Below are 57,499 nucleotides of genomic sequence, written 5' to 3'. Positions count from 1 at the left end.
CAGGACGTCCGAGCGGCGGTCCGCCGGGTCGTCCGAGTCGTGGGTGGGCGGGTTCTCGCGGTTGTTCGAGGGCAGCATCGCGATGAGGTAGCGGACCTCGGCGAGGCAGGTCTCCTCGTCGTCGTACGCGAAGTGGCAGACGCCGCTCGTCTCGGCGTGGACGTCCGCGCCGCCGAGGCCGTTCTGCGTGATCTCCTCGCCGGTCACGGCGCGGACCACGTCGGGTCCGGTGATGAACATCTGCGAGGTCTCGCGGACCATGAAGACGAAGTCGGTCAGGGCCGGGCTGTAGGCCGCTCCCCCGGCGCACGGGCCGAGCATCACCGAGATCTGCGGGATGACGCCCGAGGCCTTGGTGTTGCGCTGGAAGATGCCGCCGTATCCGGCGAGCGCCGAGACGCCCTCCTGGATACGGGCGCCCGCGCCGTCGTTCAGGGAGACCAGCGGGGCACCGGCCGCGATGGCCATGTCCATGATCTTGTGGATCTTCGTGGCGTGGGCCTCGCCAAGGGCGCCGCCGAAGATGCGGAAGTCGTGGGCGTACACGAAGACCGTGCGGCCCTCGACCGTGCCCCAGCCGGTGATGACACCGTCGGTGTACGGCTTCTTCGCCTCCAGGCCGAATCCGGTCGCCCGGTGCCGGCGCAACTGCTCGACCTCCTGGAACGACCCCGCGTCCAGAAGCAGCTCGATCCGCTCGCGTGCGGTCAGCTTGCCCTTGGCGTGCTGGGCCTTCGTCGCCTTCTCGCTGGGGCCGCGCAGCGCCTCGGCACGGATCGCGTGCAGCTCGGCCACGCGGCCGCGTGCGTCGGTGGGCTCGCCTTCGGGAGAAGAAGCGGTGTCGTCCAAAACGGTCATGTAGTGACCTTACGAAGTGCACCTGGAGAAACGGACCGTCGACTCTGCACAGTCTCCGGCCCGTTTTCCTGGCACCCCCGAACAGAAGCCCTTCGCTGTGCGCGCGAAGTGACTGCTCAGGGCTGTCTGCGGCTGTAGGGATTCCACAAAGGGGTGCGTGAGAGACAGCTCACAGGTCGGCGGCCGGGTGAGCACCGTGCGCCACCGGTCGAGCACGTTCCGCCATAGGTTGAATGTTGAACTGAATCGCGCTACAGTCAATCTCGTTGAACATTCAATAGATACGTCCCCCGTAGCTCGCAGCTCGGGCCTCCCGCCCGCAGCTCGTCCCCAAGGAGCAGTCATGGGTCTCTTCGGCCGCAAGAACGAAACCGCCACCTCGTCCGCTTCCTCCTCCGCCACCGCCACGGCCGTTGCCCCGGTCACCCCGGAGCTGGCCGCCCTGACCGGCGACTACACGATCGACCCCTCGCACACGTCGATCGGCTTCGTCGCCCGCCACGCCATGGTCACGAACGTCAAGGGTTCCTTCACCGACGTCGCCGGCGCGCTGCACCTGGACGGTACGGACCCGGGCCAGTCGACGGCCTCCATCGACGTGCAGATGGGGAGCATCGACACCGGCAGCGCCGACCGTGACGGTCACCTGAAGAGCGCGGACTTCTTCAAGACCGACGAGTTCCCCGAGATGACCTTCCGCTCCACCAAGGCGGAGGCGCTGGGCGGCGACGACTACCGCATCACCGGTGACCTGACGATTCTCGGCACCACGAAGGAGCTCGCCATCGACCTGGAGTTCAACGGCTCGGCCACGGACCCCTTCGGCAACGAGCGCGTCGGCTTCGAGGGCAAGGCGGAGATCCTGCGCTCGGACTGGGGCCTTACGTGGAACGCGGCGCTGGAGACGGGCGGGGTGCTGGTCTCCGACAAGATCAAGCTGCGCTTCGACATCTCCGCGATTCGTTCTGGCTCCTGAGCCCTGGGCGCCGTTCTGCCCCGCCGCTTCGCGACGGATGCTTGCCCACCCACCCACCCACCCGATCACCCTGCATCAGGGTGGGGTGGGTGGGTTTGTTCGTTTCGCGTGCGCGTTGGCCGCCGGGCTGGTGGCACGCGGCGGCTGAGCGGCGGCATTCGCCGGAAGGTCCTAGAGGTGGGCCGCGTCCGTGTGGGTCAGGATCGCCTTGGCGAGGGGGCCCTGGACCGCCGGGGGCAGCGCGTGGCCCATGCCCGCGATCTCCACCACGCGCGCGCTCCCGCCACCGATGACCTGCGCCAGGTGCTGGGGGTGCGGGGGCGGGAACACCGGCTCGGCGGGGGCGGAGACGACGAGCGTGGGGACGTTCGTGCCGGCCAGTTCGTCGGTGCGGAGCATGTGGGAGTCGTCGGCGCGGGCATGGGCGGTCGAGGCGACGTGGGTCCCGGCGTGCTCGATGATCCGGCGCTCCAGGTCACGGAAGTACGCGTCGTCCACGTCGAGTTGGCGGCCGTTCAGGACGCGCCAGTGCTCCACCCTGCGGTCGAGCTCGGCCTCGACCCCCGTGTCCTGGACCGGCCGGGACCACATCTCCAGGACTTCCGGCGCGATGCCGGGGAGTTCACCCACGGGCACCCGGGTCCCGTCCGGTGCCACGTACGGGGTCTCGCTGAGCGCGCAGGTGCCGATGAGCGTGGCGCTGAGGACGCGCTCGGGGTGGTCGGCGAGGACCAGCTGGGTCAGCATGCCACCGAGGGACATGCCCACCACATGCGCACGCTCCACTCCCCAGCCGTCCAGGACGGCCACGGCATCCCGCGCCAAGTCGGTGACGGGATAAGGGCGTTCGTCGAAGGCGGCGGTGGAGCGCCCCGTGTCCCGGTGGTCGTAGCGGATGACTTGGTGCCGGTCGGCGAGTGCGTCGACCAGGGCGTCGGGCCAGCCGAGTCCGGAGGCCTGGGCGCCCATGATCAGGAGCAGCGCGGGGGCGTCGGGCGCACCACGCCGCTCCGTCCACAGGCGGATGCCGGGGGCCGCTTCGACGTACTGCTGCTGTGGCCGCATGGGGTGACCTTCCGTAGCAACGAGGGGTTCAACAAGACGGTACGATACGTATCGTCTCGTGAAGCCTTCGTGCCGTCAACCCGCTAGAAACCGCCACCACCGAAGTCGCCGCCACCCCCGCCGTAGTCCCCGCCCCCGAAGCCACCCCCGTAATCGCCGGGGTCGAAGTCCGAGCCCGAGTAGTCCCCGCCCTCGTACCCGGCGCCCGCGCCGCCGAAGTCGCCGTAACCCCCGCCGTAGTCCGCCGCGTACGCCGGGCTCGCCATCATTCCGCCCAGCATCGTGCCGACCAGCAGGCCCGGCAGCATGCCGCCGCCGAAGTAGCCGCCGGCCCAGGGTCCGTAGGCCGGGCCCGCCTCCCAGTACGGGCGCCGCTCCCCCGACTCCGTGACCACCGTCCGGGACATCGGCTCCTCGCCGTCCGCGAGGCGCGTCGCGTCCGCCAGGCACACCGGAACCGTCCGCTCGGCGCCGCCCTGCGGCGCCCAGGGGGCGTCCTTGACGGAAGGGCCGTGCCGCGGGTCGAAGAAGCAGGGGGCGCGCCGCTCCGGCAGCGGGCGGCCCTCCCGTCGTGCGGTGAGCAGGGCGAGCGAGAAGCGGCCGTCCTCCAGGGACTGGGTGACGGCCCGCACCTCTTCGGGACGCCGCGCCGCCGCCATGAACGACTTCGCCTTCTCGTACGAGTCGAGGGACCGTTCGTAGTCCGTGCGCATCGCGTCGTCCGCTCCCGCCTCGGCGGGGTGGAAGTCGAGCCGGTCCAGCTCCTCGCCGTACGCCGTGATGTCCTCGTCCACCACGACCCGCAGCTTCTCCAGCGCGACACGCTGCTCCTCGGCCTTGCGCCGCCGGTTGCGCCGGACCACCGCGTACGTGGCGCCGCCGCCCGCGACGAGCACCGCACCGACGCCGATCAGCGCGCCGACGGGGGTGCCGCTGTCGGAGCCGCCGGCGTCCCACGAAGCCGGCGCGGAGCCACGGGCGTCCTTCACCGCCTGGTCGACGAAGTCGTTGAGCTGGGTCTTGGTGTCGCCCTCGTCCCCGTACGTCGTGACGAGGTTCGACACGGCCGCGTTGCTCAGCACCGCCCGGTCGGCCTTCGCGTCGAACGCGTCGCCCAGCCGGACCCCGTACACACCCGTCACGCCGGTCTCGGTACGCAGCTTCTGGAAGAGGTCCTGCTTGGGGAAGTCCGCGGGCAGCACCGCCACGAACACCGGCTTGTCGGCGTCCTTGATCTTCTCCGCGATGGCATCCGCGTCGGCCCCGGACAGCTGGTCCGAGGCGGCCGGATCCACGTACACCGGGCTCTTCTCCCAGGCGTCGGCCACGGCCGGGACACTGGTGGCGGCCGCGGCCCCGGGCGCCGCCGTGAACGACACGGCACCCAGGGACAGGAGCATCCCGGACAGTGCGAGGAATATTCGCTTCGTCCCATTGCTCATACTTCGAAGCTAACCCAGTCGGGCGGGCTACGGCGGTCCTGAGCCGAACCAGTTTTCTATTCGACGGGCTCGACGCCCGCCCGCAGCAGACCGAAGGTGTACGCGTCCTCCAGGGCCTGCCACGACGCCGCGATCACGTTCTCCGCCACGCCCACCGTCGACCACTCGCCGTCACCGTCGCTGGTCGAGATCAGCACCCGGGTCGTGGACGACGTGCCGTGCTTGCCCTCCAGGATGCGGACCTTGTAGTCGACCAGCTCCATCTTGGCGAGCTGGGGGTAGATCCGTTCGAGGCCGACGCGGAGCGACCGGTCGAGGGCGTTGACCGGCCCGTTTCCCTCCGCCGTGGCGACGATGCGCTCGCCCTTGGCCCACAGCTTCACGGTCGCCTCGTTCGCGTGCGTGCCGTCGGGCCGGTCCTCGACGATGGCCCGCCAGGACTCGACGCGGAAGTAGCGGCGCGCCCGGCCCTCGACCTCCTCGCGGAGCAGCAGCTCGAAAGACGCGTCGGCGGCCTCGTACGTGTAGCCGCTGAGCTCACGCTCCTTGACCCGCTCCACGACCCGGCCCACCAGCTCCCGGTCGTCGCCCAGGTCGATCCCGAGCTCCTTGCCCTTGAGCTCGATGGAGGCGCGCCCCGCCATGTCCGAGACCAGCATCCGGATGCGGTTGCCCACCAGGTCCGGGTCGATGTGCTGGTAGAGGTCCGGGTCGACCTTGATCGCGGAGGCGTGCAGGCCCGCCTTGTGGGCGAAGGCCGATACGCCCACGTACGGCTGGTGGGTGGAGGGGGTGAGGTTCACGACCTCGGCGATGGCGTGCGAGACGCGTGTCATCTCGCGCAGCGCGCCCTCGGGCAGGACCTGCTTGCCGTACTTGAGCTCCAGGGCGCCGACGACGGGGAAGAGGTTGGCGTTGCCGACCCGCTCGCCGTAGCCGTTGGCGGTGCACTGCACGTGGGTGGCACCGGCGTCGACGGCGGCGAGGGTGTTGGCGACCGCGCACCCCGTGTCGTCCTGCGCGTGGATGCCGAGACGGGCGCCGGTGTCGGCGATGACGGTGCCGACGATGGCCTTGACCTGCGCGGGGAGCATGCCGCCGTTGGTGTCGCAGAGGACGACGACGTCGGCGCCCGCCTCACAGGCCGTACGGACGACGGCTTTCGCGTACGCGGGGTTGGCGCGGTAGCCGTCGAAGAAGTGCTCGCAGTCGACGAAGACGCGCCGCCCCTGGTCGCGGAGGTAGGAGACGGTGTCGCGCACCATCTCCAGGTTCTCCTCCAGGGTGGTGCGCAGGGCGAGTTCGACGTGCCGGTCATGGGCTTTGGCGACGAGCGTGATGACCGGGGCGCCGGACTCGAGCAGGGCGTTGACCTGCGGGTCCGTGGCCGCCGAACCACCGGCGCGGCGTGTGGCGCCGAAGGCGACGAGCTGGGCGTGCCGGAAGGTGATCTCTTGCGATGCGCGGGCGAAGAACTCGGTGTCGCGGGGGTTGGCGCCCGGCCAGCCGCCCTCGATGAAGCCCACGCCGAAGTCGTCCAGGTGCCGGGCGATGGTCAGCTTGTCCGCGACGGTCAGGTTGATTCCCTCACGCTGCGCGCCGTCGCGCAGCGTGGTGTCAAAGACGTGGAACGCATCGTCGGGTGTGCTGGTTTCCGTCATGCTGATCTGGCTCCTGTGTCGGATCTCGGTCTACCGGAATGACCGGCTCCACCGCCTCAATGATCCCCCGCGCTCCGCGTCCGGCTGATGTTGGGCCAGGAAACGAAAAAACCCCTCGTGGGTACGAGAGGTTTGCGCGCGGGTCTGAGAGACGACGGTGTCCGCCCGTACATGGTGGTACGAGACGGTCACTGCGGACCGGCGCGCCTGCTGCCAATAATCATGGCGAACGAGAGCACGGTGGCAGCCTGCCACAGCCCGCACACACCGCGCTGCCCCGTCTCACGATGCGGGCATACGTGGACGCCATGGGACACCTGGATGCGGGCGACGCGTGGGACGCGCCGCCCGCATGGCGATGAGGCGTCAGCGCAGGTGACGCACGAAGGTGTCGTCGCCGTCGTTGGTGTCGCCGCTCAGCAAGGTCGCGTCGCCGCTGAGGAACGCGATGCGACGTGCGTCCGCCGAGATGCCGCCGGGAGCGACCTGCGCCGAGGCCGCGCCGCCCGTGGTGTCCGGCGTGACGAGCGTGGTGCTGCCCTTCTTCAGGTCCCGCAGGTAGACGGGCCACTCCTTGCCGTACTCGGAGCCGGCCTCGGTGAGCTCCGACATGAACGTCAGATGGCGGCCGTCGGCGCTGATGGCGGGCGAGCGGGTGTAGGCCTGGCCGGGGCCGCCCTGGGTGCCGTGGATGCGCTGGTTCTTGCCCGACGCGAGGTCGTGCACGAAGACGTTCCAGGCGCCGTCGTCGTCGTTCGGGACGAGGTGGGTGTCACGGGACTCGAAGACGACGGTGCGGCCGTCTCCGCTGATGGACGGGGCGAGGGACTCCTTCTCGGTCTTGGAGCCGTCGTGGGAACGGTCGGCCTGCGTCACCTCGCCCGTCCCGCGGTCGCGCACCCAGAGGTCGCTCCAGTCGTCCCCGCGCGGGCCGTTGACGAACGAGGTCGCGTAGGCGACGCGACGGCCGTCGTCACTGACGGTCGGCGAGTGGGCGTTGCGCTCCCCGTCGCCGCCCGTGTACGGGTGGCTGACCTTCTCGGTGACCCCGGTCTTCCGGTCGCGCAGGAAGACCGCCGTACCGTCGAACTGCGGGCCGTCCGTGCTGAACACGGCGTAGCGGCCGTTCGCGCTCAGGGACACGCTGCCCGCGCTGTCCCCGGGATAGCCGTCGGGCAGCTCGACGTCGAGGCGCTCGAACTTCTTGGTCCTGCGGTCGTAGAGCCGGACGTCGGACACCGAGTAGGCGTCCGCGGGGCTGGTGATCATGGCGACGTAACGCCCGTCGGCGCTCAGCGAGGGGCTCCTGACGTCACGTCCTTGCAGGGCGATCCGCTCGGTCTTCCGGGTGCTCAGATCGCGTACGAAGATGTCGTTCAGGCCGTTGGTGTCGCCCGCCGCCAGGTCGGTGGCGGCGGAGTCGAAGGCGGCGTACCTGCCGTTCCGGCTGATCACGGCCCCCGCCGAGCGGTCACCGGCGGCCTTGCCCTCGGCCGTGACGCTGACGCCCTCGGTGCGGGGCGCGTCGGCGGCGGGCGCGGCGAAGGCGGCGGGCAATGTCGTGGCGGTGACCGCCGCGACGAGTGCGGCGGCGGCCAGGGCGGCGCGGCGCTTGGTGCTGTGCATGGTCAATTCCCCCGTGGTTGCTCAGAGTTCCGTGCGGACGGACTTCCTCGGTTCGGTGCGTGCGAGGTCGGCGCCGGACCGCACCGAGGGCCCACGGGGATACAAGCGCACCACCAGGAAACACACAATCCGCAGAAATGCGTACAACCTAGACGGGGGTCTCCGGGTCCCGCGTGCCTGAGCCGAGCGCTCCGTCCAGGAACTCCCTGACGTGGGCCAGGATCTGGTCACGTCCCGTGCCGCGCAGCCCGATCGCCACATGGATGGAGAATCCGTCGAGCAGCGCCCGCAGCCGGGCAGCGAAGCGGTCGGGGTCGAAGGCGTGGAACTCGCCCCGTGACACGCCTTCGGCGAGCAGCGCCACCAGGTCACGGTGCCAGGCGCTCTCGATGGCGACCTGGCGGTCACGCTCGTCCTCGTCGGCGTTCAGGGAGCGGTTCCAGACCTCCAGCCAGAGCGTCCAGTGGGGGTCGCCGGGGGCGTCGGGGACGTACAGGTCGACGTACGCGTCGAGCCGCTCGCGGGCCGTGCCCTGCCGGGCGAGCAGCCGGCCGCGCTCGGCGCCGAGCGCGGCTTCGCTCCACTCCAGGGTGCGCAGGAGCAGCTCGTCCTTGGTGCGGAAGTAGTAGAGGAGGTGGCCGCTGCTCATGCCGACCTCGCGGCCGAGCGCGGCCATGGTCAGCTTCTCCAGGCCGCGCTCGGCGATCATCTCCATGGCTGCGGCAAGCACGTCCTCGCGCGGTGGTGCGTTCTTCCGGCGTGCGGCCTCGGCCACGGGGACTCCTGCGCTAGATCTTGGGCTGCTGCTGGGTGATGCAGTGGATGCCACCACCCCCGGCAAAGATCGTACGGGCGTCCACGAGCGTCACGGTCCGCTCCGGGAAGAGCCGGCGGAAGATGCCTGCCGCGATCTCGTCGCGCGGGTCGTCGAAGGAGCACAGGACGACGCCGCCGTTGCAGAGGTAGTGGTTGATGTAGGAGTAGTCGACCCAGCCCTCGTCGTCGGCCAGGACGGTCGGCGCCGGCACCTCGACGATCTGCAGGGCGCGGCCCCGGGCGTCGGTCTGCCCCCGAAGGACCCCGATGATCTCCTTGCTGACCTCGAAGTCCGGGTGGGCGGGGTCCTGTTGCGAGTGGACGAGGACGATGCCGGGCGCGGCGAAGGCGGCGACGATGTCGACGTGCCCCCGGGTGCCGAACTGGCCGTAGTCACCGGTCAGGCCGCGCGGCAGCCAGATCGCCTTGTGCGTGCCGATGCGGGCGTGGATGGCCTCCTCGGCCTGCTCGCGGGTCAGGCCGGGGTTGCGTCCCGGGTCGAGCTGGACGGTGTCGGTCAGCAGGACCGTGCCCTCGCCGTCGACGTGGATGCCGCCGCCTTCGTTGACCAGGGGCGAGGAGTGGACGGGTACGCCCGCGATGTCGGCGACGTGCCGGGCGATCTTCGCGTCGTGCTCCCAGCGGGCCCAGTCCTGGCCGCCCCAGCCGTTGAAGATCCAGTCCACGGCGGCCAGTTGATCGCCGTCACGGACGAAGGTGGGGCCGATGTCCCGCATCCACGCGTCGTCGAGATCGCGCTCGACCAGCTCGATGTCGGGGCCGAGGAGCGCGCGGGCCGACGCGCTCTGCCCGGTCCCGACGACCATCGTGACGGGCTCGAAGCGGCGTACGGCACGGGCGACGGCAGCCCAGGCGGCCCGCCCCTCGGCGAGCTCGCGCTCGTCCGTGAAGGTGGGGTTGGGGCCCGGCCAGGCCATCCAGGTGCGCTCGTGCGGGGCCCACTCGGCGGGCATGCGGAAGGTCATGGTGATCCCTATGGAAGGACTTCAAGGAGGACTGGCGGCGGGAACTACAGGAAGTAGAGGCGGTTGAGGGAGACGGAGTCGGCGGGCTCGGACCGGACCGGGTCGCCGTCGAGCGTGACCAGGCCTGAGCGCTGGTCGACGTCGATGGAGCCGGTGCGGGAGTTGAGGCGCAGGTCGGCGGGCCCGATGCCACGGGTGCCGCGCACCGCGACGCGGCGCCGCCGGGTCGGCATCGTGTCGTTGCCCTGGTCGACGGCCGCCTGGGCGACGAAGGCCACCGAGATGTCGGCGGGCGTCGAGCCGTACGCGCCGAACTGCGGGCCGAGGACGAGGGGCTCGCAGGTGTCGGTCGCCGCGTTCGGATCACCCACGACCCCGTAGGCGGGGAAGCCGGACTTCAGGACCAACTGCGGTTTGGCACCGAAGAATTCGGGCCGCCAGAGCACGATGTCGGCCATCTTGCCGACCTCGATGGAACCGACCTCGTGGGCGAGGCCGTGGGCGATGGCGGGGTTGATGGTCAGCTTGGCCATGTACCGCAGGACGCGCGCGTTGTCGTCCCCGTCACCGTCGCCGTCCATGGGGCCGAGCTCGGCCTTCATCTTCCCGGCCATCGCGAAGGTCCTGCGTACGGTCTCGCCCGCGCGCCCCATGCCCTGCGCGTCGGACGAGGTGATGCCGATGGCGCCCAGGTCGTGCAGCACGTCCTCCGCGCCCATGGTCCCGGCGCGGATGCGGTCACGCGCCATGGCCGCGTCGCCCGGCAGATCGGTCTTCAGGTCGTGGACCGAGACGATCATGCCGTAGTGCTCGGCGACGGCGTCGCGCCCGAAGGGCAGCGTGGGGTTGGTGGAGGAGCCGATCACGTTCGGCACGCCCGCCATCTTCAGCACGTTGGGCACGTGCCCGCCGCCGCACCCCTCGATGTGGAAGGCGTGGATGGTGCGCCCCTCCAACACCTTCAGGGTGTCCTCGACGGAGAGGCACTCGTTCAACCCGTCGCTGTGCAGGGCGACTTGCACGTCATGCTCTTCGGCGACCCGCAGCGCGGTGTCGAGGGCGCGGGTGTGGGCGCCCATGTCCTCGTGCACCTTGAAGCCCGATGCCCCGCCCTCGGCGAGGGCCTCGACGAGCGGGGCGTCGTGCGAGGACGAACCCCGGCCCAGGAAGCCGATGTTGACCGGCCAGGCGTCGAAGGCGTTGAACGCGTGCTTCAGCGCCCAGGGCGAGTTGACGCCGACGCCCCACACGGGCCCGAATTCCTGACCGATGACCGTGGTGACGCCGGAGGCGAGCGAGGCCTCCATGATGCGCGGCGACAGGAGGTGTACGTGGGTGTCCACTGCTCCGGCGGTGGCGATCAGCCCCTCGCCCGAGACGATGGACGTGCCGGTGCCGACGACGACGTCGACGCCGTCCAGGGTGTCGGGGTTGCCGGCCCGCCCGATGGCGTGGATACGGCCTTCCCTGATGCCGATCGACACCTTGCGGATGCCCTGCACGGCGTCGATCACCAGCACGTTGCTGATCACGACGTCACAGGTCTCGCGGACGGCGGCGGCCTTCAGGTGCAGGCCGTCGCGGGCCGTCTTGCCGAACCCGGCGAGGAACTCCTCGCCGTACTTCTGGGAGTCGGACTCGACGCGGACCGTCAGGCCCGAGTCGCCGAGCCGGACGCGGTCGCCCGCTCGGGGGCCGTGCGTGGCGGCGTACTCGTACGGGGTGAGGCGGCGCGGTTCGGCGGGGTGGCCTCCGGGGCGGCTCATCGCTCGACCTCCTGCTCAGTCGTTTCCGGTATGCCGAGGTAGCCGCAGGCGGCGGCGCGACGCAGGGCTTCTGCGCGGGCTCCCGGCGCGTCAAGCGGCCCGTCGACCAGGCCGGCGAAGCCGATCGCGATCCGCTCGCCGCCGATCGGAAGGAGCCCGACCTCGGCGCTCTCCCCCGGCCCGAAGCGGACCGAGGACCCGGCGGGCACGGCAAGCCGCATGCCGTACGCGGCCACCCGGTCGAAGTCGAGGCGGGGGTTGGCCTCGAAGAAGTGGAAGTGCGAGGTGACGGAGACCGGCACGGTCGCGGTGTTGCGCACGGCGATCGTCGCGACGGGCGCGAGCTCCGCGTGCTCCGGCCCTGGCAGCAGCGCTCCCGGGGCCTCGCTCCCCGCGCCCGCACCACCGATCGGCTGCGCGACCACGGCGAGCCGGGACCCGTCGTCGAAGACGGCCTCCACATGCACCTCGGTCACCACATCCGCGACGCCCGGCAGGACGTCGTCGGGCCCGAGGACCGAGCGGGCCCGCTCGATCGCCTCGGCGAGCCTGGCCCCGTCGCGGGCCGCCTCGCACACCGTGTCCGCTATCAGGGCGGTCGCCTCGGGGACGTTGAGTCTGAGGCCGCGCGCCTTGCGGGCCCTGGCCAGCTCGGCGGCCCCGAAGAGCAGCAGCCGGTCGCGTTCCGTGGGGGTAAGCCGCACGCCACCACACCTCCATCGTTTGAACGACACTCTAACCACGAGATTGATGCGACGGAAACATTGACGTACGAGCTTGACTCAGGTCACATTGAGCGGCACTCAAACAGCCGTCCGGCAGCCTGTGTGCGCAGGCGGCCACGATCGAGCGTCAGGGGCACCCTCATGCCGATAGAACAGCGCGGAGTCGACACCATCCCGGACGGGGAACGCACCAGCGGTCCCCGCGATCTCATCTCGATCCTGCTCGGCTCCAACCTCTGCCTCGGGGTGATCGTCTTCGGCTGGCTGCCGGTGTCGTTCGGCCTCGGCTGGTGGGCGTCCGTCACCTCGGTGGTGGCGGGCACGGTCATCGGCACAGCCCTGACCGCACCCCTGGCCCTGGTCTCGCTCCGTACCGGCACGAACCTCTCCACCTCCTCCGGGGCCCAGTTCGGCGTGCGGGGCCGGCTGGTCGGCTCGGTGGTCGGCCTCCTGCTGTCCCTCGGCTACACCGCGCTGACCATCTGGATCGGCGGCGACGTGATGGTGGGCGTCCTGCACCGCCTGACGGGACTTCCCGCGAGCGGCCTCTCGTACGGGGTCGTGTACGCGCTCCTCGCCGCCGCCACGGTGGCGGGCGCGGTCTACGGCTACCGGGTGCTGCTGCGCCTCTCGCGCGTCCTCGCGGTCGGCATGACGGCGCTCCTGATCCTCGGGACGGTGGCCTACGCCCCCGACTTCACGACATCGGCACTCCCCGACGCGGGCGGGTACCTCCTCGGCTCGTTCTGGCCGACGTGGCTCCTCGCGCTCGTGGCGGCGGGCCTGAGCGGCCCGATCGCGTTCATCACGCTCCTTGGCGACTACACGCGCTACGTCTCCCCCGCCCGCCACAGCTCCCGCACAGTGTTGCGGGCGTCGTGGATCGGCCTGCTCGCCGGGCTGCTCGTCCCCCAGCTCTTCGGCACGTTCACGGCGTACGCGGCGGGGGCGGCGCTCGACTACGCCGGGCCGCTGGTCTCGGCGGCCCCCGGCTGGTACCTGATCCCGCTGCTCCTGGCCGCTTCCGCGGGTTCCGTCGGCAACGCGGGCCTGATGCTGTACTCGATGGGCCTGGACCTCGACGCGATCCTGCCGCGGGCTTCGCGGGCCCGCGCGACGTACACCGTGGCGGTGGTCGCCACGGGGTGCGTGTTCGTGGGGCACTACGCCTGGGAGGCGCAGGACGCGATGACGTCCTTCGTCCTCCTCCTCACCGCCGTCGGCACGCCGTGGGCGGTGATCACCCTGATCGGCTTCGTCCGCTGCGGGGGCGTGTACGACGCGGAGGCGCTCCAGGTCTTCAACCGCCGCTCCCTGGGCGGGATCTACTGGTACCGGGCGGGGTGGAACATCCCGGCGACGGCGAGCTGGGCCCTGGGCGCGGCGGTCGGCCTCGCGGCGGTCTCGCTCCCCTCCTACGAGGGCCCGCTGCTCTCCCTCACCGGCGGCGTGGACTGCAGCTTCCTGTTGTCGGGGGTGGTGGGCGGCCTCGCCTACGTGGCCCTGGAACGCAAGCCGGCACCCGAGCCCGCGGCCCAGAGCGGCCCCACGGTCAGCGTGCCGGCCCCGTAACGCCGCGCCGCGCCCGACAACGCGAAGGGCCGGGCCCGGGAGATCCACTCCCGGGCCCGGCCGCCCACGTGCAGAAGCAGGCCAAGGGCCGAGCCCTCAGCCGAGGTCGTGCATCCAGCCGTGGCGGTCCTCCGCCGTGCCGCGCTGGACGTCGAGCAGCGCCTCGCGCAGCTTCATCGTCACCGGGCCCGGCTCGCCGCCGCTCTGGGTCCACTCGCCCGAACGGCACTTGACCGTGCCCACGGGAGTGATGACCGCCGCGGTGCCGCACGCGAAGACCTCCGTGAGCGTGCCCTCGGAGGTGTCCGCCTGCCACTGGTCGATCGAGACGCGCGACTCCTCCGACGTGTAGCCGAGGTCCTTGGCGACCGTGAGCAGCGAGTCCCGGGTGATGCCCGCGAGCAGCGAGCCGGTCAGGGTCGGCGTGACGATCTTGTCCCCGTACACGAAGTACAGGTTCATGCCGCCGAGCTCCTCGACCCACTTGTGCTCCACGGCGTCCAGGTAGGCGACCTGGTCGCAGCCCTTCTCCGCGGCCTCGGCCTGCGCGAGCAGGGACGCCGCGTAGTTGCCGCCGGTCTTGGCGTCGCCCACGCCACCGGGGACGGCGCGCACGCGGTCCTCCGACAGCCAGATGGAGACGGGCTTGACGCCACCGGGGAAGTACGCGCCCGCGGGCGAGGCGATGACGATGAAGAGGTACTCGTTGGCCGGCTTCACGCCCAGGCCGACCTCACTGGCGATCATGAAGGGCCGCAGGTACAGCGACTCCTCGCCGCCGTGCGCCGGCACCCACGCCTTGTCCGCCTTCACCAGCGCGTCGCACGCCTCGATGAACGTCTCGACCGGCAGTTCCGGCATCGCGAGCCGCCGCGCCGACCGCTGGAAGCGCTCCGCGTTGGCGTCCGGGCGGAAGGAGGCCACCGAGCCGTCGGGCTGGCGGTACGCCTTCAGGCCCTCGAAGATCTCCTGCGCGTAATGCAGGACGTTGGTCGCCGGGTCGAGGGACAGCGGGCCGTACGGCACGAGCTGGCCGTCGTGCCAGCCGCGCCCCTCCGTCCACTTGATCGTCACCATGTGGTCGGTGAAGTGGCGGCCGAACCCGGGGTTGGCCAGGATCGCCTCGCGCTCCGCCTTGGACAGCGGGTTCGAGGTGGGCTTCAGCTCGATCGTGGGTGTCGGCGTCGTCGTCATGAGTACTAGTCCTTCACGGTGTGATGGTGACGGACCGCGCTCACGCCAGTACTTCTCGTACTAGGACGTCCGAGTAACCCTGCATTCCGCGGCCCCACGTTCGATTATCGCTCGCGTGGCGCCGAGGAAGAAACAGCGTGAATGCGGCCCAGGGGTCGATGGTGGCACCCGGAGCCGCATACGAGAAGCCGCCGGGTGGTGAACCGGACCCGGCGGCTTCTGTGACAAGGAGATGAGCTGCCGGGTCAGCCAGCTACTCGTACGGCGAGCGCGTCGCCGATCTGCTCGGTGGTGCGGACCGTGTCGCCGCGCTCCGCGAGGTCCGTGGAGACGGCGGTCTCGATGCGCTCCGCCTGGTCCTCGTAGCCGAGGTGACGCAGGAGCAGCGCGACGGACAGGACGGTGGCCGACGGGTCGGCCTTGCCCTGGCCCGCGATGTCCGGCGCCGAGCCGTGCACGGGCTCGAACATCGACGGGAACTCGCGGCTCGGGTTGATGTTCCCGGAGGCCGCGACGCCGATGCCGCCGGAGACGGCAGCGGCGAGGTCGGTGATGATGTCGCCGAAGAGGTTGTCGGTGACGATCACGTCGAAGCGGCCGGGGTCGGTGACGAGGTAGATCGTCGCGGCGTCGACGTGGATGTAGTCGGTGGTGACGTCGGGGAACTCCTTCGCCACCTCGTTGAAGACGTTCGTCCAGAGGTGACCGGCGTACGCGAGGACGTTGTTCTTGTGGACCAGCGTCAGCTTCTTGCGCGGACGGGCCTGCGCGCGGGCGAAGGCGTCACGGACCACGCGCTCCACACCGAAGGCGGTGTTGACGGAGACCTCGGTGGCGACCTCGTGCGGGGTGCCCGTGCGGATGGAGCCGCCGTTCCCCGTGTACGGGCCCTCGGTTCCTTCGCGTACGACGATGAAGTCGATCTCGGGCTGGCCCTTGAGGGGGGTCGCGACACCCGGGAGCAGCTTCGACGGCCGCAGGTTGACGTGGTGGTCGAAGAGGAAGCGGAGCTTCAGCAGGAAGCCGCGCTCCAGGACGCCGGACGGCACCGAGGGGTCACCGATCGCGCCGAGGAGGATCGCGTCGTACTGCTTGAGGGCCTCGACGTCGGCGTCGGTGAGGGTCTCACCGGTCGCGTGGTAGCGCTTGGCGCCGAAGTCGAACTCCTTGGTCTCCAGCTTCACATCCTGCGGGAGGACGGCGTTGAGGACCTTGAGCCCCTGGGCCACGACTTCCTGGCCGATTCCATCACCGGGGATCACTGCGAGATTGAGGATGCGAGAACTTGCCGACATGCCAGAAGCCTACGCGTCGTCCCAGGGGATGACACGAGCAGTCCGACATGCGGACACCCCTGGTCACGCCATGGGTGCGTCATCACATGGCCACCCTCCCTTCACCCTCAGGCCTGGCGGGAGTTGCGCGTCACCGGGAAGTTGTATGGGCATGGACACCCCCAACGTCGGCATTCCGGAGCGGCTCGCGGCCAGGATGAGCATGCCCGAACAGCACGAGTACCTGCGCAGGAAGCTGTCCCGCCGCAGGGTCCTCGCCGGTTCGTTCGCCGCGGCCGGGACGGTCGGCGGCATCGGCCTGCTCGCGGGCAGTACGGGCGGCGCCCACGGCGAGAACGCGTCGGCGTCCGGCCCGCTCACCGCGGCCTCGGCACCGTCCGCGCCGGTCAAGGTCGACGGCAGGCTGGTGGCGCCCTTCGCCCGTCATCTCGCCTTCGGGGCGGACCCGAAGACGCAGATGCGGGTCTCCTGGCAAGTGCCGTTCGCGGTCAAGTCCCCCTATCTGCGGGTGGGACCGAAGCCCTGGGAACTGAGCCGGAAGATCGAGGCGGAGGTGCGCGACCTGCACACCCCGTCCCTGTCGAAGAAGCTGCCCGCGGTCGAGCAGTACTACCTGCACGCGGCGCTCGACGGCCTGACGCCCGGCACGACGTACTACTACGGCGTCGGGCACGACGGCTTCGACCCGGCGTCACCCGAGCGGATGGCGACGATCGGCTCCTTCCGCACGGCACCGGCGCAGGCGGAGAAGTTCGTCTTCACGGCCTTCGGCGACCAGGGCGTGAGCTACGACGCGCTCGCCAACGACCAGTTGATCCTGGGCCAGAACCCGTCCTTCCATCTGCACGCGGGCGACATCTGCTACGCGGACAGCACCGGGCACGGCAAGGAGTCCGACACGTACGACGCACGGGTGTGGGACACCTTCCTGGCGCAGACGGAGTCCGTGGCGAAGTCGGTCCCGTGGATGGTGACGACCGGCAATCACGACATGGAGGCGTGGTACTCGCCGGACGGCTACGGCGGCCAGTCCGCCCGCTGGTCGCTTCCCGGGAACGGCTTCGACCCGAGGAACGCGCCGGGCGTCTACTCCTTCACGTACGGCAATGTCGGCGTCGTCGCCCTCGACGCGAACGACGTCTCGTACGAGATCCCGGCCAACAAGGGCTACACGGACGGCAAGCAGACCGCGTGGCTGGACAAGCGCCTGGGCGAGCTGCGGGCGGACGGGACCATCGACTTCATCGTGGTCTTCTTCCACCACTGCATGTACTCGACGGCTACGCACGGGTCCGACGGCGGGGTGCGCGACGCATGGCTGGAGCTGTTCACCAAGCATCAGGTGGATCTGGTCGTCAACGGCCACAACCACGTCTACGAGCGCACCGACGCGATCAAGGGCGGCGAGGTGGGCAAGCCCGTACCGGTCGGCGCGTCGACTGATCCGACGCGCGACGGCATCGTGTACGTCACCGCGGGCGGCGCGGGCAAGGACCTCTACAGCTTTCCGGCAGGCGTGAAGGACAGCTACGAGGGCCATGTCGACGACCGGGAGGCGATCCGGACGTTCCACTGGACCAAGTCGCGCCTCCACAATCCGGACACGGTGGAGTGGTCACGGGTGCGGTACACCGGCTTCTCGTTCCTCGCGGTGGAGGTGACGGCCGGTTCCCGCCCGAAGCTGTCGGTTTCCGCGCTCGCGGAGAGCGGTGAGCGCGTGGACCACTTCGAGGTGGTGCGCGGGGGTCAGTGACCCGTCTCGCCGCCGTTGTCCCTGCGGTCGAGGGCGCGCTGCAGGGCTGCGGCGGCCTTCCTGCGGTCGGAATCGCTGGTACGGGAGGCGTGGCGGACTCGGCGTGCGGTCGTCTCGGCCATGGGGGATCCACTCCTTGAGGGAAGGGGGTACTGGTACTTCGAGACGCCGGAGAGGCGGGGAGCGGCGGAGCCACAGGGGTTGCCTGCACGGGGCTCCGGCTCACGACCGCCATTCGCTTGATCGAGCGAGACGTTCGGCTCCTACAAAGCTAAGCGAGGACGGAGCGTCTGTCTCCACAATTACTCGGACTTCCTACTATCTGAGACGGCCTTCCTTGCCTGCCCCTCCTTCGGCGGCTCTGAGCTCGCGGATGAGAGCCCGCACGGCGAGCGTGGCGGCCAGCTCAGGGGTGGTGACGTAGCCCACGGAACGCGACGGGCGATCCGGACCGAGATCGGTGATCTCGATTCCGTCCGGTGCTCCGTTCAGGGAGAGCGCGGGCATGATCGCCATGCCGTGACCCCTGCTCACCATCGAGAGCACCGCTCCGTCGTCCTCGGTGAGGACGGTCACCTTCGGGATCCAGTCCTGTCCGGCCCACCACTGCCGGGTGTAGGAGCCGCAGTTCTCGTGCCAGTCCACGAGGGGCAGGGAGCGCGGGTCGGGGTGTCCCGCCGGGTGCACCAGCGCGTAGGGCTCCTCGATGAGTACGTCACCGATCAGCCCGGCGGGCACCGGCGAACTCGCCCCGATCGTCGCGATGCCCACGTCGGCCCGCCCCTCCGCCACCTCGCCCGCGGTGCCCGCACCCAGCTCACGGACGACGCGTACCTCCGGCTCGATGCCGGGATGACGGGCGGTGAGCCGCTCCAGGACGGGCGGCAGCAGGTGCAGGGCCACGCTGCGGAACGCGGCGACGCGCAACACTCCCGCCACCGTGCCCTGTGCGGCGCCCCGGGCCTCAGCGGCCAGAGCGTCCAGGAGCCGCAGGACGCGCCGGGCATGGGCGACGGCCGCGACTCCGGCCGGGGTCGGGGTGGCGCCCTTGCGGCCGCGATCGAAGAGCACCGCCCCGACCTTGCGTTCCGTGCCGCGGATGGAGTGCGAGACCGCGGACTGCGTCACCCCGAGCGTCTCGGCGGCCGCCGAGAACCCGCGCCGGCTGTCGACGGCCACGAGGACGCGCAGCTCGTGCGGGGCCAGGTCGGTGGCGGCGGCGGTCGAGTTCGCCGTTCCGGCAGCGCTCATCGAGGGTCCCACCTGCTTCTATGAGGGCTCTTCATGGTTCGGGCCGTTCCATGAGCGCAACCCACTGCCCGGCCCCCGCATTCCTCCGTACGGTCACCGCCATGACCGAGACCGCGCTCACCGTGCACCAGACCGCCCGCCCCCACGGCCTCCCCACCCGCGACCACTTCGCCTTCGTCGAGTCCGCACCGCCCCGGCCCACGCCGGGCACCGCCCTGGTGGAGAACCTGTACTGGTCGGTGGACCCCTACCACCGCGAGATGATGGACGGGGACTTCGCCCTGCACGCGCCCCTGGAGGGCCGCACCCTCGGCCGCGTCGTGGAGTCCCGCGACCCCGCGCTCCGCGAGGGCGAGATCGTCTTCCACCGGCAGGGCTGGCGCACGCACACCGTCGTCACCCCCGACGAGGCACGTGCCGTCCCCCACTTCGAGGATGTACCGCTCTCCGCGCACCTGAGCATCCTCGGCGGCACGGGCCTCACCGCCTACGTCGGCCTCACCCGCGTCGCCGAACTCCGCGCGGGGCAGGACGTGTTCGTCTCGGCCGCGGGCGGCGGCGTCGGCACGGCCACCGGGCGGCTCGCCCGGCTGATGGGCGCGGGACGGCTCGTCGGCAGCGCGGGCACGGCGGCGAAGGCGGCGTATCTGACCGAACACGTCGGCTACGACGAGGTGTTCGACTACCACGCGGGCCCTACGGCCGAACTGCTCGCGAAGGCGGCGCCCGACGGAATCGACCTCTACGTGGACAACGTCGGCGGCGAGCACCTCGAAGCGGCGATCTCCTCGCTGCGCCAGTACGGGCGGATCGTACGCATCGGCACGATGGCCCAGAAGAACAGCACCGACACGCCGTACGCCCTGCGCAACCTCCCCGACATCGTCGAGAAGAGCCTGCGCATGGAGGGCTTCCTGGTCCGCGACTACCGTGACGTGCAGGAGGAGTTGAACGAGTTCGTGGTGCCGCATCTGCAGAGCGGGCGCATCGGGCTCGACGAGACCGTGGTCAAGGGCTTCGGCTCCATCGTGGACGCGTTCCTGGGGATGCTGCGGGGCGAGAACCTGGGCAAGATCATCGTCGCTGCCCGGTAGGCGGGCCCGCCTTGAAGACGTCCTAGAAGATGTCCCCGTCACGCCAGTCGATGAGGAGTTCGTGCGCCGGGTCGAGGTCGGCGCCCCACAGGAGCGGGGGTTCCTCGTCCGGCATGGGGACCACGCCCTGCGGGCCGAGGGTGCCGACCGTGCCCTTCCACTGCTGCCAGCCGCGTCCGAGGTAGAGCCGCTCCCCCTCGTCCGACGCCGAGAGCGCGCCCAGTACGTACGCCCGGTCGATCACCCGCTCGAGGGCGCCCATCACTTGGCCGCCCAGACCTTGGCGCTGCCGGTCCGGGCGGACGGCGACCGCTTCGACGTAACCGATGCGCAGCGAACGGCCGTTGTGCAGGATCCGGCGCTGCACCACGGAGCCGTGCGCGAGGAGCAGGCCGGAGGCGTCGCACACCAGGGCGTGCATGCCGCCGAGGCCGTGGTCCCAGTCCTGATCGCTGAAGTCCCCGTCGAACGCCTCGTCCATCAGGGCGCGGGCGGCACGGAGTTCGGCCGGGTCGAGATCGCAGGTATGGGCCGTGCGCAGCGTGGTCACCTCTCCACCGTACTCAGGCCCTATCTGAGTACGCACGCCGATTTGCCCGCGGCGGGGCGGCGGCAGAGTCGTTGTCATGAACGGCCTTTACGCTCTCAAGCCCTGGTACGCGGACCGGTTGTCCGGCGTACGCGGCGCGCTCGCCCGCCGCGAGGTGTCGCCCGACACCCTCACCGCGGCCGGCGTGCTCTGCGCGGCGGGCGCGGCCGCGGCGCTCGCCTGGCTGCCGGTGCCGTTCGCGGCGCTCCCGGTGGCCGTGCTGCTCGCCGCGCGTCTCGCCTTCGCGAACCTCGACGGAGCGCTGGCCCGTGACACGGGCCGTACGACGCGGCGCGGCGCGCTCCTGAACGAACTGGGTGACCGGGCAGCCGACCTGGTCATGCTCGCGGGCTTCCTGACCGTGGCCCCGCTGTGGCTGGTGGCGACGGCGGGGCTCGCGGCGACGCTCCCTTCCTGGGTGTCGCTCGCGGGCGCGGCGGCGGGCGCGACCCGCCTGAACGGGGGCCCGGTCGGCAAGACGGAGCGCTGCGCCCTCGTGATCCTCGCGGCGGCTTCGGGGTGGGCCGTGCCGGTGCTCGTGGTGGTCGCCGCGGGTTCGGTGCTCACGGCGGGGCTGCGATGCGCACGGCTGTGGCGGGAGTTGGGCCAGGCGTACCCAGGGGGCCGGCGATGAGCGCCGCGTTCATCGCCGGGGAGGCCGCCGGGCGAGCCGTACCCGTGGTGGCCGGGGTGCTCGGCGTCGGTGGGGTGGCCGTTGCCGCGCTGCCCTCGCGGGTGGGCATGCGGGCCGAGCTGCGCAAGCGCTGGCGGACCTGGGCGTTGGCCGCGCCGCTCTTCCTCGGGGCGTTCTTCCTCGGCCGGGCGGGGGCGTTCGTGCTCGCGGCCGGGCTCGGGGTGGTCGCCGTGGGCGAGTACGCGCGGATGGCGGGGCTGCCGCGGGGTGAGCGGGCCGTCCTCGCGGTGTCCGCCGTGGCGGTGCCGGGCATCGCCTGGGGCGCGCCCGGCGCCCTTGACCTGCGGACGGCGGGGGCGCTGCTGATCGCCGCCGCCGGTGTGGCGCTCTTCTCCGGGGATGCCGGGCAGGGCTTCACGCGGGCGAGCCGCACGGTCTTCGGGCTGCTCTGGATCCCCGTCTCGCTGAGCGGTCTCGTGCTGCTCGGCGACACGGCCGTGGCGGTGGGCGTCGCGGTGGCGTTCGGGGACGTGGGTGCGTGGTGCGGGGGTACGGCACTGGGCCGCAGGGGGCTTCTGTCCCGGCCGCTCTCGCCCCTCTCCCCCCACAAGACCTGGGCGGGCGTCGCGGGAGCCGCCGCCGCGACCGCCGCCGCGCTGGCCGCGGTCGGCGCGTTCTCCCCGGTGCTGTGGGCCGCGGTGCTCGTCGGCTGCGTGCTCGGGGATCTCCTGGAGTCGATGGTCAAGCGGGAGGCCGGCGTGAAGGACGCGGGGAGCTGGCTGCCGGGGTTCGGCGGCCTGCTCGACCGGATCGACTCGTTGCTGGTCGCGCTGTTGCTGACGATGGTGGTGACGCTGTGAAGGGTCGTACGCGGGGGTTTCCGGCCCGTCATGGGGGCCCCTCCCTGCTCCTCAAGAGGTTCGGGGAGAAGCGCGGCGCGGCCCGCCTCCGCCGTGCCCTCTGGTGGACCCTGCTCACCCTCACCGGCGGAGTCGAGCGACGCGGCCGACTCCCGTCCGGGGGCTGTGTGGTCGTGGCGAACCACTCGTCGCACGCGGACACCGCCGCCCTGCTCGCCGCACTGGACGCCCGCCACGCGCCCGCGATGGGCGCGGCCGCGGACTACTGGTTCGCCTCCCCCTGGCGGCGGCGGATCTGCAGCCGCCTGGCCGCGGGGTTCCCCGTGCGCCGCACGGGCGGCGGCATGGACGACCTGCTGGCCAGGGCGGACGCCCTCCGCGCGGGCGGAGCCGTCGTCCTCTTCCCCGAGGGCACCCGAGCGCGGGCGGGCGAGCTCGGCGCCTTCCACAAGGGTGCCCTCGTCCTCGCGCGGCAGGCGGACGTGCCCGTCGTCCCGGTCGCCATCGACGGCACCGCACGCCTCCTGCCCAAGCACGGCAGGCTCCGGCCCACCCTGGTCAGGGTCCGCGTCGGCGCCCCGCTGCCCCCGGACACGACCCCGGAGGCAGCGCGTGACGCGGTGGCCGAGCTTCATCGTCGTACGGCGGGCGAACCCCTCAGGGACTCCGTCGCCCGCAAGCGCGTCGCGGCCGTCATCAGCTCCCGCCGGGGTCTCGCGGCAGCCTTCGCCTGGGCCTTCGCGGAGGCGTTGAGCTGGCCCCTGATGCCGGAGCTGTTCCTCGCCGTCGCCTGCGTGGCAGTGCCGCGCCGGGCCCTGAAGCTGTCCCTCACGGCGCTCGCGGGCAGCCTTGCGGGCGGCCTGCTCGCGCTCCAACTGGCCGCCATCGGCGTGCAGTTGCCGCACCCCTTGACCACGGACCGGATGCGCGCCGAGGTACGCGCCGAGCTCGCCGTCGAGGGCGCGGCGGCCGTCCGCCACCAGCCCTGGAACGGCATCCCCTTCAAGGTGTACGCACGCGAGGCGGGCCGCGCAGACATCGCGCCGCACGACTGGCTGACCCACTCGGCACTGTCCCGCGGCTCCCGCACCCTCACGGTGGGCCTCGCCTTCGGGGCCTTCGGGTTCCTCGTCCACAGGCTCCGGCGGTTCTACGGGCTGTATCTGGCCTTGCTGGGTGGCGGATTCACGCTCGGGCTCTCATTGATCGTGACGGGATGGCGCTGACCGGGGCACACTCGGCACATGGCTGACGAGACCGCAGAACGGCCCTGGACCCCCATCCACGGCGAGCCCTACCGCTCCGTTCCGTACCGCCCCGAGCGCATGCCCGAGTCCCAGTCCCTGACCCGGTCGGCCGAGTTGCGCGAGCGGATGCGGGAACGCCGCACCGTGCGGCAGTTCGCCCCCGACCCGGTGCCCGCGCAGGTCGTGCGGGACGCCATCGCGTGCGCGGCGACCGCCCCGTCCGGCGCGCACCAGCAGCCGTGGACCTTCGTCCTCGTGCAGGACCCGGAGATACGCCGCCTGATCCGCGAGGCCGCCGAGCACGAGGAGCAGATCTCCTACGACGGGCGTCTCGGCGAGGAGTGGCTCGCGGCCCTGCGCCCGCTCGGCACGGACGAGGTGAAGCCGCATCTGACGGACGCGCCCGCGCTGGTCGTCGTCTTCCAGCAGCGCTACTGGCTGGGCGAGGACGGCACCAAGCACAAGCACTACTACGTCGACGAGTCGGTCGGCATCGCGGTGGGAATGCTGCTGTCCGCGCTGCACCTGTCGGGTCTCGCCGCGCTGATCCACACGCCGAGCCCGATGCGGTTCCTGTCGCAGGTGCTCGGCAGGCCGGAGAACGAGAAGGCGTTCGCGGTGATCCCCGTGGGCTACCCCGCGCCGGACTGCCAGGTCCCCGACCTCGTACGGAAATCCCTTGATCAGGTGCTCGTGGAGGTCTGAGCGGAGACCAACTGGTTTTGAAGGGACAGGCTTTCCAGGGACGGGTAGTCGGTGTAGCCCTCGGCTCCGTGGGTGTAGAGGTGGGCCGCGTCGATCTCCTGGAGCGGCGCGTCCACCGCGAACCGCTCCGGCAGGTCGGGGTTGGAGATGAAGGCCCGGCCGTACGAGACGAGGTCCGCCAGGCCTTCGGCCAGGACCGCCTCGCCCGCCTCCCGCGTGGTCGGGTCGCCGTTCTCGCCGACGTTGCCGATGAGCGTGCCGTGCCAGTGGGGGCGCAGGTCGGTGAGGGCCGGGTAGCTGTCGTTGTCGGTGAGGTGGAGGTAGGCAAGGCCGAGGCCGTCGATCTCGTCGAGCAGCGCGCGGTAGACGGGGCCGGGGTCCGCCTCCGCCATGCCGAACTGCGGGTTGCCCGGCGAGAGGCGCAGGCCGAGCCGCTCGGCACCGATGGCGTCGGCGACGGCGCGTACGACCTCCACGGCGAAGCGGATGCGGTCGGCGATCGTGTTCCGGCCGTACTCGTCGTCCCGGAGGTTGGAGTTGTCCGCGAGGAACTGGTGGATCAAGTAGCTGTTGGCGCCGTGCAGTTCGACGCCGTCGAAGCCCGCGGCGACGGCGTTGCGGGCGGCGTCCGCGAAGTCCCGGACCGCCGTGCGGATCTCGTCGACGCTCATCTCGCGCGGGGTGACCGGGTCGGCCTTGCCGCCGTCGCGCACGTGGACGCGGCTCGGGTCGACGAGCACGGCGGACGGTGCCGCGGGAACGTCCTCGTCGATCCGGGACAGCGGGTGCCCGTGCCTGCCGCCGTGCATCAGCTGGGCGTAGACGCGGCCGCCCGCGGCGTGCACGGCCTCGGTGACCCGCCGCCACCCCTCGATGTGCGCGGCGGTCTCGAGGCCGGGGAAGCGCCAGCCGCTCTGGCCCCGGCTGCTGGGCCAGATGCCCTCGGTGACGATGAGGCCGGCGCTCGCACGCTGGGCGTAGTGGTCGGCGACCACGGGCAGCGGGGTGCCGTCCTCGGTGGCGCGATGGCGGCTCATGGGAGCCATGACGATGCGGTTGGGCAGCCGCAGGCCGTGGGCGGTGGGCGCGGAATACGGTGTGAGGAGCGTGGTGTTCGTCATGCCGGAACGGTAGAAGCTGACACCGGTGTCAGATTCAAGTGCGGAGGCGCTTCGAGTGCGGAGGTACGCGTGACATGAGGATCGGCGAGCTGGCGAAGCGTACCGCTGTGAGCGAGCGGTCCCTGCGTTACTACGAGAAGCAGGGCCTGCTGCACGCGGACCGCACCCCGGGCGGTCACCGCGACTACCCGGAGGCCGCGGTCGACCGTGTCGTCCACATCCAGGAGCTGTTCGCGGCGGGCCTGTGCAGCGCGAAGATCGTGCAGCTGCTGCCCTGCATGCGGGACCAGGACGGCGGCCCGTCGGAGAAGGCGACACCCTGGCTGGTGGAGGAGCTCTCGGTGGAGCGGGCGCGGATCGACGGCATGGTCGAGGAACTGCTGCGGGCCAGGGAGGTGCTCGACGAGGTGATCACCGCGGCGGCGGGAAGGGACGCCACCTGAACCTAACCCCTTAAAGCACATTGACTGGTTACACGAGGCGTGCTCTACTCACCCCAGAGGCAACCACCAAACTGCATTTGAGGGGTTAGACATGAGCAGCAGGACCCACCACCGCTCCATCACCGTCCGGGGCCACGAGATCGCCTACCGCGAGGCCGGCCCCGTCGACGCCCCCGTCCTCCTCCTGCTGCACGGCTTCCCCTCCAGCTCGCACATGTTCCGCGACCTCATACCGCGCCTCGCCCACCGCTACCGCGTCATCGCCCCCGACCACATCGGCTTCGGCCGCTCCGCCACCCCGCCCGCACACGACTTCAGCTACTCCTTCGCCGAACTCGCCGACCTCACCGCGGAGTTCACCGAGGAACTGGGCCTGACGCGCTTCGCGCTCTACATCCAGGACTACGGCGCTCCCATCGGCCTGCGCCTGGCCCTCGCGCACCCCGAGCGCGTCACCGCGATCATCACGCAGAACGGCAACGCGTACGAGGAGGGTCTCGGCACCGAGGCCTGGGCGCCCGTCCTCGCGTACATCGCGGACCCGACCGAGAAGACCGCCGCGCCCGTACGGGAGATCCGCTCCCTCGAAGGCATCAAGTGGCAGTACACCCACGGCGTCGTGGACCCGACCCTGGTCAGCCCCGACGCCTGGCTGCACGACGCCGCGCTGATGGCGCGCGAGGGGCAGGACGAGATCCAGCTCTCCCTGATCGGCGACTACGGCAGCAACATCGAGCTGTACCCCGCGTTCCAGGAGTACTTCCGCGCCTCCCAGGTCCCGCTGCTCGCGACCTGGGGGGCCCACGACGAGATCTTCGTGCGGGGCGGCGCCGTCGCCTTCCTCCGCGATCTGCCGGAGGCCGAGGTGCACCTCCTGCCCGCCGGCCACTTCGCCCTGGAGACCCACGCGGCGCAGATCGCCGGACTGATCGACGACTTCCTGACCCGGCGCCTCGACGCCCCGGCGCGGTGAGACAGCACCGCCCCCGACCGGGGTGGGGCCCAGGTCGGGGGCGGGGTTCAGGGGGGCCGAAGCCCCGGGGTGGGCGTCAGCCCATGTGCGGGTAGGGGTAGTCCGTCGGCGGGACCAGCGTCTCCTTGATGGCGCGGGTCAGCGTCCAGCGCTGCAGGTTCTGCGGGGCGCCCGCCTTGTCGTTGGTGCCGGACGCGCGACCGCCGCCGAAGGGCTGCTGGCCGACGACGGCACCGGTCGACTTGTCGTTGATGTAGAAGTTGCCCGCCGCGTAGCGGAGCTTCTCCATCGTGAACGCGGCCGCCGCGCGGTCACCCGCGATGACCGAACCGGTGAGGGCGTAGTCCGACGCCGACTCCATCTGGGTCAGCATCTCCTCGTACTTGTCGTCCTCGTAGACGTGGATCGCCAGGAACGGGCCGAAGTACTCGGTCGTGAAGACCTCGTTGGCCGGGTCCGAGCACTCGACGACGGTCGGGCGCACGAAGTAGCCCACCGAGTCGTCGTACGTGCCGCCCGCGACGATCGTGCAGGTCGGGTCGGCCGCGGCGCGGTCGATGGCCGCCTTGTTCTTGGCGAACGCGCGCTCGTCGATGACGGCGCCGATGAAGTTCGACAGGTCGGTGACGTCACCCATCTTGATGCCGTCGACCTCGGCCGCGAACTCCTCCTTGAAGCCGTCGTTCCAGATCGAGGCGGGAACGTACGCACGCGAAGAGGCGCTGCACTTCTGGCCCTGGAACTCGAAGGAGCCACGGGTCAGGGCCGTCTTGAGGATCGCGCGGTCGGCGCTGGGGTGCGCGACGACGAAGTCCTTGCCGCCGGTCTCGCCGACCAGGCGCGGGTACGTGCGGTAGTTGGCGATGTTCTCGCCGACCGTCTTCCACAGGTGCTGGAAGGTCGGGGTCGAGCCGGTGAAGTGGATGCCCGCCAGGTCGCGGTGGGTCAGGGCCACCTCGGAGACGGCGATGCCGTCACCGGTGACGAGGTTGATGACGCCCTTGGGCAGACCGGCCTCTTCCAGGAGCTGCATGAGCAGCACGGCGGCGTGCGTCTGCGTCGGGGACGGCTTCCACACGACCACGTTGCCCATGAGGGCCGGGGCGGTCGGGAGGTTACCGGCGATCGCGGTGAAGTTGAACGGCGTGATCGCGTAGACGAAGCCCTCGAGCGGGCGGTGGTCCAGACGGTTCCAGACGCCGGTCGCGTTCGCCGGGGGCTGCTCGGCGAGCAGGTCACGGGCGTACTTGACGTTGAAGCGCCAGAAGTCGATCAGCTCGCAGGGCGTGTCGATCTCGGCCTGCTGGGCGGTCTTCGACTGGCCGAGCATCGTCGAGGCGGCGAGCGTCTCGCGCCACGTCGTGGAGAGCAGCTCGGCGGCGCGCAGGATGATCGCGGCGCGGTCGTCGAAGGACATCGCGCGCCACGCCGGGGCGGCGGCGAGGGCGGCGTCCACGGCGTCCTGGGCGTCCTGCTTGGTGGCGCCGCGGCCGGTGCCGATGACCGACTTGTGGTTGTGCGGCTGCACGACCTGGAAGGGCTCACCGCCACCGAGGCGCTTGACGCCGCCGATGGTCATCGGGAGCTCGATGGGGTTCTCGGAGAGCTCCTTGAGCTTGGTCTCGAGGCGGGCACGCTCCGGGGAACCGGGTGCGTAACCGTGCACCGGCTCGTTGACCGGCGCGGGGACCTGGGTCACAGCGTCCATGAGTCCTTATCTCCTTAAGGGGGGTCGGGGGTAAGGGAGCTCAGCCCTTGGTGAGGATGGAGCGGGCGAAGAAGAGCAGGTTGGCCGGCTTCTCCGCGAGGCGGCGCATGAAGTATCCGTACCAGTCGGTGCCGTAGGCGGTGTAGACGCGCATCCGGTGGCCCTCGGCCGCGAGCCGCAGGTGCTCGTCGCTGCGGATGCCGTACAGCATCTGGAACTCGTACTCGTCCAGTTTGCGCCCCGCACGGCGCCCGAGCTCCTGTGCGATGGAGATCAGGCGCGGGTCGTGGGACCCGATCATCGGGTACCCGGCGCCCTCCATGAGGATGCGCATGATCCGCACGTACGCCTTGTCGATCTCCGCCTTGTCCTGGTACGCGACCTCGGCGGGCTCCTTGTAGGCGCCCTTCACGATGCGTACGCGGCTGCCCGCGGCGGCCAGGCGGCGGGCGTCGTCCTCGGTGCGGAAGAGGTAGGACTGGATGACGCAGCCGGTCTGCGGGAAGTCCTTCCGCAGCTCCTCGTGGATGGCGAACATCGAGTCGAGGGTGGTGTGGTCCTCGGCGTCCAGGGTGACCGTGGTGCCGATGGCGGCGGCGGCCTCGACGACCGGGCGGACGTTGGCGAGGGCGAGCTCGTGGCCGCCTTCAAGCGCCTGGCCGAACATGGACAGCTTCACGGACATCTCGGCCTTCGTGCCGAGACCCAGGTCCTTCAGGCGCTCGACGAGCTCCAGGTAGGCGTCGCGCGCTGCGGCGGCCTGCTCGGGCGTGGTGATGTCCTCGCCGACGACGTCGAGGGTGACCTCGAGGCCCTTGTCGGCGGCGTCCGTGATGATCGGCACGACCTGGTCCACGGTCTCACCGGCGATGAAGCGGCTCACGACCTGCTTGGTGCCCGGGGCCGCCGACACAAAGCGGCGCATCTGGTCGCTGCGCGACGCGGCGAGGATCACGGGACCCAGCACGGGCACCTCCACGGAGAGTAGAAACAGGGCCGTACCTGGATATGCGTAACGAAGCGGTACGGCACGGAGAACCACCGTGAAACTTAAGGATCCCTCCGATCCGGGGCCATCGACACCTGTCACGCATCCGTGCACTGGATCTCAGACATCTGTCTGAAGCGGGGGGCGAACTACGTCAGAATGGACAGCGTGAAAGGCGATTACCAGGAACTGGTCGACGAGATCTCAGCCCTGCTGGGCGCGCCCGCGACGCTGGAGAACCGCGATTTCGAGCTGATCGCCTTCGGCGCGCACGACAGCGGCGGTGACAGCGACTTCGACACGGCGGCCCTTGACCCGGTGCGTACCCGCTCGATCCTCACGCGCCGCTCCACGGCCGGGGTCCGCACCTGGTTCGAGAGCTTCGGCATCACCCGCGCGACGGGCCCGGTCCGCATTCCGCCGACCCCCGAGGCGGGCGTCCACCGGGGGCGGATCTGCCTTCCCGTACGGCATCGGGGGTTCGCCCTGGGATACGTGTGGCTGCTCGACGACGATCCCGGGCCCACGGAGGCCCAGCTGACCGCCGCCATGGAGGTCGCCGCCCGGATCGGCGCGCTGCTCGCCGACGAGGTGCAGGCCGGCGCCGATCTGACCCGGGAGTTCCGTGCCGTCCTGACCGCCGAGCGCGGCTGGCAGCGGGACATGGCCGTGGCCGACCTGCGCACGGCGCTCGGCCCGCGCGGCGAGGGCCTGCACGCGGTGGTGTGCGTGGCGCCCTGGCCCTCCGCCGACCCGGACTCCGCCCCCTCGGTCCGTACGGTGCAGGGGGCCACCGCCCTGTGCACGGTTCCCTGGGGCACGGCGGGCCAGAGCCTCGCGGTCCTGGTCCGGCTGCGCTCGGCGGACGTGCTCACCCCCGCGGTGTCGGCGGCCACCCGGCTCCTGGACGGGGCGAAGGACGCGGCGGCGGGCATCGCGAATGCCCGCCACGGCCTGGACGAGCTGGGCGCCGCCTGGTGGGAGGCGTCGACGGCGGCCCGCGCCGCCCGCGCCGAACCCCGTTTCGCCCCCGTGGCCCAGTGGTCGGAGGTGGGCCCCTACCGCCTCCTGACCTCCCTGCCCCCGGAAGCGGCGGAGGACCCGGCGGCTCGCGCCCTGCTCTCCCCCGCCCACCGCGAACTCGCCCGCACCGCTGAGGTGTTCCTGGACTGCGCGGGCCAAGCGGGGCGCGCGGCCGCGGAGTTGGGAATCCACCGCCAGACGCTCTACTACCGCCTCTCCCGCGTGGAGCAACTCACGTCCCTGGACCTGGACGACGGCGAGGACCGCCTCCTCCTGCACATGATCCTGAAAGCGTCACGACTGTAAGGGCACGGCTACAGGCGGCTCCTGACGTGACCATGGCCAGGTAGCGTCTCCTCTTGATCACTCAGGCATTTCCACAGGGGAGACCGAACACCCGATGAATCACAAGTTGTTGGCACCCGCTCTCGCCGCCGTCGCCCTCGCGGGCACCACCCTGACCAGTGGTGTCGCCGTGGCGCAGACGCCGTCGGCGCCGGTGTCCGCCGCGGCGGCGCCCTACTGCGGCAACGGCCTCACGAACGTACCGGCCAAGGAGAGCGTCAAGATCCGCACGACGCCGAAGGTGAAGGGCACGGCCCTCGGCGTGTGGGGCAAGGGGCAGAAGGGCTTCATCTGCAACGACGGCAAGTCGATCAAGGGCGAGAAGTACACGCTCTGCGGCAAGACGAGCACCGAGTGGCTCTACGGCATCAACAACAGCACCAACGTGAAGGGGTACGTCCCCCGCGCGTGCATGAAGTGGTAGCCAGGAACGGCTCGTTCGCATGACCACAGTGGTGTGGGTGGCTCGAAGCCGCCCGCACCACTCCTGTTTTCACGCCCGCCGTTTTCACTCGCCGGAAGCCCGCCCCATCGCACGCCTCATGCCCTCGGTGAGCTGCTCGGCGGTGGTCGCCGAATCCGGGTCGAAGAGCCACTGGACCATCAGGCCGTTGAGCAGCGTCATATAGAAGCGGCCCTCTGTCTCCACCACGTCGTCCGGGATGACGCTCTCCTCGATTCCGGTGAACACCGCCGCGAGCCCGCTGCGCCCTTCCCGCTGCGCCTTGACCAGGAGCTCGCGGACTCCGGCGAGCCGCTCGCCCTGCGTGATGACCTCGAAGGTCAGCATCCAGATGGAGCGGGACTGGGGGAACGTACGCAGGACGTTCCCCCAGACCTCCTCGAACCGCTCCAGCGAGCCACCCTTCGTGGCACTGCCTCCACCGGGAGCCTCGTCGAAGCCGCCGCCCGCCTTCTCGACGAGCGCGACGAACGCCTCCACGAGCAGCGCGTCCTTCGAGCCGTAGTGGTAGCCGATGGACGCCAGGTTGGTCCCGGACTCCTTCACGATGTCGCGCGCGGTCGTACGCACGAACCCCTTCTCCAGCAGGCAGCGCTTGGCGCCTTCGAGCAGATCATCACGGTGTCCCATGCGGGCCAGCCTACTCCCGATCCATACATCCGTCCCATACAGACGTATTACACATCCGTACTAGACAAGCGTATAGGACGTCCGTACAGTCCTCGGCATGACGAACTCGACGCACGATCAAGTGAATTCGGCGGTCCCGGAGCGCGCGGGCCGCAAGGAATGGACCGCGCTCGCCGTCCTGATGCTGCCGCTGCTCCTGGTCTCGATGGACGTCTCGGTGCTCTACTTCGCGGTCCCCGCGATCAGCGCCGACCTGAGGCCGAGCGGCACCCAGCAGCTGTGGATCTTCGACATCTACGCCTTCGTGCTCGCCGGGCTGCTGATGACGATGGGCTCACTCGGCGACCGCATCGGCCGCCGCAAGCTGCTGATGTTCGGCGCGGCAGCCTTCGGCGCCGCCTCCCTCACCGCCGCCTACGCCGACAGCGCCGAGCTGCTCATCGCCGCCCGCGCGGTCCTCGGCATCGGCGGCGCGACGCTGATGCCGTCCACGATGGCTCTCGTCCGCACGATGTTCCGCGACGCCGGACAGCGCGCGAAGGCGATCGGCATCTGGTCCGGCGTGATGGTCGGCGGTGTCGCGCTCGGCTCGGTGATGAGCGGCATCCTCGTCGAACACTTCTGGTGGGGCTCGGTCTTCCTGGTCAACCTGCCCGCGATGGTGCTGCTCCTCGCCCTCGCGCCGGTCCTCATCCCGGAGTCCAAGGACCCCCGCCCGGGCCGCTTCGACCTGCTGAGCGTCCCGCTGTCCATGGCCGCCGTGCTGCCGGTCGTCTACGGCATCAAGGAGATCGCCGCCGCGGGGCTCGAACCCGCGTACGTGGCATCGCTCGCCGTGGGACTCGTCTTCGCCGCCCTCTTCGTCCACCGCCAGCGCACCACGGCGTCCCCGCTGATCTCCCCCGCGCTGTTCCGCGGCCGTGGCTTCGCCCCCGCGGTCCTGCTGAACCTCATCTCCACGCTGTCGATGATGGGTTCGGCCTACTTCACCACGCAGTATCTGCAGTCCGTCCTGGGCAAGAGCGCCATGGAGGCCGCGCTCTGGGCCCTGCTCCCCTCGGTGCTCATCGGCTTCGCCGCCCCGATCGCCACGGCCCTGGTCCAGCGCGGAACGCACCGCGCGCACGTCGTCTCGGCCGGCTTCGTCATCTCGGCGTGCGGGTACGGCCTGCTGACGCTGACCGGCACCGACGCGATGTGGACGGTGCTCTGCGCGGCCGGACTCCTGGCCTGCGGTGCCGTGATCGTCGGCTCGCAACTGACCGACCTGGCCCTCGGTTCGGCCCCGGCGGAGAAGGCGGGCTCCGCCTCATCGCTCCTGGAGACGGGCCAGGAGTTCGGCGGCGCGCTCGGCATGGCGCTGCTCGGCTCCATCGGCAACGCGGTCTACCGGGGCCAGATGCCGGACGCCGCTCCGGCCGGGGCCCACGAGACGCTGGGCGGCGCGCTCGCGGTGGCACAGCACATGCCGGACAGGGCGGCTTCGGCGCTGACCGAGGCGGCCCGGGAGGCGTTCACGAGCGGGATGCATGTCGCGGCGCTCGCGGGGGCGGCGGTGCTGCTTGCCTCGGCGGGACTGGCGTCGGCGACGCTGCGGCGCTCCGAGCCCGCACAGAAAACGCCGGACGGGCTGGAGATGTCCAGCCCGTCCGGCGCTTGAGGACGAACGCGGCGCAGCCGGTGACAGCCGGCAACCGCAGCTTCGGGGTACCCCTAGTCGGTCAGGTTCACCGCACGCGCGGACTCCGCACCGATCTCCTCGGCCAGCTCGTTGAGGACCGGCTGCGGCACGGTGTCGTCCACCGTGAGGACGGCGAGCGCCTCCCCGCCGACGTCGGCGCGAGCGACCTGCATGCCGCCGATGTTGATGCCCGCCTCACCGAGGACGCGGCCGACGGTGCCGACGACACCGGGACGGTCCGCGTACCGCAGGACGACCATGTGCTCGGCGAGCGCCAGGTCCACGTCGTACCCGCCGATGGCGACGATCTTCTGCAGGTGCTTCGGGCCCGCCAGCGTGCCGGAGACCGAGATCTCCTCGCCGCCGGTGAGCGTGCCGCGCACCGTCACGACGTTGCGGTGGTCCGGGGACTCCGAGCTCGTGGTGAGGCGGACCTCGACGCCACGCTCCTGCGCGAACAGAGGCGCGTTCACGTAACTCACGGTCTCGTCGACGACGTCCTCGAACACGCCCTTGAGCGCGGACAGTTCGAGCACCTTCACGTCGTGCTGGGTGATCTCGCCGTACACCTCGACGTCGAGGCGGGCCGCCACCTCGCTCGCGAGGGCGGTGAAGATGCGGCCGAGCTTCTCGGCGAGCGGCAGACCGGGACGCACGTCCTCGGCGATGACGCCACCCTGGACGTTCACCGCGTCCGGCACGAGCTCACCGGCGAGCGCGAGGCGGACGGACTTGGCCACGGAGACGCCGGCCTTCTCCTGCGCCTCGTCCGTCGACGCACCGAGGTGCGGCGTGCAGACGACCTGGTCGAACTGGAAGAGCGGGGAGTCCGTGCAGGGCTCCTTCGCGTACACGTCCAGGCCGGCGCCCGCGACGCGGCCCTCCTTGAGCGCCGAGTACAGCGCCTCCTCGTCGACGATCCCGCCGCGCGCGGCGTTCACGATGCGGACGGCGGGCTTGACCTTGTGCAGGGCCTCGTCGCCGATCAGACCGACCGTCTCGGGGGTCTTGGGCAGGTGCACGGTGATGAAGTCCGAGACCTCGAGCAGCTCGTCGAGCGTGAGGACCTTGACGCCCATCTGCGCGGCTCGCGCGGGCTGTACGTACGGGTCGTAGGCGACGACCTTCATGCCGAAGGCGCTCATGCGCTGCGCGACGAGCGCGCCGATGCGGCCGAGGCCCACGACGCCGAGGGTCTTCTCTGCGAGCTCGACGCCCGTGTACTTCGAGCGCTTCCACTCGCCGGCCTTCAGCGCCTGGCTGCCCTGGGGGATGTTGCGCGCGGTGGCGATGAGCAGGCCACAGGCGAGCTCGGCTGCGGTGACGATGTTCGAGGTGGGTGCGTTCACCACCATGACGCCGGCCTTGGTGGCGGCGGACACGTCCACGTTGTCCAGGCCCACGCCCGCGCGGGCGACGACCTTCAGCTTCTTGGCGGCCGCGATGGCCTCGGCGTCGACCTTGGTCGCGGAGCGGACCAGAATCGCGTCGACGTCGGCGATGGCGGGCAGCAGCTCGGCGCGGTCCGCGCCGTTGCACTGCCGGATCTCGAAGTCCGGGCCCAAGGCGTCGACAGTGGCGGGCGACAGCTCTTCAGCGATGAGTACGACCGGTTTGCCGTTGGCAGCAGTGCTCACGTGAGTCCTCACAAGTCCAATGCGGACGGCCGTCCCGACGGCCGCATGCGGGTGGAGGGGAGCGGCACCGGGGAGGGGCGGGTGCGATCCCGTGTCGTTCGGTGCGTGCTCTCGGCGTGCCGGACGAAGGTCCTCGTAGCGGAGCTACTTGGGCCTTTGGCCGGTGCGGCGAGAGTGCGTGCCGGGCGGCTCGGGGACGTGCCTGCCCCTCCTCGGTGTCGCTCAGCCGCGTGGAAGACGCACGACGCTGTGGGCCTGACGCGTTTGTTGAAAGCAGTGTAGTGGCGTACTGACGGGTGTCTTACGCCTCGGTGGAAGGATCACCCGTCCGTGGCTGGACGGGGTGGACAACGAGATCGTCCGCTGTCCCTCCGGGGATGGACGAGAGGGCCGGGACTGCGGTCCCGGCCCTCACGCCCTGCGGCTTACGCCTCGTCGTTCACCCACGACATGAGCTTGCGGAGCTCCTTGCCCGTGGTCTCCAGGAGGTGGTTCTCGTCCTGGGTCTTGTACTCGTTGTACTTCTTCAGACCGCCGTGGTACTCGTCCATCCACTGCTTGGCGAAGGTGCCGTCCTGGATCTCGGTCAGGACCTTCTTCATCTCGGCCTTGGTGGCGTCCGTGATGATGCGGGGGCCGGTGACGTAGTCGCCCCACTCGGCGGTCTCGGAGATCGACCAGCGCATCTTCTCCAGGCCGCCCTCGTACATGAGGTCCACGATCAGCTTCAGCTCGTGGAGGCACTCGAAGTACGCGATCTCCGGCTGGTAGCCGGCCTCGGTCAGCGTCTCGAAGCCCGCCTTGACCAGCGCCGCGGTGCCACCGCAGAGCACGGCCTGCTCGCCGAACAGGTCGGTCTCGGTCTCCTCGGTGAAGGTCGTCTTGATGACGCCCGCACGCGTGCCGCCGATGCCCTTGGCGTACGAGAGAGCCAGCGCGAAGCCGTTGCCGGTCGCGTCCTGCTCGACGGCCGCGATACACGGAACGCCGCGGCCCTCCTCGTACTGACGGCGGACGAGGTGGCCCGGGCCCTTGGGGGCGACCATGCAGACGTCGACGCCCTCGGGGGCCTTGATGAAGCCGAAGCGGATGTTCAGGCCGTGACCGAAGAACAGCGCGTCGCCGTCCTTGAGGTTGTCCTTGATGGACTCCTCGTAGACCTGGGCCTGGATCGGGTCCGGGACCAGGATCATGATGACGTCGGCCTCGGCGGCGGCCTCCGAGGGAGTCACCACGCGCAGGCCCTGCTCCTCGGCCTTGGCCTTGGACTTGGAGCCCTCGTGCAGACCGACGCGGACGTCGACACCCGAGTCACGGAGCGACAGCGCGTGGGCGTGGCCCTGGCTGCCGTATCCGATGACCGCGACCTTGCGGCCCTGGATGATGGACAGGTCGGCGTCGTCGTCGTAGAACAGCTCGGCCACTGGAAATCTCCTATGTGTGCTGGTGTTGCGACCCACCGTACGGCGGGCGGGGGGAAGAAAGTTTTCAGGTCTCGCCATACGGGCGGGCCCCACGGCTCGTGCCGGTTGATTCAGGCCGAACGGTCGAGCGCCCGCAGGCTGCGGTCCGTGATGGAGCGGGAGCCGCGGCCGATGGCGATGGTGCCGGACTGGACGAGTTCCTTGATGCCGAAGGGTTCCAGCATCTTGAGCATCGCCTCCAGCTTGTCGCTGGATCCGGTGGCCTCGATGGTGACCGCCTCGGGCGAGACGTCCACGGTCTTGGCGCGGAACAGCTGGACGATCTCGACGATCTGGGAGCGCGTCTCGTTGTCGGCGCGGACCTTGGCGAGGACCAGTTCGCGCGCCACGGCGCCGGCCGGCTCCAGTTCGACGATCTTCAGGACGTTGACGAGCTTGTTGAGCTGTTTGGTGACCTGTTCGAGCGGCAGGTCCTCGACGTTCACGACGATGGTGATGCGTGAGATGTCGGGGTGCTCGGTGACGCCCACGGCCAGGGAGTCGATGTTGAAGCCGCGGCGGGAGAACAGGGCGGTGATCCGTGCGAGGACACCGGGCTTGTTCTCGACCAGGACGGAGAGCGTGTGCTTGGTGGACATGACTCTGGGTCTCTCTTTCGCTCTCGGTCTCAGTCGTCTTCGTTGTCGCCGAAGTCGGGGCGGACCCCGCGGGCGGCCATGACCTCGTCGTTCGAGGTGCCTGCGGCGACCATCGGCCACACCTGGGCGTCCTCGTGGACGATGAAGTCGACCACGACGGGGCGGTCGTTGATGGCGTTGGCCTCGGCGATGACCTTGTCGAGGTCCTCGGGGCGCTCGCAGCGCAGCGCCACGCAGCCCATCGCCTCCGACAGCTTCACGAAGTCCGGGACGCGGGTGCCCTTGTTGGGCGGAGTGTCGCCCTCGGGGCCCGCGTGCAGCACGGTGTTGGAGTAGCGCTGGTTGTAGAACAGCGTCTGCCACTGGCGGACCATGCCGAGGGCGCCATTGTTGATGATGGCGACCTTGATCGGGATGTTGTTCAGGGCGCAGGTGGTGAGTTCCTGATTGGTCATCTGGAAGCAGCCGTCACCGTCGATCGCCCAGACCGTGCGGTCGGGCGCTCCGGCCTTGGCGCCCATCGCGGCCGGGACCGCGTACCCCATCGTTCCGGCGCCGCCCGAGTTCAGCCACGTGGCGGGCTTCTCGTACTGGATGAAGTGGGCGGCCCACATCTGGTGCTGGCCGACGCCCGCCGCGAAGATCGTGTCCGCCGGGGCGAGCTGCCCGACGCGCTCGATGACGTGCTGCGGGGAGAGCGAACCGTCCTCGGGCTGGGTGTAGCCGAGGGGGTAGGTGTCGCGCCAGCGGCTGAGGTCGGCCCACCAGGCGGTGTAGTCGCCCTTCACCCCGGCGGTGTGCTCGGCCTGGACCGCCTGGATCAGGTCGGCGATGACCTCGCGGGCGTCACCGACGATCGGCACGTCGGCGGCGCGGTTCTTGCCGATCTCGGCCGGGTCGATGTCGGCGTGGACGATCTTCGCGAAGGGCGCGAAGCTGTCCAGCTTGCCGGTGACGCGGTCGTCGAAGCGGGCTCCGAGGGCGACGATCAGGTCGGCCTTCTGCAGCGCGGTGACGGCGGTGACCGCTCCGTGCATGCCCGGCATTCCCACGTGCAGCTCGTGACTGTCGGGGAATGCGCCGAGCGCCATCAGTGTGGTGGTGACGGGCGCTCCGGTGAGTTCTGCCAGGACCTTCAGCTCGGCGGTGGCCTGGGCCTTCAGGACGCCGCCGCCGACGTACAGGACGGGCCGCTTGGCCGCGGTGATGAGCTTGGCGGCCTCGCGGATCTGCTTGGCGTGCGGCTTGGTCACCGGGCGGTAGCCGGGCAGGTCCTGGGTGGGCGGCCACTGGAAGGTGGTCTGCGCCTGGAGGGCGTCCTTGGCGATGTCGACCAGGACGGGTCCCGGGCGGCCCGTGGAGGCGATGTGGAAGGCCTCCGCGATCGTCGCCGGGATGTCCTCGGCCTTGGTGACCAGGAAGTTGTGCTTGGTGATCGGCATCGTGATGCCGACGATGTCCGCCTCCTGGAAGGCGTCCGTGCCGATCGCCTTGGAGGCGACCTGGCCGGTGATCGCGACCATGGGCACGGAGTCCATGTGGGCGTCGGCGATCGGCGTGACGAGGTTCGTGGCACCGGGGCCGCTGGTGGCCATGCACACCCCGACCTTGCCGGTGGCCTGCGCGTAACCGGTGGCCGCGTGGCCCGCGCCCTGCTCGTGCCGGACCAGGACGTGACGGACGCGGGTGGAGTCCATCATCGGGTCGTACGCGGGAAGGATGGCACCGCCGGGAATGCCGAATACCGTGTCGGCCCCGACTTCCTCGAGAGAACGAATGAGGGACTGCGCACCCGTGACGTGCTCGACGGGGGCGGACTGCTGTCCTGAGGTTCGGGGCCGCGGCTGCGGATGGTGGGCCCCGGTGGCCTGCTCGGTCATCGGCATTCTCTTCTCGAAGCTGAGGGTTTTTGCGGGGTGTTTGCGGGGGTTTGGCAGGTGCCGGTGCAACAAAAAACCCCTCGTGCCGTGAGGCAAGCGAGGGGAGCGCGTCGGAGCGGGTGCAGGGATTCCGGAGTTCGGACCGGTGAGTCCCAGCTTCAGCCGACGCGCTTTCCAAGTACGAGAATTCGGGTGCGCATGGCATTGACCCTCTCCCCGGCACGCAGTGCCTGTCAAGTAGGTGGGACGGGGGTCTCATTATGTGAGCGGACGAAGGACTCGACACCTCCCCCGTACGCCACTGGCGGGGCGCCCGCGAGCACGGGCTCGGCGGGGCCGTGCGGCACCGGAAACTGCCCGAGCGACAGCGCGCGGCGCAGGCGGTACTCGTCGAGCGGCCCGGAGAACGCCATGCCCTGCCCGTGCGTGCAGCCCATCGCGCGCAGGGCGATGACCTGCTCGGGGAGGTCGACACCGTCGGCCACCGAGTACAGCCCCAGATCGCCGGCGATGCGCAGCAGACCAGAGGTGATCTTGTTCAGCCGCGCGGACTCGACGACACCCTCGATGAGACTGCGATCCAGCTTCAGTACGTCGACGGGGAGCCGTCGCAGCGCGGTGATGGCGGCATAGCCGCTCCCGAAGCCGTCCAGGGCGATCCGTACGCCGAGCCTGCGCAGGGAGGTCAGCCTGCGCTCCAGGTCGTCGAGCGACACACGCGGGTCGCTGTCGGCGAGCTCGATGATGAGCGCCCCGGAGGGCAGTCCGTACCGCGTGAGGAGCGCTTCGATGGACCCGAGCGGCATGGAGCGGTCCAGGAGGCGGCGTGCGCTGATGCGGACCGCGACGGGCGTCGCGTGGCCCGTACGGCCGCGCTCGGCGGCCTGCTGCACGGCCTGCTCGATCATCCAGCGGCCCAGCTCGGCGGTGCGGGCGCCCTCCTGGGCGTCCGACGAGTCGGCCACGCGCAGGAACTCGGCGGGCGTGAAGAGGATGCCCTGCGCCGAGCGCCAGCGCGCCTGGGCGGCGACGGAGGTGATGCGGCCGTCGTCCAGGGAGACCACCGGCTGGTGGAGCAGCGCGAACTCGCCGTCGTGCAGGGCGGTGCGCAGCCGTGTCGCCAGCTCCGCCTTGCGTACGACGTCGGCCTGCATCTGGGGTGCGTACAGCTCGACGCGCCCCTTTCCCGCGGCCTTGGCGCGGTACATCGCGAGGTCGGCGTTGCGCAGCAGCTCGCCCGCGCCGATGCCGGGTTCGGCGAAGGCCACGCCGATGGAAGCCGCCACGCGTACGTCGTTCCCGTCGATCGCGTACGGCTGGGAGAGGGTGATTCTGAGACGGTCGGCGAGTTCGTAGATGTGCTGCTCGCGTGCGGCCTGGTCGCGGGTGCCGTCACCCACGATGAGCGCGGCGAATTCGTCGCCGCCAAGCCGGGCCGCGCAATCCCCGGACCTGACGGCCTCCTGAAGGCGGCGGGCCGCCTGGATGAGGAGTTCGTCCCCTGCTTGGTGGCCGATGGTGTCGTTGACCGCCTTGAAGCCGTCCAGGTCGATGAAGAGCACGGCCGTGCCCCGGTCGGTGACCCTGCGGCCGGTGAGCGCCTGGCCCACCCGGCGGGTGAACAGGGAGCGGTTGGGCAGGTCGGTGAGGGGGTCGTGCTCGGCGTTGTGCTGCAACTGCGCCTGGAGGCGCACCCGTTCGGTGACGTCGCGGCTGTTGAAGAGGAGTCCGCCCTGGTGGCGGTTGACCGTGGACTCCACGTTCAGCCAGTCGCCGTGGCCGGACTTGAAGCGGCACTCGATGCGGGTCGTGGGCTCTTCGGCTGGGTTCGCGGTGAGGAACCTGCGGACTTCGTGGACCACGCGGCCCAGGTCCTCGGGGTGCATGAGCGAGGCCAGTTCGGAGCCGACGAGATCCTCGGCCTCGCGGCCGTAGACCCCTGAGGCGGCCGGGCTGACGTAGTGGAGTATGCCGTTCGGTGCGGCGATCATGATGACGTCGCTCGAACCCTGGACCAGGGAGCGGAAGTGGTTCTCCTTCTGGGCCAGTTCCTGGGTGAGGGTGATGTTGTCGAGGAGCATGATCCCCTGGCGCACGACCAGGGCGAGCACGACCGTGCCCGCGGTGAACAGGACCACTTCGTCGACGCTGCGGCCGCTGAGCACGTTGTAGAGAATTCCCAACGTGCAGACGGCGGCGGCCAGATAGGGCGTCAGCGCGGCCAACGAGCCCGCGATGGGCCGGGTGGCGGCGGACCGCGCGTCCTTGGGGCGGTCGTCGTGCCGCACGCGCGCGTGCTGTTGCGCGTCGTCCCCCTGCTTGTGCCAGGGCACCGCCCAGGGCGCGTACGCGAGGAGCAGCGAGCCGGCGAACCAGCCCGCGTCCAGCATCTGTCCCGAGCGGTAACTGGCGTGCAGGAGAGGCGAGGTGAACATCGCGTCGCACATGACGGTCAGCGCGAGGGCGCCGATCGCCGTGTTCACCGCCGTGCGGTTGGCGGACGACCGTCTGAAGTGCAGCGCTAGCACCATGCTGACCAGCGCGATGTCGAGCAGCGGATAGGCGAGGGAGAGCGCGGCGTGTGCGACGCTCTGGCCCTCGAACTGTGCGGTGTGCGCGAGCGCGAGGCTCCAGGAGAGCGTGAGCAGTGAGCCGCCGATGAGCCAGGCGTCCAGCGACAGGCAGACCCAACCGGCCTTGGTCACCGGGCGCTTGGCGAGCACGAGCAGGCCGATGATGGCGGGGGGCGCGAAGCAGAGGAAGAACAGGTCGGCGAGGCCGGGGCTCGGCACCGGCTGCTCCAGCACGACCTCGTACCAGCCCCATACGCCGTTGCCCAGGGCCGCCATCGCGGAGGAGAGCGCGAACAGCAGCCATGCGGGTCGAAAACGGCTGCGGCGGGTGCGTGAGTAGCGGAAGCAGGAGACCGCGGCGGCCGCCGCCGCGATGCTCAGACCGAAGTCGCCCATGATCAGGGCGGCCCGGGGCGATCCCCAGCCGAACGCGGCCCCGGTGGCATACCCGCCGCAGACCACGAGGAGCGCGATCTGCGAGGCCAGGCTCACGCCGGAGGCGGGTCGCCGGGTCAACGGAGAGCCGGGCGGCATCGGCGCCGTCAGTCCTCCGCCGCCCTCCAGGGCGGTGGCGGGTGACGGGCGGGTGCTCACCGGGCCGCCCTGATCCGTGCCGCGCCCGTGTCCGTCCGCCTCCCGCGCCTGATCGGCCCCGGAAGCTCGTGCACGCGTCCGCCGCGCGTCCGGCGGCGAGCCGGTGCGCCCGAGAGTCGTCGTCGGCGGCCTCGCCGCGTCGGATGGTTCGCCCATTGGCCGTCCATCGCCCGTCGCCCCCCTCGCGTCTGCTGTCTCGTCCCCGGCGCCGACGAACTGTCCACGGCGCAGCCCCTGTCGGGACGATACACCAGTCTCGTCACTCAGGGACATAGCTTCTCTACGCTCCGTGACTGTCGGAGGTGTTGTGGACACGGGGCGCACACAAACAGGTGCGGAGCGTGCTCGAACGGTCCCTGAGTGACAGCGGCTTGGTGGCTACTCGGTCGTCAGGACGACGTTGCCGAGGGGTTCCCCGGCCACGTATCGGCTCAGCTGCGCGGCGAGCAGGCGCTTGGCGCGCGGCTGGAAGGCGGAGGTCGATCCGCCCACATGCGGGCTGATGAGCACTCCAGGAGCCTGCCACAGGGGGTGACCTGCGGGCAGCGGTTCCGGCTCGGTGACGTCGAGGGCGGCGGTGATCCGGCCGCTCTCCAGTTCGGCCAGGAGCGCCTTGGTGTCGACGACGGGGCCGCGCGCGACGTTCACGAGCAGTGCGCCGTCCTTCATGCGGGCCAGGAAGTCGGCGCCCACCAGGCCTCGGGTGGTGTCGGTGAGGGGCGTGGAGAGGATGACCACGTCGGCGTCGGGCAGCAGCGACGGCAGTTCGGCGAGCGGGTGCACGGGCCCGCGCTCCGTGGCACGGGCAGAGCGCGCGACGCGCGCCACCCGCGCGCACTCGAAGGGGGCGAGCCTGTCCTCGATGGCGGACCCGATCGACCCGTATCCGACGATGAGCACCGACTTGTCGGCGAGCGCAGGATAGAAGCCGGACCGCCAGTCCTCCTGCCGCTGTCCTTCGACGAACCGGGGAATGCCCCGCAGCGACGCGAGGACCAGGGCGAGCGTCAGCTCTGCCGTACTGGCCTCGTGCACCCCCTTCGCATTGCACAACTGCACGCCGGGCGCGAGGAATCGGAGCCCGGACCGCATCTGGTCGACGCCCGCGGAGAGTGTCTGTACGGCGCGTACGGACGTCATCTCCGGCAGCGGCCGTACGGCGATCTCCGGACCCTTCAGATAGGGCACCACGTAGAACGCGCAGTCGGCCGGGTCCGCGGGGAAGTCCGGGCCACCGTCCCAGAAGCGGTAGTTGATCCCTGCGTCGGCCGCCCGGGGCAGGCCTTCGATCTCGTCCTCGGCATAGGGGAGCCATACATCTGTCGTCATGGTCAGGAGGCTAATGCGCGGAGGCCGCACGCCGCGTGGAGGGAGGCAGAGGTTACGTTGGGGGCCGCTCGGACATGAGGTGGGAGGGCACGGCCAGGTGGACCGCAGGACGATCGGCGCGGCAGCGCTCGAGGTGGGTGCGGTCGGTCTCGGCTGCATGCCGATGAGCTGGGCGTACACCGGCTCACGGCAGCGGGGCGAGGAGTCGCTGCGCACCGTGCACGCCGCGCTCGACCAGGGCTCGACCCTCCTCGACACCGCGGACATGTACGGGCCGTTCACCAACGAGCTGCTTGTGGGCAGGGCCCTGAAGGAGCGGCGGGCCGAGGCCTTCGTGTCCACCAAGTGCGGTCTCCTTGTGGGCGAGCAGCACATCGTCGCCAACGGCCGCCCCGGTTACGTGAAGCGGGCCTGCGACGCGTCGCTGCGGCGGTTGCAGACCGAGACGATCGACCTGTACCAGCTGCATCGCGCCGATCCCGAGGTGCCCGTCGAGGAGACGTGGGGCGCGATGGCCGAGCTCGTCGCCGCCGGGAAGGTGCGGGCGCTGGGGCTGTGCGCGGTGGGGGCGCGGGCCTCGCGGCGCGAGGGCAGGGGGCTGCACGAGGGAACGATCCGGCAGCTGGAGCGCGTCCAGCAGGTCTTTCCGGTCAGCGCGGTCGAGGCGGAGCTCTCGGTGTGGTCGCGCGAGGCCCTGGAGACGCTGCTGCCGTGGTGCGCGGCGCGTGGCGTCGGCCTGCTGGCGGCGATGCCGCTGGGGAACGGTTTCCTCACGGGGACGCTGACTCCGGGGCAGGGCTTCGAGCCGGACGACCTGCGGGCCCGGCACCCGCGTTTCACCGCCGAGATGATGGCCGCCAACCAGCCGCTGGTGGTGGGCCTGCGCCGGGTGGCCGAGCGGCACGGGGCGACCCCGGCGCAGGTGGCGCTGGCGTGGGTGCTCGCGCAGGGCCCCGCCGTGGTGCCGATCCCGGGGGCCAAGCGGGAGCGGTGGGCGGTGCAGAACGCGGGGGCGGCGGCGGTGCGGCTGACCGGGGCGGATCTGGCCGAGATCGCGGCACTGCCGTCGGCGATGGGATCCTGGGAGTGACGTCCGCTCGTCGATGACGTCCGCTCGTCGGAGATGTCCGCCTCGCGGAGATGTCCGTGCGTCGAATGCGGTCGCGAGTCGGTGGCGTCCGCTGATCGGTCGAGCCGGGTCGGGAACCTCTGGGGGCCGAGCGGTGTATGAACAGGGGAAGCGCTGCGTCGAAGGGAACCTGATCGTGCAACGACCTGCTGTCACGGCCGCATTGGCTGCCACCGCCCTCGTGCTCACGGCCGGTTGCTCGTCCGGGGGCTCGGACACGCCGGACAACGGCAAGAGCGCCGCGTCGAGCCCCGCGAAGTCGGCGGAGGCGACGCCCTCGGGCAAGCCGCGCGCCGGCGACGCCCCGCCGAAGAAGGGCTCGGCGTCGGTCACCAGGACACTCACCGAGAACCTGAAGTCACCGTGGGGACTCGCACCGCTGCCGGGCGGGGACCTGCTGGTGTCCTCGCGCGACGAGGGGACCATCACCCGCGTCGACGGCGAGACGGGCAAGAAGACAGAGCTGGGCTCGGTCCCCGGCGTCTCCCCCGCGGGTGAGGGCGGCCTGATGGGCCTGGCCGTCTCTCCCTCGTACGCGTCGGATCACATGGTCTACGCGTACTTCACCACCGAGTCGGACAACCGCATCAGCCGCATGCTGTACGACGAGAAGAAGCCGTCCGGCCAACAACTGGGCGCGCCCGACACGGTTTTTAAGGGCATCCCCAAGGGCGTGGTCCACAACGGCGGCCGGATCGCCTTCGGCCCGGACAAGATGCTGTACGCGGGTACGGGCGAGACAGGTGACACCGGCCTGGCGCAGGACAAGAAGTCGCTGGGCGGCAAGATCCTGCGCCTGACCGCGGACGGCGACCCGGCCCCCGGCAACCCCTTCGACGACTCCCCCGTCTACTCGTACGGCCACCGGAACGTGCAGGGACTGGCCTGGGACGAGGAGAAGCGGCTCTGGGCCGCGGAGTTCGGCCAGGACACCTGGGACGAGCTGAACGAGATCAAGGCGGGCGACAACTACGGCTGGCCGGAGATCGAGGGCAAGGGCGACGAGGAGGGCTACAACGACCCGGTGGCCCAGTGGAAGACCTCGGACGCCTCCCCCAGCGGTATCGCGTACGCCGAGGGGTCGGTCTGGATGGCGGGCCTGCGCGGCGAGCGCCTCTGGCGCATCCCGGTGCGCGGCGTGGAGGCCGGCACCGTGGAGCCCCAGTCCTTCCTGGAGGGCAAGCACGGCCGTCTGCGCACGGTCGTCGCCGCCGGCAAGGACAAGCTGTGGCTGGTGACGAACGAGACGGATTCCCGGGGCACCCCGGAGAAGGGGGACGACAAGATTCTCGAGGTGACGGTGAAGTAGGACTAACGCACGTGCCCGGTGTCCGGGGGCGTGTCGGCGGCGTCGGCGGGAACGGCTGCTTCGGCCGGTCCCTCGGTCGGTCCGTCGGTCGGCTGCTGGGGCACCCTGACGACCACCTTGCCGGAGGTCAGGTCTATGGGGCCGCGGCTCGGGTCGCCGTCGGCCACGTCGACCCGGCTCAGCTCCAGCCGCTTCTGCTCGTCGTCCGTGTGTTTGCGGCCGGGCTGGAAAAGCTCGATCGGGTTGAACACTGCGCCTCCTGGCGGCCGGGTTCCTCCCTCCAGCGTAAGCGAGCGCCCGCGAAACCCGTCGGGGACGGAAAAGCGCAGGTCAGCCCGTGGACTGTGCGCGTTCCGCGGGGAACAGGCGCAGGCGGTGGGCCAGGGCCGCCGCCTCGCCCCGGCCCGCGACGCCCAGCTTGGCGAGGATGTTGGAGACGTGGACGCTCGCCGTCTTCGGGGAGATGAAGAGCTCCTCGGCGATCTGCCGGTTGCTGCGGCCCGCGGCGACGCGGCGGAGCACGTCACGCTCCCGGCTGGTGAGGCCGAGCGCCTCGGCGGGGTCGACCGGCGTGAGGTGGGGGTTCGCGGTGTGGTGGTCGTCGTCGTTCAGGACGAGGCGGGCACGCTGGGCGAGCCCGGCGACGGAGTCGGCGAGGGGCCGGGCCCGCAGCCCCTCGGCGGTCTTCAGGGCCTGTCGCAGCAGCCCGGCGGCACGCTCGCGATCCGCTTCGGTGCCCGTCCCCGCGGTGGTCGCGAGGAGGGACTCGGCGAGACGGAGGCGGACCCGGGCCACGTCGTAGGGGCGGCCGAGGGGTTCGAACGCGGTGACCGTGGCGGACCAGTCGTCGGGGGTGTCGCGGTCCTCGGCGCGCAGGAGTTCCGCGCGTACCCACTTTTCGTGCGCGACCCAGACCGGCACGGGTGAGGGCAGGTTCTTGGCGATCCGGCGGATGCTGTCGATGGCCTCGGCCCGGCCGGGCTCGGCGGCGGGCAGGCCGCGCGTATCGGCCTCCGAGGTGGCGGCGGCGAGCAGCGCGAGCCAGGTGTAGCGCTGGGTTCCGGGCGGGAAGCCGGCGGCCATGGCCCGTTCGAGTTCGGCGCGGGCAGCGGCGACACCGGCCGCGCGGTCGGGGTCGGCGGCCGCGATGCCGATGGCGGCGGTGACCATGGGCAGGGAGTACTGCGGCATGAGGTCGTGCGAGCCGTAGTGGGCGCGGGCCGTGGCCAGTTGGGCGGCGGCTTCGGCCATGTCACCGCGGCCGAGCGCGACGGAGGCGAGCTGCAGGGCCGCGCCGCCCCGCGGCTTGACGCTGAGCGCACCGCGGCGGGCCGCTTCGGACGCTTCGACCGCCTCGTCCCAACGGCCCAGCGAGACAAGGGTCTCCGCCTTGTTGACCTGGACCCAGCTCTCGGTGTCCGTGAGGCCGTATTTCCGGCAGAGCGCGAGGCCCTGGTCGCTGACCTGCAGGGATTCAAGGTAGCGGCCCGCGCCTTCGAGCACGGACGGCAGGTTGACGTGGATGTGCGGGATGCGGGAGACGAGGCCGGGCGGCGCCATGCAGCGGTCCCGCACCGCGTACATCTCGGCGAGCCCGTCCTCGACGTCGCCCGCGTCGACCATGAGGCCGCCGAGGATGAGCCGGGCGTTGAGTTCGATCTCCTCGGCCTTGACCATCCGGGCGTATTCGACGGCGCGTTGGGCCGCGGCCAGGGTCTGTGCACCGGGGTTGTGGAGCATGCCCCAGGAGGCGACGTTGGTGAGGACCTCGGCGTGCACCTCGGACGGCGGGAGGCCGCGGACCAGGTCCTGCGCGGTGGCGATCTCGGCCCAGCCGTCGCCGCGGGCGAGCGTCGAGGTGAGCCGGGAGCGCTGGATCCAGAACCAGGCGGCGCGCAGGGGGTCCTGCTCGTCCTCGAGGAGCCGCAGCGCACGCTTGGTGATCTTGAGAGCGCGTTCCCGCTCCCCGCAGAGGCGGCCCGCGACGGCGGCCTCCGCCATGAGGTCGAGGTAGCGCAGGGGGGTCGTGGCGGGGTCGCAGCCGCAGGGAGGATAGACCTCGGCGTAGTCGAGCGGGCGCAGTGCGAGGCGTATGTCCTCGGGGGCGTCGTCCCACAGCTCCATCGCCCGTTCCAGGAGCCGCAGTTGCTCGGAGTACGCGTAGCGGCGGCGGGCCTCGACGGAGGCCCGCAGGACCGCGGGGAGTGCCTTCGCCGCGTCGTGTGCGTGGTACCAGTAGCTGGCGAGGCGGGCGGCGCGCTGGTCGGCGGCGACGAGTGAGGGGTCGGCCTCCAGGACCGTGGCGAAGCGGCGGCTGATCCGGGAGCGCTCACCGGGCAGCAGGTCGTCGCCCACGGCCTCACGCACCAGGGAGTGCCGGAAGCGGTAGCCGTCGCCGTCGGGTGACGGCAGCAGGATGTTGGCGCCGACGGCGGCCCGCAGCGCCTCGATCAGGTCGTCCTCCGCGAGCCCCGCGACGGCGGCGAGCAGCGGGTACTCGACGGTCGAGCCGCCCTCGGCGACGATCCTGGCCACGCGCTGGCTGTCCTCGGGCAGTTCCTCGACACGTACGAGCAGGAGATCGCGCAGGGAGTCCGTGAGGCTCGCGCAGCTGCCGCCGTGCGAGGCGACCGCGAGTTCCTCGACGAAGAAGGCGTTGCCGTCCGAGCGGTCGAAGATGTCGTCCACCAGGGACTGCGCGGGCTCGGCGCTGAGGATTCCCGCCATCTGGCGCGCGACCTCGCCCTTGCTGAAGCGGGACAGTTCGATGCGCCGCACCGTGCGCAGACGGTCGAGCTCGGCCAGGAGCGGGCGCAGCGGGTGGCGGCGGTGGATGTCGTCGGCACGGTACGTCGCGACGACGACGAGGCGGCCGCTGCGCAGCGTGCGGAAGAGGTAGGCGAGGAGGTGGCGGGTGGAGGCGTCGGCCCAGTGCAGGTCTTCCAGGGCGATCACCACGGGGCGGTCGGTGGCCAGGCGCTCCAGGAGGCGGACGGTCAGCTCGAAGAGGCGGGCCATGCCTTCCTCGTCGTGCTGGGCGTCGGTGCCCCGGCGGCGCTGCGGTGCCTCGCCGAGTTCGGGCAGGAGCCGGGCGAGCTCGCCCTCCTGGTCGGCGGCAGCGGCGTCCACCTCGTCGGGGAGCTGGCGGCGCAGGGAGCGCAGGGCGCTGGAGAAGGGGGCGAAGGGCAGGCCGTCCGCGCCGATCTCGACGCAGCCGCCGAGGGCGACGACGGCGCCTTCGGCGCGGGCCGCCGCGGTGAACTCCTCGATGAGGCGGGTCTTGCCGACGCCGGCCTCGCCGCCGAGCAGCAAAGCCTGCGGCTCGCCCGTGCCGGGGGTCGTCCCCTTGGCACGGGCGAGTGCGTCTTTCAGTACGCCCAGTTCGTCGGAACGGCCGACGAACACGGGGCTTACGGACCTGGTCTCCACAGCGGTGAGCATCGCACAGGGTGAGTGCTCGGTGGCAGCGGATATCCCGAGGGCAGAAACCGCCGCGGCGGACGCGGCTCCCGGTGACGCTCCGGTCGCCGGGCCGGTCGCCCCTCCGGCCGCCGCTGCCGGCCGCATCACGCGGCCCGGGAGAAGCGGCTCCTCCACTGGGCCGCGCTCACCCGCCCCTCGGTTCCGTGACGGGCGGAGCGGCGGGCGGCGCGGGCCGCCGCCTTGGCCTCGCGGGCCTCCCGCAGGAGGCGGCGGCGTTCGGCCTCGCGGACGAGGTCGGCGGCGCGCAGCTGGTGCATTTCGTACTCGAACATGAGAACTCCCTGGCTTCTGGCTTCGAGGTCCGACGTCGACCTCTGACTTCGGTTTCCGGCCTCGCGGTCCGTGAGTCGCTGTTCGCGGCTCCCGTTCTGCGATGCCTTTACTTTCGTCTGCCAGGGAGAGGCGGCACATCGGGAGAGTGCCGCATCTTGAGGGGGTGGGGGGCCTTAGGGGGGTGTGAGGGTGCCTTAGGGCCTTGCCCCACCACGGCTCAGGGTGCCCTGAGCCGAAAACGCCGGTAGGGCTGAATCCTCAGCCCCACCGGCGTTCGTACGTACTGCGCTGCCGTCAACTGGCCGACGGCAGCCCGTAGATCAGGTCCGAGTACTTGGCGATGGCCAGCAGCAGGCCGATGACGCCCAGGGCGACACCCGCCCACGCGACCGACTTGATCCACGGCGCCTGCACCTGGTCGGGCGCACCGAACGCGGGCCTGACCAGGACGACGAACCCGACGACCAGCGCGGCGAGCGCGAAGGCGCCGGCGATCAGCGCCGTGACCTGCCAGGAGTCGCCGTACAGGGCCTGGATCTGGTCGGCGACGCTCGCCGACTGCTTGGTCTCGAGCTGCCCGACGATGTTCGAGCGCGCCGCGGCGACCGTGCCGAGCCAGCCGCCGGACAGGCCGATCACGCCGAGAGCGGCGGCGACGACGGCCGCGGCGCCCTGGAACACGCCGGTGGACTTGGCCGGAGCGACCTCTTCCACCACGACGAGCTCATCGGCGTCATCGTCCTCGACGCCGTCCTCGACCGGAACCTCGCCGTCGGCGGTCTTCTCCACCGTGACAGCGCCCTTGGCGTCCGTGGTGTCCACGGCCTCCGGCTCTGCGGGCTTCGCGGCCGCCTCGGCCGCGATCTCGTCCTGTGTCTTAGTTCCCATGCACCGCACCGTACGGACGGAGTCTGAGAGGTTTCTTAACGAGCCGAATCCGTGGTGTCCACGGGCTCACGCGCCTTGCGCCACTCCGGCGCGAGCACCGACCACACCTCCATGTCGTGCCGCACCCCCTGCCAGGGGAAGCACTCCCGAAGGACCCCGTCCTTGGTCATCCCGAGCCGCTTGGCCACCGCGATGCTGGGGCCGTTCGCCGTGGACACGAGCCACTCCACGCGGTGCATGCCGCGCTCGTCCACGGCCCAGTCGATGAGGACCCGGCTCGCCCTGGTGATCAGACCGCGCCCGGCGGCCGAAGGCTCGAGCCAGACGCCCACCTCGCAGCTCTCCATGGCCGTGTCGAAGATCCGGAAGAGCACTCCCCCGACGAGCGTGCCGTCCAGCCAGATGCCGTACAGGCGGCCCGTGTCGGCGGCCTGCCGGTCGGCGAACATCTGGAGCAGCTCCCGGGCCGACGCGAGGTCCTTCGTCCGCACGGTCAGGGGCACCCACGGCCCCGCGTACTCCCGTGCGCGCTCGACGTGCGCGAGGAACTCCTCCGCCTGCCACGGCTCGATGGGCCGCAGCTCAGCGCCCTCGCCCAGCGATATCGCGAACATCCCGCTCCTCCAGTCCGTCCGGCGCCCCGGCCGGGTCGTCGTGCGTGTCCCGTTGTCCCGGGATCCTCGCACTGACGACGGCCGTTCTCGACCGACATTCCGGGGGCTCGATGCTGATGCGCGGCAGCAGGCGGTCGAGGCCGCGCGGCAGCCACCAGTTGGCGCCGCCCAGCATGTGCATCAGGGCGGGCACGAGCAGCGTGCGCAGGACGAAGGCGTCGAGTGCGACCGCGGCGGCGAGGCCGATGCCGAACATCGCGATGACCCGGTCGCCGCTCAGGACGAAGGCGAGGAAGACCGAGATCATGATGACCGCCGCCGAGTTGATCACGCGGCTCGTCTCGGCGAGGCCGACGCGGACGGCCCGCCGGTTGTCACCGGTCTCCAGCCACTCCTCGTACATCCGGCTGACGAGGAAGACCTGGTAGTCCATCGAGAGTCCGAAGAGGACCGACACCATGATCACGGGCAGGAAGGGTTCGATCGGTCCGGCCGAGCCGAGACCGAGCAGCTCGCTCCCCCAGCCCCACTGGAAGATCGCGACGACGACCCCGAAGGCGGACGCCACCGCCGCCACGTTCATCGCGGCGGCCTTCAGGGGGATGCCGATGGACCGGAAGGCGAGAAGGAGCAGGACACAGCCGAGGCCGATGACCACGCCCACGAAGAGCGGCAGCTTGCCGACGATGATCTCCGCGAAGTCGTCGTAGCTCGCCGTGACGCCGCCGACCTGAAGATCGAGCGAGGTGTCGGCCTCGGCCCGCGGGATCACGTCGTCGCGCAGCCGGTCGACGAGATCGCTGGTCCGCTGCGACTGGGGGGACGAGTCCGGTAGGACGGTGACGTGGGCGACCGTGCCGTCGGCGCCGTACGTGACGGGGCTGACGGAGGCGACGCCCTGGGTCGATTCGAGTGTGTCGCCGAGGTTGGTGAGGGCGAGCCGGTCACCCGCTCCGTCGACGTCCGTGACGAGTGTGAGGGGGCCGTTCACGCCGGGGCCGAAGCCGTCCGCGAGCAGGTCGTAGGCCTGCCGGGTGGTGGCCGACGCCGGGTTGTTGCCCTGGTCGGATGTGCCCAGGTGGAGGGAGAGCGTGGGCAGGGCGAGCAGCGCCATCACGGCGACGGCGACGCCGCCGAGCAGCTTCGGGTGCCGTTCCACGAAGGCGGACCAGCGGGCGGCGAGCCCGGTGGGCAGCTCCGGGGCCGGGCCGTGTTCGGCGAGGGCGCGCCGTTCGCGGCGGCTCAGCGCGCGCGGTCCGATCCAGGACAGGAGCGCGGGCAGCAGGGTCACCGACGCGGCGACCGTGAGGAGCACGGTCAGCGATCCCGCGATCGCGACGCCGCCCAGGAAGCTGAGCCGCAGGATGAGCATGCCGAGCAGCGCGATGCACACGGTGGCGCCCGCGAAGACGACCGCGCGCCCGGTGGTGGCGACCGCGCGCTCGGCGGCGACGGCCACCGGAAGGCCCTGTTTGAGGCCTTTGCGGTGGCGGGTCACGATGAACAGCGCGTAGTCGATGCCGACGCCGAGCCCGATCAGGGTGCCCAGCATCGGGGCGAAGTCGGCGACGGTCATGACGTGCCCGAGGAGCACGATGCCCGCGTAGGCCGTGCCGACGGACACCAGCGCTGTGGCGATGGGCAGGATCGAGGCGGCGAGCGAGCCGAAGGCGAGGAAGAGCACCACGGCGGCGACGGCGACCCCGACGATCTCGGCGGTCTGCGCGCTCTTGGACTCGGTGAGGGCGACGGCGCTGCCGCCGAGCTGGACGTCCAGGCTGTCGGAATCGGCGGCCTTCGCGGTGTCGACGAGGGCCTGCGCGTCCGCCTTGTCGATGGCGTCGGCCTGCTCGTGGAAGGTGACGGTGGCGTACGCGATGCGCGCGTCGTCACTGATCTGTGCGGCGCCGCGCTCCGCGTACGGACTGCTGACGGAGGCCACGGCCGGCATCTTCTCGATCGTGTCGAGGGTGTCGGTCATCGTCTGCTCGATGTCGGCGGCGCGCACCGTCGTGCCGGCCTCGGTCCGCCAGACGACGGTGTTGCTGTCGCCACCGAGACCCTCGAAGCCCTCGTTCAGGAGCTCGGTCGCACGGCCGGATTCGGTGCCCGGCACCTCGTAGTCGTTGGAGTACGCGGATCCGGCGAGCGCCGCGGCGCTCGCGGCCCCCGAGAGGGCGATGAGCCAGAGCAGTACTGCGAGGAGGCGGTGCTTCACACACCACCGTGCGAGTGCTGCCACTGACCGGCTCCCTGGGATGGTTCGTGGGTCTTTATCGGGAACAGTCGTGAATGCACTGAACAGCCCGCAAAGAACGCATGAGCGACGACATGTGCGCCAGGGACACTTTGACAGGATCTGGAGATCGTCGGTCCGGTTCGTGGCTTTCCTCACAAGAGCACAAAAGGTGTGCGAGGCCCCACCGGGACCTCGCACACCCTGGGAGAACCGGGGCTTCAGCCCGATACGCTCGCGCGTCCGTTCTCTATGTGCCCCATCAGACGGCGCCGGAAGACGGGCTCGCCCGCGGTCGTGACCTGGAAGTCGTACCAGCCGTGCTCGTCGTCCGTCCGCCAGGCGATCGTGCGGCTGCTGCCCGCCTTCACACGGACGACCCTGGTCCGCTTCCTGATGTCGCCCTCGTCCACGTATCCGAGCGGCTTGACCGTGAAGAGGAGCTCCTTGCGGCCGCGGTTGGCCAGGGTCACGTGGAGCTCGCGGCGGGTGATCGCCGAGGCGAGCTGCGCGCCGCCGTCCTTGCCGCCCGCGAACTCACGCCGGAAGCCGTTCGGCCCCGTGATCGTGAAGGCGTACGCGTCCTTGGCCACCGGCACCGTCCAGGAACCCTCGCGCACGACGTCCTGGTGCTGCGGGACCGCGAACTCGCCTGCGTACGGATAGAGCGCGAAGTGCGCGCTGGAGCGGCCGCCGTTGCGCAACTGTACGGAGAGGGCGCCGTCGCGCCCCTGCTTCACGTACGCGTCCGGCTGGTAGGGCAGCGGGCGGGCGCGGCGGCTGCCCGGTTCCTGGACCGGCATGGACTGCTTCAGGGGCGGCTGCGGGGACCAGCGGCCGCTGAACTCCGGGATGGCGCCGGGCTGCTCGACCTCGGGCTGCCGGTGGCCGCGCCGGAAGTCGAAGGCGCCGGTGAGGTCGCCGGTGACCTTGCGGCGCCAGGCGCTGATGTTGGGTTCCCGGACGCCGGTCCACTTCTCCAGGAAGCGCACGACGGAGGTGTGGTCGAAGACCTCGGACGTGACGTAGCCGCCGACTGTCCAGGGCGAGACGACGAGCATGGGGACGCGCACGCCGAGGCCGGTCGGCTTCCCCTCCCAGCGCTCCTCCTGGTCCTCGGGCGAGTCGGTGCCGGGCACCGGCGGCGGGACGTGGTCGAAGAAGCCGTCGTTCTCGTCGTAGTTGATGAAGACGGCGGTGCGCCGCCAGACCTCGGGGTGCGAGGCGAGGGCGTCGAGGACCTTGTAGACGATGGTCGCGCTGTGGATCGGCGAGGAGACGCTGGGGTGCTCGGAGTCGAGGGCGGAGGGCACCAGGTAGCTGACCTTGGCCAGCTTGCCGCCGGCGACGTCCTTGGCGAACTCCTCGGCGAGCTTGCCGGTGGGCACGCGCCGCAGGCCGCGCTCGAACAGCGACTTCTCCGCCTTGGTGAGGGTGGCGACGCCCTCCTCCAGGGTGGCGAGCAGCTTCGCGCGCTCGGCCTCGTCCTTGGCGTCGCGCACCTTGGCGTAGAAGGCCTCCATGAAGGTGAGGCCGGTCTTGGCGAGGACCTTGCGGGCGATGGCCTTGAAGGTGGTGAAGAACTCGATCTGGTTGTCGGTGAAGTTCTCCCACTCCGTGTACGTCTGCCAGCTCACGCCCGCCTTCTCCAGGCGCTCGGCGTACGTCCCCCAGTCGTAACCGGGGTGCTTGCCCTCGTCGTACGCGTCGTTGCCGACGGCGCGCTTGCCGTTCGCCTCGTAGCCCGTCTTGCCGCTCCACAGGTGGTTGCGGTTGGGGCTCGTGGAGGTGTGGACGGACGAGTGGTAGGCGTCGCAGACGGTGAAGGTGTCGGCGAGTTCGTAGTGCAGCGGGATGTCGTCGCGCGTGTAGTACGCCATCGTCGCCGCGGTCTTGGCGGTGATCCAGCCGTCCGACCAGCCGTCGTGCCAGGCCTTGGCGCCGCCGCTCCAGGAGTGGTCGAGGGCGCCGATGTACTGCAGGTCCTTCTTCTGCACCGCGGCGGCCTCGCGGACCGGGAAGGGCATGACGGTGCGCAGCGCGCCCGGCTGCTCGAACACGGACGTGCCGCTCGGGAGCCGGATGGCGTTGCGGTCGCCGAAGCCGCGTACGCCGCGCAGGGCGCCGAAGTAGTGGTCGAAGGACCGGTTCTCCTGCATCAGGATGACGACGTGCTCGATCGAGTCGAGCCCGCCGCTGCCGGGTTTGTGCCGGTCCTGCGCCAGTGCCAGCTGCAACGACGGCGGCAGGAAGGATCCGACGGCGGCGGCGCCGACCGCGCCACCGCCGACCGCCATCAGTCGCCTGCGGGAAATCTCGGGGGACACGTAACGACCTCCAGTCGACGGCCAATGGTTCTCCGCTGATCCATTGACCTACTCGGCGGGACGCTAGTGAAGTCCGGTATCCGTGTGAAGACTTGGGGACGAAGTCGACGTGAACGGAGCCGCTTGAGTACGGGTGGCCCGGCGCGGTCAGCCGATCAGCAGCCCGGCCCACAGCGCGAGGGTCGATGCCGCGAGCGTGAGGGGCACGGTCATCACGCCGAGCAGGGTGAACGTCCGCAGGTCGGCGTCCGTGCCGTGGTCGTGCAGGATGCGGCGCCACAGCAGGGTGGCGAGCGAGCCGACGTACGTCAGGTTCGGGCCGATGTTGACGCCGATCAGGGCGGCCAGGACGGGTCCCGGGCCCGCGGGGGCGACGGCGGGCAGCAGGGCGAGGATCGCGGGCAGGTTGTTGATGAGGTTGGCGAGCACGGCGGCGAGGCCCGCGATCGCGAGCAGGGCGGGCAGCGAGGCGCCGTCCGGCAGGATCCACTCGATCCCGGATCCGAGGCCGTTGTCGACGACCGCCTTGACGACGATGCCGAGCGCCAGCACGAACAGGCAGAAGAGCGGGCTCGCGGAGCGGACGAGTGCGGTGGCGCTCGTACGGCGTCGCAGCAGCGCGCGGACCGCGAGCACCGCGGCTCCGGCGAGGGCCGCCCACAGGGGTTCGGCTCCGGCCAGCGAGGTGACGACGAAGCCGGCGAGGGTGAGACCGAGGACGACCAGCGTGAAGACCGGTACGGGAGTCAGCTCGACCTCCTCTGGCTCCTCGGCGCCCGCGTCCAGGTCGGCCTCGAAGTACCGCCTGAACGCCACGTATTCGATGCCGATCGCGACCAGCCACGGCAATGCCATCAGGAACGCGAACCGGGTGAAGGTGAGACCACTGGCGGTGAGGGCGAGGAGGTTGGTGAGGTTGGAGACGGGCAGCAGGAGCGACGCCGAGTTGGCGAGATGCGCGGTGGCGTAGACGTGTGGGCGCGGCCTCGCCCCGACGCGGGCCGCGGTGGCGAAGACGACCGGCGTGAGCAGGACGACGGTGGCGTCGAGGCTGAGCACGGCGGTGATCGCCGCGGCCACCCCGAAGACCCCGCCGAGGAGCGCCCGGGGTCGTCCGCCGCAGATCCGGGCGACGAGATCCCCGGCGGCGGCGAAGAGCCCGTCGTCCGCGCAGAGTTGGGCGAGCACCAGCACGGCGGCCAGGAAACCCACCACGGGCAGGAGGCTCTCCACCTCCGCGAGCGCGTGTTCCGGCGAGACGGCCCCGAGCCCCACGACGATCCCGGCGGCGGGCAGCGCGGCGGCGGCCTCGGGCCACTTCCTGGGCCGTATGACGGCGAACGCGAGCACGGCGAGCAGCAGGCCGACGGAGAGGATCTCGGCGGTGAGGGTGTTCAGGGGGTGCTCCGTGGCCCCCGGAGGGGCGGTCGTTCGGGAGGGCGGGGTGGCGAGGGGGTGCGATGCCCGCGGGCCGGTGGGGGCTGGTCGCGCAGTTCCCCGCGCCCCTTGAGGGGCCCGGTATCGCACCGGACTTCGCCGCGTCCGCGGCGTGCGCACCTCCGGAACATGAAGCGGGGCGGCGCCTGTCTCTTATACACATCTGACAGGCCTCCGTACGGGCCGGCGTCGCCGCCGCCGTCGAGGCGCTCGGCGGCCTGGACGTCCTGGTCAACGC

General features: G+C 70.9%; 47 protein-coding genes (1 of these 47 cut by a window edge). 15 read left to right on the top strand and 32 right to left on the bottom strand.

The window, feature by feature from the left end; genetic code table 11:
- On the bottom strand, window positions 1–858 hold the 5' portion of the coding sequence (locus tag ACWGIH_RS26085; RefSeq protein WP_451216326.1) for an acyl-CoA carboxylase subunit beta. It extends 738 nt beyond the left edge of the window; 858 of the gene's 1,596 nt are visible here — the first part of the coding sequence; the start codon lies at window positions 856–858; its stop codon lies off the left edge, out of view.
- Between the two features lie 343 nt (window positions 859–1,201).
- Between ACWGIH_RS26085 and ACWGIH_RS26080 the strand changes: the two genes are divergently transcribed.
- Window positions 1,202–1,834 (top strand): YceI family protein, encoded by a 633-nt coding sequence (locus tag ACWGIH_RS26080; protein ID WP_453443669.1) that lies wholly within the window; start codon window positions 1,202–1,204, stop codon window positions 1,832–1,834.
- A gap of 171 nt (window positions 1,835–2,005) precedes the next feature.
- Here the strand turns inward: ACWGIH_RS26080 and ACWGIH_RS26075 are convergent, their stop codons facing one another.
- From ACWGIH_RS26075 to ureA, 8 genes are all read right to left on the bottom strand, one after another.
- The gene (locus tag ACWGIH_RS26075) at window positions 2,006–2,899 is read right to left on the bottom strand and encodes an alpha/beta fold hydrolase (RefSeq protein WP_453443670.1); all 894 of its coding nucleotides are present in this window, start codon (window positions 2,897–2,899) and stop codon (window positions 2,006–2,008) included.
- 83 nt (window positions 2,900–2,982) lie between these two features.
- On the bottom strand, window positions 2,983–4,341 hold the full coding sequence (locus ACWGIH_RS26070) for a hypothetical protein (protein WP_453443671.1): 1,359 nt from the start codon (window positions 4,339–4,341) through the stop codon (window positions 2,983–2,985).
- Between the two features lie 56 nt (window positions 4,342–4,397).
- A complete protein-coding gene (gene cimA, locus ACWGIH_RS26065) occupies window positions 4,398–6,002 on the bottom strand; it encodes a citramalate synthase (protein ID WP_453443672.1) in 1,605 nt (534 codons plus the stop codon).
- A 366-nt stretch (window positions 6,003–6,368) separates the two neighbouring features.
- Window positions 6,369–7,628: a TolB family protein gene (locus ACWGIH_RS26060; RefSeq protein WP_453443673.1), complete on the bottom strand. Its 1,260-nt coding sequence runs from the start codon at window positions 7,626–7,628 to the stop codon at window positions 6,369–6,371.
- Between the two features lie 148 nt (window positions 7,629–7,776).
- On the bottom strand, window positions 7,777–8,343 hold the full coding sequence (locus ACWGIH_RS26055; RefSeq protein WP_453443739.1) for a TetR/AcrR family transcriptional regulator: 567 nt from the start codon (window positions 8,341–8,343) through the stop codon (window positions 7,777–7,779).
- A 73-nt stretch (window positions 8,344–8,416) separates the two neighbouring features.
- The gene (locus tag ACWGIH_RS26050; protein ID WP_453443675.1) at window positions 8,417–9,430 is read right to left on the bottom strand and encodes an agmatine deiminase family protein; all 1,014 of its coding nucleotides are present in this window, start codon (window positions 9,428–9,430) and stop codon (window positions 8,417–8,419) included.
- Between the two features lie 44 nt (window positions 9,431–9,474).
- Window positions 9,475–11,196, bottom strand: coding sequence for an urease subunit alpha (locus ACWGIH_RS26045; RefSeq protein WP_453443677.1), 1,722 nt, complete (start codon window positions 11,194–11,196; stop codon window positions 9,475–9,477).
- Complete coding sequence (gene ureA / locus ACWGIH_RS26040; RefSeq protein ID WP_453443678.1) at window positions 11,193–11,900, bottom strand: urease subunit gamma; 708 nt, start codon at window positions 11,898–11,900, stop codon at window positions 11,193–11,195. Before ureA ends, ACWGIH_RS26045 begins: the two co-directional genes overlap by 4 nt.
- 162 nt (window positions 11,901–12,062) lie before the next feature.
- Between ureA and ACWGIH_RS26035 the strand changes: the two genes are divergently transcribed.
- Complete coding sequence (locus tag ACWGIH_RS26035; protein WP_453443679.1) at window positions 12,063–13,493, top strand: cytosine permease; 1,431 nt, start codon at window positions 12,063–12,065, stop codon at window positions 13,491–13,493.
- 96 nt (window positions 13,494–13,589) lie between these two features.
- Here ACWGIH_RS26035 and ACWGIH_RS26030 read toward each other — a convergent pair whose 3' ends face one another.
- Both ACWGIH_RS26030 and ACWGIH_RS26025 read right to left on the bottom strand, forming a co-directional pair.
- On the bottom strand, window positions 13,590–14,687 hold the full coding sequence (locus ACWGIH_RS26030; RefSeq protein ID WP_453443681.1) for a branched-chain amino acid aminotransferase: 1,098 nt from the start codon (window positions 14,685–14,687) through the stop codon (window positions 13,590–13,592).
- A gap of 245 nt (window positions 14,688–14,932) precedes the next feature.
- Window positions 14,933–15,982, bottom strand: coding sequence for a 3-isopropylmalate dehydrogenase (locus tag ACWGIH_RS26025; protein WP_453443682.1), 1,050 nt, complete (start codon window positions 15,980–15,982; stop codon window positions 14,933–14,935).
- A 151-nt stretch (window positions 15,983–16,133) separates the two neighbouring features.
- On the opposite strand from ACWGIH_RS26025, the gene ACWGIH_RS26020 reads away from it, so the two are divergent.
- Window positions 16,134–17,735, top strand: coding sequence for a fibronectin type III domain-containing protein (locus tag ACWGIH_RS26020; RefSeq protein WP_453443683.1), 1,602 nt, complete (start codon window positions 16,134–16,136; stop codon window positions 17,733–17,735).
- Here the strand turns inward: ACWGIH_RS26020 and ACWGIH_RS26015 are convergent.
- Window positions 17,729–17,857: a hypothetical protein gene (locus tag ACWGIH_RS26015; RefSeq protein WP_268251300.1), complete on the bottom strand. Its 129-nt coding sequence runs from the start codon at window positions 17,855–17,857 to the stop codon at window positions 17,729–17,731. The two genes, ACWGIH_RS26020 and ACWGIH_RS26015, sit on opposite strands and share 7 nt — an antisense overlap.
- A gap of 196 nt (window positions 17,858–18,053) precedes the next feature.
- Window positions 18,054–18,986, bottom strand: coding sequence for a LysR family transcriptional regulator (locus tag ACWGIH_RS26010; RefSeq protein WP_453443685.1), 933 nt, complete (start codon window positions 18,984–18,986; stop codon window positions 18,054–18,056).
- Window positions 18,987–19,087: 101 nt separating this feature from the next.
- Here ACWGIH_RS26010 and ACWGIH_RS26005 point away from each other — a divergent pair, with 101 nt between their 5' ends.
- Window positions 19,088–20,080, top strand: coding sequence for a zinc-binding dehydrogenase (locus ACWGIH_RS26005; RefSeq protein WP_453443687.1), 993 nt, complete (start codon window positions 19,088–19,090; stop codon window positions 20,078–20,080).
- Between the two features lie 22 nt (window positions 20,081–20,102).
- Here the strand turns inward: ACWGIH_RS26005 and ACWGIH_RS26000 are convergent, their stop codons facing one another.
- Window positions 20,103–20,708 (bottom strand): GNAT family N-acetyltransferase, encoded by a 606-nt coding sequence (locus tag ACWGIH_RS26000; protein WP_453443688.1) that lies wholly within the window; start codon window positions 20,706–20,708, stop codon window positions 20,103–20,105.
- On the opposite strand from ACWGIH_RS26000, the gene ACWGIH_RS25995 reads away from it, so the two are divergent.
- From ACWGIH_RS25995 to ACWGIH_RS25980, 4 genes are read left to right on the top strand one after another with little or no spacing between them, the layout of a single operon-like run.
- On the top strand, window positions 20,707–21,303 hold the full coding sequence (locus ACWGIH_RS25995) for a CDP-alcohol phosphatidyltransferase family protein (protein WP_453443690.1): 597 nt from the start codon (window positions 20,707–20,709) through the stop codon (window positions 21,301–21,303). The genes ACWGIH_RS26000 and ACWGIH_RS25995 overlap by 2 nt on opposite strands.
- On the top strand, window positions 21,300–22,163 hold the full coding sequence (locus tag ACWGIH_RS25990; RefSeq protein ID WP_453443691.1) for a phosphatidate cytidylyltransferase: 864 nt from the start codon (window positions 21,300–21,302) through the stop codon (window positions 22,161–22,163). Before ACWGIH_RS25995 ends, ACWGIH_RS25990 begins: the two co-directional genes overlap by 4 nt.
- A 44-nt stretch (window positions 22,164–22,207) precedes the next feature.
- A complete protein-coding gene (locus ACWGIH_RS25985) occupies window positions 22,208–23,389 on the top strand; it encodes a lysophospholipid acyltransferase family protein (protein WP_453443741.1) in 1,182 nt (393 codons plus the stop codon).
- 18 nt (window positions 23,390–23,407) lie between these two features.
- Entirely contained in the window at window positions 23,408–24,115 is a 708-nt protein-coding gene (locus ACWGIH_RS25980) for a nitroreductase family protein (RefSeq protein WP_453443693.1), read from the top strand.
- Here ACWGIH_RS25980 and ACWGIH_RS25975 read toward each other — a convergent pair.
- The gene (locus tag ACWGIH_RS25975; RefSeq protein ID WP_453443694.1) at window positions 24,094–25,236 is read right to left on the bottom strand and encodes an alkene reductase; all 1,143 of its coding nucleotides are present in this window, start codon (window positions 25,234–25,236) and stop codon (window positions 24,094–24,096) included. The two genes, ACWGIH_RS25980 and ACWGIH_RS25975, sit on opposite strands and share 22 nt — an antisense overlap.
- A gap of 74 nt (window positions 25,237–25,310) precedes the next feature.
- Here ACWGIH_RS25975 and ACWGIH_RS25970 point away from each other — a divergent pair, with 74 nt between their 5' ends.
- Both ACWGIH_RS25970 and ACWGIH_RS25965 read left to right on the top strand, forming a co-directional pair.
- Window positions 25,311–25,679 carry a MerR family transcriptional regulator gene (locus tag ACWGIH_RS25970; protein WP_453443695.1) on the top strand — a complete coding sequence of 123 codons (369 nt, stop codon included), beginning with the start codon at window positions 25,311–25,313 and terminating at the stop codon, window positions 25,677–25,679.
- A 91-nt stretch (window positions 25,680–25,770) separates the two neighbouring features.
- Window positions 25,771–26,652 (top strand): alpha/beta fold hydrolase, encoded by an 882-nt coding sequence (locus ACWGIH_RS25965; protein ID WP_453443697.1) that lies wholly within the window; start codon window positions 25,771–25,773, stop codon window positions 26,650–26,652.
- Window positions 26,653–26,728: 76 nt separating this feature from the next.
- Here ACWGIH_RS25965 and pruA read toward each other — a convergent pair whose 3' ends face one another.
- Complete coding sequence (gene pruA / locus ACWGIH_RS25960; RefSeq protein WP_453443698.1) at window positions 26,729–28,360, bottom strand: L-glutamate gamma-semialdehyde dehydrogenase; 1,632 nt, start codon at window positions 28,358–28,360, stop codon at window positions 26,729–26,731.
- 40 nt (window positions 28,361–28,400) lie between these two features.
- Window positions 28,401–29,327, bottom strand: a complete 927-nt coding sequence (locus ACWGIH_RS25955; protein WP_453443700.1) for a proline dehydrogenase family protein — start codon at window positions 29,325–29,327, stop codon at window positions 28,401–28,403.
- Window positions 29,328–29,507: 180 nt separating this feature from the next.
- Here ACWGIH_RS25955 and ACWGIH_RS25950 point away from each other — a divergent pair, with 180 nt between their 5' ends.
- Complete coding sequence (locus tag ACWGIH_RS25950; RefSeq protein WP_453443702.1) at window positions 29,508–30,677, top strand: PucR family transcriptional regulator; 1,170 nt, start codon at window positions 29,508–29,510, stop codon at window positions 30,675–30,677.
- 94 nt (window positions 30,678–30,771) lie between these two features.
- On the top strand, window positions 30,772–31,140 hold the full coding sequence (locus ACWGIH_RS25945; protein ID WP_453443704.1) for a hypothetical protein: 369 nt from the start codon (window positions 30,772–30,774) through the stop codon (window positions 31,138–31,140).
- 84 nt (window positions 31,141–31,224) lie between these two features.
- Here ACWGIH_RS25945 and ACWGIH_RS25940 read toward each other — a convergent pair whose 3' ends face one another.
- Window positions 31,225–31,809 carry a TetR/AcrR family transcriptional regulator gene (locus tag ACWGIH_RS25940; protein WP_453443706.1) on the bottom strand — a complete coding sequence of 195 codons (585 nt, stop codon included), beginning with the start codon at window positions 31,807–31,809 and terminating at the stop codon, window positions 31,225–31,227.
- A 97-nt stretch (window positions 31,810–31,906) separates the two neighbouring features.
- Here ACWGIH_RS25940 and ACWGIH_RS25935 point away from each other — a divergent pair, with 97 nt between their 5' ends.
- Window positions 31,907–33,469: an MFS transporter gene (locus ACWGIH_RS25935; protein ID WP_453443708.1), complete on the top strand. Its 1,563-nt coding sequence runs from the start codon at window positions 31,907–31,909 to the stop codon at window positions 33,467–33,469.
- Between the two features lie 53 nt (window positions 33,470–33,522).
- Here ACWGIH_RS25935 and serA read toward each other — a convergent pair whose 3' ends face one another.
- The 6 genes from serA to ACWGIH_RS25905 all read right to left on the bottom strand — a co-directional run bounded on the left by serA (window position 33,523) and on the right by ACWGIH_RS25905 (window position 43,565).
- Window positions 33,523–35,127, bottom strand: coding sequence for a phosphoglycerate dehydrogenase (gene serA, locus ACWGIH_RS25930; protein WP_367045129.1), 1,605 nt, complete (start codon window positions 35,125–35,127; stop codon window positions 33,523–33,525).
- A gap of 425 nt (window positions 35,128–35,552) precedes the next feature.
- On the bottom strand, window positions 35,553–36,551 hold the full coding sequence (ilvC, locus tag ACWGIH_RS25925) for a ketol-acid reductoisomerase (protein ID WP_451216236.1): 999 nt from the start codon (window positions 36,549–36,551) through the stop codon (window positions 35,553–35,555).
- 110 nt (window positions 36,552–36,661) lie between these two features.
- Window positions 36,662–37,189 carry an acetolactate synthase small subunit gene (gene ilvN, locus ACWGIH_RS25920; protein ID WP_160507374.1) on the bottom strand — a complete coding sequence of 176 codons (528 nt, stop codon included), beginning with the start codon at window positions 37,187–37,189 and terminating at the stop codon, window positions 36,662–36,664.
- A gap of 29 nt (window positions 37,190–37,218) precedes the next feature.
- Window positions 37,219–39,069: an acetolactate synthase large subunit gene (locus ACWGIH_RS25915; protein ID WP_453443710.1), complete on the bottom strand. Its 1,851-nt coding sequence runs from the start codon at window positions 39,067–39,069 to the stop codon at window positions 37,219–37,221.
- 233 nt (window positions 39,070–39,302) lie between these two features.
- The gene (locus ACWGIH_RS25910) at window positions 39,303–42,236 is read right to left on the bottom strand and encodes a putative bifunctional diguanylate cyclase/phosphodiesterase (protein WP_453443711.1); all 2,934 of its coding nucleotides are present in this window, start codon (window positions 42,234–42,236) and stop codon (window positions 39,303–39,305) included.
- A gap of 378 nt (window positions 42,237–42,614) precedes the next feature.
- A complete protein-coding gene (locus ACWGIH_RS25905; RefSeq protein WP_453443713.1) occupies window positions 42,615–43,565 on the bottom strand; it encodes a 2-hydroxyacid dehydrogenase in 951 nt (316 codons plus the stop codon).
- A gap of 97 nt (window positions 43,566–43,662) precedes the next feature.
- Between ACWGIH_RS25905 and ACWGIH_RS25900 the strand changes: the two genes are divergently transcribed.
- Both ACWGIH_RS25900 and ACWGIH_RS25895 read left to right on the top strand, forming a co-directional pair.
- Complete coding sequence (locus ACWGIH_RS25900; protein ID WP_453443715.1) at window positions 43,663–44,655, top strand: aldo/keto reductase; 993 nt, start codon at window positions 43,663–43,665, stop codon at window positions 44,653–44,655.
- A 169-nt stretch (window positions 44,656–44,824) separates the two neighbouring features.
- Window positions 44,825–46,003, top strand: coding sequence for a PQQ-dependent sugar dehydrogenase (locus ACWGIH_RS25895; protein ID WP_453443743.1), 1,179 nt, complete (start codon window positions 44,825–44,827; stop codon window positions 46,001–46,003).
- A gap of 2 nt (window positions 46,004–46,005) precedes the next feature.
- Here ACWGIH_RS25895 and ACWGIH_RS25890 read toward each other — a convergent pair whose 3' ends face one another.
- The 8 genes from ACWGIH_RS25890 to ACWGIH_RS25855 form a co-directional block, all read right to left on the bottom strand.
- On the bottom strand, window positions 46,006–46,254 hold the full coding sequence (locus ACWGIH_RS25890) for a DUF6191 domain-containing protein (protein ID WP_453443717.1): 249 nt from the start codon (window positions 46,252–46,254) through the stop codon (window positions 46,006–46,008).
- Window positions 46,255–46,333: 79 nt separating this feature from the next.
- Window positions 46,334–49,444, bottom strand: a complete 3,111-nt coding sequence (locus tag ACWGIH_RS25885) for a helix-turn-helix transcriptional regulator (protein WP_453443718.1) — start codon at window positions 49,442–49,444, stop codon at window positions 46,334–46,336.
- Between the two features lie 125 nt (window positions 49,445–49,569).
- Entirely contained in the window at window positions 49,570–49,758 is a 189-nt protein-coding gene (locus tag ACWGIH_RS25880; protein ID WP_453443720.1) for a hypothetical protein, read from the bottom strand.
- Between the two features lie 295 nt (window positions 49,759–50,053).
- Complete coding sequence (locus tag ACWGIH_RS25875; RefSeq protein WP_453443721.1) at window positions 50,054–50,647, bottom strand: hypothetical protein; 594 nt, start codon at window positions 50,645–50,647, stop codon at window positions 50,054–50,056.
- A gap of 35 nt (window positions 50,648–50,682) precedes the next feature.
- Window positions 50,683–51,261: a GNAT family N-acetyltransferase gene (locus tag ACWGIH_RS25870; RefSeq protein WP_453443723.1), complete on the bottom strand. Its 579-nt coding sequence runs from the start codon at window positions 51,259–51,261 to the stop codon at window positions 50,683–50,685.
- Window positions 51,230–53,503, bottom strand: a complete 2,274-nt coding sequence (locus tag ACWGIH_RS25865) for an MMPL family transporter (protein WP_453443725.1) — start codon at window positions 53,501–53,503, stop codon at window positions 51,230–51,232. The genes ACWGIH_RS25870 and ACWGIH_RS25865 overlap by 32 nt, the downstream gene beginning before the upstream one ends.
- A 215-nt stretch (window positions 53,504–53,718) precedes the next feature.
- Window positions 53,719–55,824 (bottom strand): phosphocholine-specific phospholipase C, encoded by a 2,106-nt coding sequence (locus ACWGIH_RS25860; RefSeq protein WP_453443727.1) that lies wholly within the window; start codon window positions 55,822–55,824, stop codon window positions 53,719–53,721.
- A 147-nt stretch (window positions 55,825–55,971) separates the two neighbouring features.
- Entirely contained in the window at window positions 55,972–57,201 is a 1,230-nt protein-coding gene (locus tag ACWGIH_RS25855) for an SLC13 family permease (protein WP_453691703.1), read from the bottom strand.
- Window positions 57,202–57,499: the final 298 nt, after the last annotated feature.

The organism is Streptomyces sp. NPDC054872 (assembly GCF_053610705.1).
The sequence above is the reverse complement of the archived record's forward strand: the minus strand, read 5'-3'. Positions and strand labels throughout refer to the sequence as shown.

Coding starts and splice junctions, on each gene's coding strand:
- ACWGIH_RS26080 (WP_453443669.1), top strand. CDS start 1,202: ATGGGTCTCTTCGGCCGCAAGAACGAAACCGCCACCTCGTCCGCTTCC.
- ACWGIH_RS26075 (WP_453443670.1), bottom strand. CDS start 2,899: ATGCGGCCACAGCAGCAGTACGTCGAAGCGGCCCCCGGCATCCGCCTG.
- ACWGIH_RS26070 (WP_453443671.1), bottom strand. CDS start 4,341: ATGAGCAATGGGACGAAGCGAATATTCCTCGCACTGTCCGGGATGCTC.
- cimA (WP_453443672.1), bottom strand. CDS start 6,002: ATGACGGAAACCAGCACACCCGACGATGCGTTCCACGTCTTTGACACC.
- ACWGIH_RS26060 (WP_453443673.1), bottom strand. CDS start 7,628: ATGCACAGCACCAAGCGCCGCGCCGCCCTGGCCGCCGCCGCACTCGTC.
- ACWGIH_RS26055 (WP_453443739.1), bottom strand. CDS start 8,343: ATGGAGATGATCGCCGAGCGCGGCCTGGAGAAGCTGACCATGGCCGCG.
- ACWGIH_RS26050 (WP_453443675.1), bottom strand. CDS start 9,430: ATGACCTTCCGCATGCCCGCCGAGTGGGCCCCGCACGAGCGCACCTGG.
- ACWGIH_RS26045 (WP_453443677.1), bottom strand. CDS start 11,196: ATGAGCCGCCCCGGAGGCCACCCCGCCGAACCGCGCCGCCTCACCCCG.
- ACWGIH_RS26035 (WP_453443679.1), top strand. CDS start 12,063: ATGCCGATAGAACAGCGCGGAGTCGACACCATCCCGGACGGGGAACGC.
- ACWGIH_RS26030 (WP_453443681.1), bottom strand. CDS start 14,687: ATGACGACGACGCCGACACCCACGATCGAGCTGAAGCCCACCTCGAAC.
- ACWGIH_RS26025 (WP_453443682.1), bottom strand. CDS start 15,982: ATGTCGGCAAGTTCTCGCATCCTCAATCTCGCAGTGATCCCCGGTGAT.
- ACWGIH_RS26020 (WP_453443683.1), top strand. CDS start 16,134: ATGGACACCCCCAACGTCGGCATTCCGGAGCGGCTCGCGGCCAGGATG.
- ACWGIH_RS26015 (WP_268251300.1), bottom strand. CDS start 17,857: ATGGCCGAGACGACCGCACGCCGAGTCCGCCACGCCTCCCGTACCAGC.
- ACWGIH_RS26010 (WP_453443685.1), bottom strand. CDS start 18,986: ATGAGCGCTGCCGGAACGGCGAACTCGACCGCCGCCGCCACCGACCTG.
- ACWGIH_RS26005 (WP_453443687.1), top strand. CDS start 19,088: ATGACCGAGACCGCGCTCACCGTGCACCAGACCGCCCGCCCCCACGGC.
- ACWGIH_RS25995 (WP_453443690.1), top strand. CDS start 20,707: ATGAACGGCCTTTACGCTCTCAAGCCCTGGTACGCGGACCGGTTGTCC.
- ACWGIH_RS26000 (WP_453443688.1), bottom strand. CDS start 20,708: ATGACAACGACTCTGCCGCCGCCCCGCCGCGGGCAAATCGGCGTGCGT.
- ACWGIH_RS25990 (WP_453443691.1), top strand. CDS start 21,300: ATGAGCGCCGCGTTCATCGCCGGGGAGGCCGCCGGGCGAGCCGTACCC.
- ACWGIH_RS25980 (WP_453443693.1), top strand. CDS start 23,408: ATGGCTGACGAGACCGCAGAACGGCCCTGGACCCCCATCCACGGCGAG.
- ACWGIH_RS25975 (WP_453443694.1), bottom strand. CDS start 25,236: ATGACGAACACCACGCTCCTCACACCGTATTCCGCGCCCACCGCCCAC.
- ACWGIH_RS25970 (WP_453443695.1), top strand. CDS start 25,311: ATGAGGATCGGCGAGCTGGCGAAGCGTACCGCTGTGAGCGAGCGGTCC.
- ACWGIH_RS25965 (WP_453443697.1), top strand. CDS start 25,771: ATGAGCAGCAGGACCCACCACCGCTCCATCACCGTCCGGGGCCACGAG.
- pruA (WP_453443698.1), bottom strand. CDS start 28,360: ATGGACGCTGTGACCCAGGTCCCCGCGCCGGTCAACGAGCCGGTGCAC.
- ACWGIH_RS25950 (WP_453443702.1), top strand. CDS start 29,508: ATGGACAGCGTGAAAGGCGATTACCAGGAACTGGTCGACGAGATCTCA.
- ACWGIH_RS25945 (WP_453443704.1), top strand. CDS start 30,772: ATGAATCACAAGTTGTTGGCACCCGCTCTCGCCGCCGTCGCCCTCGCG.
- ACWGIH_RS25940 (WP_453443706.1), bottom strand. CDS start 31,809: ATGGGACACCGTGATGATCTGCTCGAAGGCGCCAAGCGCTGCCTGCTG.
- ACWGIH_RS25935 (WP_453443708.1), top strand. CDS start 31,907: ATGACGAACTCGACGCACGATCAAGTGAATTCGGCGGTCCCGGAGCGC.
- ilvN (WP_160507374.1), bottom strand. CDS start 37,189: ATGTCCACCAAGCACACGCTCTCCGTCCTGGTCGAGAACAAGCCCGGT.
- ACWGIH_RS25915 (WP_453443710.1), bottom strand. CDS start 39,069: ATGACCGAGCAGGCCACCGGGGCCCACCATCCGCAGCCGCGGCCCCGA.
- ACWGIH_RS25905 (WP_453443713.1), bottom strand. CDS start 43,565: ATGACGACAGATGTATGGCTCCCCTATGCCGAGGACGAGATCGAAGGC.
- ACWGIH_RS25885 (WP_453443718.1), bottom strand. CDS start 49,444: ATGCTCACCGCTGTGGAGACCAGGTCCGTAAGCCCCGTGTTCGTCGGC.
- ACWGIH_RS25880 (WP_453443720.1), bottom strand. CDS start 49,758: ATGTTCGAGTACGAAATGCACCAGCTGCGCGCCGCCGACCTCGTCCGC.
- ACWGIH_RS25875 (WP_453443721.1), bottom strand. CDS start 50,647: ATGGGAACTAAGACACAGGACGAGATCGCGGCCGAGGCGGCCGCGAAG.
- ACWGIH_RS25870 (WP_453443723.1), bottom strand. CDS start 51,261: ATGTTCGCGATATCGCTGGGCGAGGGCGCTGAGCTGCGGCCCATCGAG.